Source organism: Leisingera methylohalidivorans DSM 14336, assembly GCF_000511355.1.
Lineage (GTDB): Bacteria > Pseudomonadota > Alphaproteobacteria > Rhodobacterales > Rhodobacteraceae > Leisingera > Leisingera methylohalidivorans.
This window is the reverse complement of record NC_023135.1, coordinates 2421654-2476874: the sequence shown is the minus strand read 5'-3', so window position 1 is coordinate 2476874 and position 55221 is coordinate 2421654. Positions and strand designations below refer to the sequence as shown.

The following is a 55221-nucleotide window of genomic DNA, read 5'->3' as shown; positions in this document are numbered from 1 at the left end:
AACCCGTGCTCGACCGCAAAGGTCTCAGCCTCGTCCAGGGTTTCCAGCGCCACGGCAGCAACATGGGTCCGGCTGCCCTCGATGGAAATGTCAAAGGCCAGCTCATCCACTGGATAAGGGGTTGTGCCCTCCAGCGCTTGGCGGGCCGCTTCGATCCGCGCCTCAGCGGGCAGATCGCCGGTTTCCGCTGTCAGATAGCGGATCTGGTTATCGGGCAGGACCAGCTTGCAGAAGATCTCCCCGGGCGCCAGCCGCTGCGCATCCTCGCGCATCGCTGCCAGCGCAGCGGGCAGATCATCGGCGTCAAACGGGGTGCCGCCCACACTGCGCCAGCCGTCCTTGGCCCGGTAAATCAGTTCGATGCCATCAGAGGAAAGCGAAAGAGCAAAAGCCGGTTTCATGCCTTGGGTCAAACCATCAAAATCCATACTGCCCGGGGCCGCCTGACGCGCCCGGTGTTTTACCGCGGACTTTAAAGCAGGAACCTGCCGAGTGAAAGGAAAAGACGTCTGCCAGCCCTTGCAGGCGGCAGTTTGCCGTCCCCATCTAGCAGGCATTGTAAAAGGAGCTTTTCACTATGAAGGCAAAGAAAATTCTGGCGGCGGCGCTGATGCTGTCGATGAGCGCCGGCGCCCTGGCCGCAAGCGAGGCCGCTGCGCTGCGCCAGATCTCCGTCACCGGAGAAAGCACGATGCAGGTGGCACCGGAGCTGGCAACCATTACCTTGGGCGTCACCGAGGAAGCCGGGGAAGCCGCCGCCGCGATGGCAGCCGTATCAGATGCGATGGGCGCGGTGATCGCCCGGCTGAAGGACGGCGGCATTGCTGCGGAGGACTTGCAAACCCGGCAGATCTCGATGCATCCGGTCTGGTCGCAAGACCGGTCCTATGACAGCGGCGGACGGCGCGAGATCACCGGGTTTCAGGCGTCGAACACGCTGATGGTGCGGGTGCGCGACCTCGACCGGCTGGGCCCGGTTCTGGATGCGGTGCTGAGGGCCGGCGCCAATCAGTTTCAGGGGCTGAGCTTCGGGGTGGCGGATCCGTCGGCGGTCACCGATCAAATCCGCAGCGAGGCGGTCAAGGATGCAATCCGCAAGGCGCAGCAGCTGGCCGAAGCGGCAGGCATGGAGCTGGGACCGGTGCGTTCAATCAATGAGCAGGGCGGCGGTGGCGGGCGTCCGATGATGGTAATGGAAATGGCCCGCAGCGACGCGATGCCGATCGAAGCCGGGGAGCTGACCTTCAGCCACAATGTCTCGGTCGTCTTCGACATGACTGTGCCGGGCGGCGAGTAACCAGCGGCAACAGGAAAAGCCGGGCAGGGTGCCCGGCCTAATTATTCAGGCTCCCGCAGCCTCTTAACCGCAGGCTTTGGCCAGCGCTTGGTCCAGATCGCGGATCAGGTCGTCTGCGTCTTCGATCCCGATGGAGACGCGCACCACATTCGGGCCGGCGCCTGCCGCCTCCTGCTGTTCCGGCGACAGCTGCCGGTGGGTGGTGGAGGCTGAGTGGATAATCAGCGAGCGGGTGTCGCCCAGGTTGGCCACATGGCTGAAAATCTCCAGCGAATCCACCAGCTTGATGCAGGCGTCATAGCCGCCCTTTACGGCAAAGGTGAACAGGCCGCCGATGCCCTTGGGATAGCAGGCCCGGGCGCGCTCGTAATAGGGCGAGGACGGCAGGCCCGCATAGGTCACGTAGTCAACGCGGCTGTCGTTTTCGAGCCAGGCCGCGATCTTCTCGGCGTTCTCGCAATGTTTCTGCATCCGCAGCGACAGCGTCTCAACACCCATCAGCGTGTAATGCGCCCCTTGCGGGTTCATCGTCATGCCAAGGTCGCGCAGGCCAATGGCAATGCTGTGGAAGGTAAAGGCGAGCGGGCCGAAGGTCTCGTGGAACTTCAACCCGTGATAGGCATCCTCGGGGGCGGACAGCGACGGGGCGGACAGCGACGGGAATTTATCGCTGGCGGACCAGTCGAAATTGCCGCTGTCAACCACGCAGCCGCCGGTCACGGTACCATTGCCAGTGAGGTATTTTGTGGTGGAGTGGACCACCAGCGTCGCCCCCTGGTTGATCGGCTTGCACAGATACGGCGTGGCAGAGGTATTGTCGACAATCAGCGGGATGCCGGCGGTGTCGGTGATATCCGCCAGGGCGCGGATGTCGGTCACATAGCCGCCGGGGTTGGCCACGGATTCGCAGAACACGGCGCGGGTGTTTTCGTCGATGGCGGCATTCACCGCGTCCAGATCGTCGGTATCGACGAATTTGGCGGACCAGCCGAAACGCTTGATGGTCTGGCTGAACTGGGTGACGGTGCCGCCGTATAGCCGGGTCGAGGCGACCACATTGCAGCCTGGAGCCATCAGCGGGAACAGCGCCATGATCTGCGCCGCATGGCCGGAGGAGCAGCAGACCGCGCCAACGCCGCCTTCCAGCGTTGCCAGACGTTCCTGCAGCACCGCGACGGTGGGGTTGGTCAGGCGGGAATAGATAAAGCCGACTTCCTGCAGATTGAACAGCGCGGCGGCGTGCTCGGCATCGCGGAACACATAGGCGGTGCTTTGGTAGATCGGCGTCTGCCGGGCGCCGGTGGCCGGGTCCGGTTTGGCGCCGGCATGGATCTGCAAGGTGTCAAAACCGTATGTCGGAGCGTCGGTCATGAATGGGTCTCCCTGAAAGCTCTGTTATTCCGGGCGCACAACAGCATGGTTGCGCTGGGAAGGCAATTGCGGGAATGCCGAAGGAAATGGCTCCCGCCCGCCGCCGGCCTCTGGCGGCGCCTGCGCCGGTTGGGCATGGCGCCATGCTGCGCATGGCGCGCGCCGGGCTGAGCGCGGCGCCGGACCCAACCTCGAAGGGGCTCCACCGGAGACCCTTGAGAGGGCGGGAGCCCTGCGGTTGCCAAAACCCGGAGGCCAGTGTCAGCGCATCCAGAAGCCTTCGGATTTGATCCGGTTGCGGATCGCCTGTTCGCGCCGCGGCAGGTTTTCGCGGTCAAACAGCGCCCGCACCTTTTCGCCGCGCCCCTGATAGACCATGCGCTTGATCGGCTCGTACCCCTTCAGCACTTTCTTGAGCCAGTTCGGCGCCGCGATTTCCTGCAGCAATTCCACCACCCGGTCGCTTTCCCGCGCATAGAGCAGCGGAAACAGCCGGTAGTGGCAGCTCGTCTGCCCGTCCAGGTAGCCCTCAGGCAGCGCATCGCGCCCGCCGCCGAAGGAGTGGATCACCAGCGGCAGCACGATCTGGTCCAGCCAGGGCTCCAGCGTCTGGCCGGTCAGTTCCGGCGGCGGATCGTTGCGGACAGATTGCGCATAGGTCAGGAACCGCTTGCCAAAGGCGCGCGGGCAGGCGCCGTAAAAGAAGCCGGCATTGAAATAGAGGTAGCGTTTCCAGTACTCCTCCGGCTGGCTGAGATCGAGACTGGACAGGAGGTCGAGCCCGAAGCGGCTGTAAAGCGATTGCCAGATCCCGCTGTAGCCGGGCCCGTACAGCGTCGGCTTGGGCCAGGTGCCCTCCACCCGCAGCGAGGCCGAAGGGCGGCTGAAGTCAAATGGCACCTCCGCCAACTCGCCGGTGATCAGCGTGTCGGTGTCAAAGAACACAAACGGCTCGTCCTTTGGCATCGCCTGCAGCGCTTCGATCTTGTTGCCGTACGGGTAGGCGGCGCCGAAGGCCTTGCTTTCAAACGGCAGGATCTCGGCGCCGAGATCCGCCAGCGCCTGCAGCACCTCCTGGTTGCGGATGCCGGGGTCCTTCTGCCACAGCGGCCCTTGCTGCGGCACAGCCACAAACAGCCGCCCGGAAAATCCAGGCGAACAGTGGCGCAGAGAGGCGGCAAACAGCAGTGCCTCATACTGCAGACGGCCGGCCTGGCCGATAATCATCACGTTGAAGGGGGCATTTACCATTGTTTTCCCCGTTTTCCGTCTCTTCCGGGCGGATAGGACTGCCTGATAGAGTAGCTACAAGCCTGCAAGGCGCCGCGCAACCGGCCTGCAGGCAATTTCAGACGGTCTGTGCCGCAGGAGGCGCAACCCGGGGAGGGACAAAAATGATTGACGTGATACTGGCCATTCTTGCGGCAACAGCCCAGCCTGGGGCGCAGCCTGGCGGTCCGGAACCTGCAGCTGCTCCGGTTGCAGCGCAGACAGCATCAGCCCAAACGGCACTGGCGGCTGAGCCGCAGCAGGCCACCGGGCGCTTTACCACTGCGCTGGAAGTGAAACCGATCCTGGCAGCGACCCACGGCAGCTGGATCCATGTGCGCGAGTTCGACGGCCAGGATCTGCTCTACGTGACCCATCTTTGGTCCTGGCGCTGCGGGCTGGCGCAGGTCAAGCTGGGGGTGAACGGCAACCCGCCGGAAATCTGGCCGCTGCCGGACTGCCACCTGGAGGAAGGCTTCCCCAATATAATCAAGGATGAAGACGGGATGCCCTACCGCAGTTATCCGCTGGGGTCCCTGCAGCAGGTTGCGGTCGAGGTCACATATGACGACCTGAGCACTGAAACCCTGGTTTTCGGACGCAACGGCCAGCCCCTGCACTGAGCTGCGGCCGCCGCCCGCTTGCCGCGCGCCGGATCTGCAGCCCGGCGGCGGAGCAGGGACCGGGGCGGGCGCAATCAGGGCGCAATCAGGGTGACGCCCGGCATCCGCTGGACGAGATTAAGATCCTCCTCGTAACGCGCGCTCATCTCCTCGACCAAGGCAGTGGTCCAGCCAGGAAGATCCAGCTCCTCCTCCAGCGCGTCCTCGAGGGCAAACTTGTCCAGAAAAGCGGCATAGACCCGGCGTTTGTGGATCTCCGACAGATCCGGATGCGCGGCAAGATAGGCGTGCAGACGCGCCATTCCGTCCGGCTTCATCAGGGCGGCCAGCAGATCCATCCCGCCCTTGACCGGCGCATTGCCCTCCATCCCGCCCAGGTCCCGCAGCACCTGGTCCCAGATCAGCGGCAGATCCTCATAGCACCAGACGGTGACCGGCATGCCAGGCACCATATCCCGCATCTGCGCCAGCAGCCGGGACCAGCGCAGCTGCACCGGGTCGCTGCCCTGCAATGCGTTCTGCACGATGGACCGGTTGGACTTTGCAAACAGTGCTGGCAGGAATGTCGCCGGGTTGCGCAGCGCCATGAAGATTTCCGGCTGATCGTAGGGAAACAGCGCCTGCAGCGCCTGCAGCCGTTCCCCGGCCTCCGGATACAGGCTTCCGTCCTGCAGCGCGTGCCGCGGCGAACCGAAGAAATGCGGGTTGGAGAGAATCACCCGGTCCGCCTGGCGGGCATCCAGGATCGCGTCCCATAGAATCTCCGGCGCGACCTCGGCCGCGCTGCCGTTCTTCATCGCTGCCAGGCAATCTTTCAGCAGGGACCTGTAGCGGCCGGGCCCTGGCACCGCCGTGCCCTGTTCCGCCAGGGCACCGGCATTTTTCAGCAGCGCCTTCAGCAACAGATCTTCTTCAGTGGCGTGCGCCCCGCAGTGAATGATGACCTGCATGATCCGACCTGTTTTTGCGGGTTTCTTGCCCCCCAGAAGTACTGCGCAGCAGCAGAGAGGTCAAACTTGCGGGTCGCGCCGCGTTTGCACTGAGGAGGGCGCGGTGCCCGCCGCGGCGGCCAGTCTCTGTTTCCGGTGTTCCCCGCGGAGGGCGGCGGAGAGCGGTTCTGCCCGGCCCGGCGAGGGGAGGGCGCAGTTGCGCAATTTGCATTTCAAACCGGCTTGACGGTCATTCTGTACTTTAGTACCAGTCGCCCAGCAGATCCGGCGGGGGAGGTATTCTTCACCGGACACTCAGTTCCCTGGCCGCGCGCCGGCCCCGGTTCTGGATGACTGTGATTGTGAGTGCCCCTATAGCTCAGCTGGTAGAGCAACTGATTTGTAATCAGTAGGTCCGCGGTTCGAGTCCGTGTGGGGGCACCATTTTTATCAAAAAACACAAGCAATATCAGAGACTTACTCAATGGATTGGCTCACCAGCCCCACTAAAGACCCCACTTGCGAGTTTTGATACCCGCTTATTCCGATACCGTTAGAAGCATTTGGAAAAGTCTTCTGTATCATTCTAAAAACCGCTACCGACATACAATAAGAACCAGCAGAAAAGGGGCTGAGGCAGTGCTGGCTCACACTGCAAATGTTATCGCCCCTTTTGCCGAGTTTTTTCTGGGTGTCGGGTGGAGGGTTAACCCACGCGGTGAGCCTTGGAAGAACTGAAACTGCAGGCCGCTATCCGCGCTGGGAGCCCTAGGTCCAAACCGGCTTTTCAGGCCTCACAATCCTTACCCCCTCTCTGCTGTCCACAAACTCTTTGAACTGAGGGTTGCTAATCAATAATATCCCCCCGGAGAACTTCGAGGATCCGTTGTTTATCCAGCCCATTCCCTTCAGTATATTCTCGTCAAGGTCCTCAAAAGTGGCCGTCAACTTGCCACCACGTGCGTAGTCCATAAGTGCTTCACAAAGCACTTTAAGAACAAGCCAATCCTCAATGCTGTAAAAAAGAAACTGCACTCTCCACATTCCGCCAATTGGCAAGCTACGCATCGAGTACAGGTCTTCAGGACTTTGATCGGCCCACCTTGACATAAGGGCTTGATATAGAAGAGGTATTTGTTTCAGGTATGTTTTCTCGCGGCCAACTGAGAGCTCAATACACTCCTTGATGGCTTCTATATCCCCGCCTGTTAGCTCCCAAGCTAAGCCTGGTTTTGGGGTGAGATGGCCAGTGGCAATTGCCTGAATACGGTTGCCCGAAATCTCAATCAAACTTGTCAAAGCAAGCGGCAGCGTGCATTGGGCAGCTTCAAGCCTAGCAAGGCGCGCTTTCTCAGCAAGATGAACATTGCTTTGTATTTAATTTGAAACGCCTTTTAAGGCCAGGAACGCAGCAAGCAAAGTCACCACATAGGCGGCATACTTTTCCACTGTAGGCCAGAACTCGCCCCCAAGCCCAGCAGGAAGCGCAGCGGTTGCTTGAAGCTGCCCGTGGCGGTGATGAAGTGGTCAGGGAAGAACTGGCGGAAGACATCGCCCAGCGCCAAGGCGACCCGATGCTTTACCGGGCAGTCATTCAGCCCGACGCGGCACCGCCAGCGCACACCCTCGCAGATGCCTTCGACCTCTATGGGCGCGAGAAGATCGACAAAAGCCAATGTAATGGCCCCAGCGCAGAGTACCCTTAAGAACCTACGGCAGTCCCAGCACCCTCAGGCAAAGATGAAATGGTCGCCGCCCAGCAGTTGGTCCACGGTCGTGTTCTCGACGGTGATTTCGACATTGCGGAAGCTGATGGCCACGTGGTCATCTTGCTGCTCGAAATCGAGTTGGCGCAACCGCGACGCTCCGCGTCCGATTTCGATCTGATCAATGCCCAGTTCGAAATCGGTGATGGTATCGTGGCCGTCCCCGCGATTGAAAACGAAGTTATCTCTGCCCGTTCCGCCAGCAAGCACGTCCCCGCCTTTCTGGCCTTCGATCCGGTCGCGGCCACTTCCGCCTTCAATACTATCATGGCCGGCACCGCCTAGGAGACTGTCGTGGCCGCGCCCGCCCTGAAGCAGATCGTCGCCGCCATTGCCGGTCAGATGGTCGCCGTCTCCATGCCCTCTCAGGGTGTCGTTTCCAGCGCCGCCCGAGGCACTGTCCGTGCCATCGCCGCCATTCAGCTTGTCTGCGCCCTTCCGACCTATCAGGGTATCGTCCCCGGCACCGCCTGACAGCCGGTCATCGAAGCGGCCGCCTGTCAGTTCGTTGTCCCCCGCATCCCCGGTCAGTACCATGTTCCCTTTAACGGGTGAGGTCGCCGTGCTTACCACTGTTTCCACTGTGCCGATACCGTCGGTATAGCTGGCCATAACCGCGATCTCCGCCCCGGAGTCCCGGGGGGTCAGCGTGTAAGTTTCGCCAGTCGCACCCTTAATATTTTCGCCATCTCGCTGCCAACGGTAGGTAATGGCACCCAGCCCATTCGCATCTGCCAGCGTGTTGGAAACGGTCAGCGTTTGGCCTTGCACTGCACTGCCGGAAACCGTCACGTCCCCGGTAGAAACCTGGTTCAGGTCATACATCTGAGCAAAAATGTCGACCACCTTGTTATAGGGGTCAGTGTTATCGGCCTCCTCGTTTTCGGTCATCCAAGTGACAAAAAGCCCGCCATCCGCCAGCGCGGCGATGGAAGGTGCTATATCTCTTACGACCATATTGCTTTCGGGAATGCGAACTTCTTCCAATTCAAAGCCAGTCTCCGCATCTATCAGCGAAACGGCGAAGCCCTCGAAGCCATCCCAACTGAGATTGCTGTAATGACGAGAGCTGGCTGTTTCTCCGCCAGACAGCGATATGCTGTATTCTGACCACAAGGCGGAGAAAGTAGCAGATACGATGGGCTCAACCCGGAACTCTGTTCCGATCGGTGTGCCGCTCCCGTCCAAAAGAAGCCCGTAATAACCGGAGTCACCGCCATCCGAGGGATAGTTGACGTAACGCAAGGCTAAAGTGCCGTCCGCCTGCCTGAACAGGTAGGGGGCCATCTCGAGAGCCCCGTCTGGGGACGCCACTTTCTCCATTTCGCCCACCGCAACTCCGTCGGTATCAAACGTGCGGAAGTGGACGTCAAAATATGTGTTGTCTTCGCCTTCAGAAAAGACAAATTCCCCCGACATCCAGGCCACGGTAAAACCGCCCTCTTCCAGACTGACGAGCGTAGGAGAGATTTGCTGGGGGTTCGAACTTGAGCTTATCTTGAACGCCTCGCCCTGCGCCGTGCCATCCGGGCCGAAACGCTGACCAAAGATGTCCTCTACATAGGTTTCCTGGTCGCTGCCCGCCCAGGCCACCACAAAACCGCCGTCTGGCTGACTAACGACAGAACCGTTCCCCCATGGGTTGGAGGTGATCAGGAATTCATCCCCGACAGCGGCGCCGGACGCGTCAAACCGCTGCCCGAAGAGCGCATTGCTGCGGAGATCCGGATCCCGCTCATTCCAGATGACCACAAAGCCCCCACCTGCCAGCCCGCAAACGGCAGGTTCGGCCGAGAAGCCGGAAATTTCCTCAGTAACAAGAATCGGTGAACCTTGGGGGGCGAGCCCCTGAGACGACGTACGAGTGACCATGGAGGGCTTTCCTATAACTTTCTATACCTAGCTGAGTAAATTCCTTACGTAGTTAACACTACAATTAGTGGTTAACACAAGAATTAGATGGGCCATTAGGGACTGCTTCCATCGGGTGTAGGAAAAAGACACACCGCTGCCCCCACCAAGCTTTGAACCTTAGGTCTGTTTCCCTAGGGAACTACAGCCGTACCGCCAGCGGCGGCTATAGGGTCTTATGTATCCCCAGGGCTTTGTTGCACAAATCTGGATGTGTCCATACTTCCCCATTCCCCGGACGGTTTCCCCCTGCGGGCTCGGCAACAGGTATGCCAAGAGCAGTATCGCGATTAAGGACGGCAATGCGGACCTGGATTTCCGCAACTTGGCGGTCGGAGCCCCGCGCCATGAGGCTTTGCGCCAGCAGCTTTGCACAATGCATCCAATCGCCGGGAAAATGATCCCCCCGATCACTTTCAGACCCTCCTCATATCCCGGCGCGGCGCCGGCGCTGGTATCCAGTCAACCGTCGCCATAGGGCGCGGCCCAGGTATTTTGCGGCCCGTAGAGCTTCGGTCCGTGCGATGGCACCCGCGCTTGCCGGCTTCCAGGGTTTGGCGTTTTTGCGCGGAGGAATGACGGCATGCGCGCTGCGCGCGGCAATTGCATCGTGGCACTTACGGGTGTCACAGGCTCCATCGGCTGTGACTGATCCGATGTCTTGATCGGGTGGAATTTGGTTGAGTAGTCCGGGCCGCATGGGCGCATCACCGATGTTGCTGATGGTGGCCTCGACCGTTCGAACCTCCAACGTTTCTGCGCCGATCCCGATGTGTATTTTGCGCCAGATGCGCCGCTTGGGGCCACCATGTTCACGGGCATTCCACGCGCCTTCGCCTTCGCCCTCGGCCTTGATGCCGGTGCTGTCCGCTGCCCGGCAGTGGTTTGCTAGCAAACCATGAGAGGGGGTGAGGAGGTTCAGCGGGCCGCTGCCGCCGCGATATGGCAGGCTGACGTTCAACGTTTTCTGGCGGCGGCGCAAGGTACTGAAATCCGGTGCCGCCCAGTCCAGCCCGGCCAGCCGCAACAAGCATTGCACGGCGCCGGTGGTTTGCCGCAAAGGCATGCCAGACAGGACCTTCAGGGTAAGGCAGGTCTGGATTGCCGCATCAGTGAAACTTCGCTGCCGTCCGCGCCTGCCGCTCGGCGGCGGCGTCCAGGCCATCTCGGGATCAAACCAGATCGGCAGCGATCCGCGTTGCTTCAGTGCTGTGTTGCAAGACGGCCAGTTCGTGGTCTTGCACTTCGCCGGGCCCCGACGGCTCATGCCCTCCAGCTATCACGCTGGATGCACACAGTGAATCCTTCACGCAATCTGTGCAGCAAAGCCAGGATGACATGCTATTGCCGTGTTGACCTCCGCGCTTCCGCCAAGACGAAGGCCGGCAATGGGGGGCAGGATTGCTCCCCGGCCGGACCAAGAAATACGTGCCGGGCGGCGCCGCCCCGGCCCGGCCGCAGAACCGTCCCTCAGCGACCTGCCAGGCTTCAGCAGCCAAGCCAGCGGTGGACGGCGGCTTTGCCCCGGCGGCAGGCCTCCGGCAGGGTGTCCCCCCTGGCCAAGCGGCAGGCGATCGCGGTGGCCAGGCTGCACCCGGTGCCGCGTTTGGAACCCGGCAGCCGCGCCGCGGCAAAGGGCGTTGCCGCGCCCTCGGCGGTGTAGAGCACATCAATGCTTTCAGCGCCGGTGCCATGGCCGCCTTTGACCAGCACCGCACGTGCCCCCTGTGCAAGCAGCTGCGCCGCCTGCGCATCCATGCTGCCGGCCGAGCCGGATAACACTTCAAGCTCCGCCAGATTCGGCGTGACCAAGGCGGCGCGCTGCAGCAAGGCGCCAAAGCCGCCGGCCGCCATCAGCCTGCCGCCGGAAGAGGCTTTCAGCACCGGGTCCAGCACGATGGGCAGGCCTGCGGGCAGGGCGTCATTAATTGCCTCCGCCACGCCGGCAGATCCCAGCATGCCAATCTTCACGGCGCCGGGTGCGGGCGGTGTTGCCAGGGCAGCGCGCGCTTGGTCCGCAACAGCCTGCGGCGGGCTGGGATGAATGGCCAGAAGCGCATCATCGGTCTGCACCGTCACCGCAGTTACAACCGGGCGCACTGCCGTCCCAAGGCCGGCTGCCATGGCGGTATCCCGGGTCAGGCCGGCGCCGCCGCTGCTGTCGGTGCCGCCGATTGCCAGGATCACAGTCATGCGCTGTGCCCTGCGGCCAGCAGGGCGAGGTTGCCGTAACCCGCAGCCTTCAGGTCCGCGGCCGCCGCCCAGGCGCGCAGGCCGGTGCGGCAGCACAGAACGATCCGCCCCTTGTGCGGCAGTTCCGCCGCCAGCAGATCCGCCCGGGCAATCCGCCGGGCGCGGGGGGCGGGCAGGCCGGGCGCCTCGGCGGCATCGCGGAGTTCGATCACCGTATCCGCCGCGGTGATTTGCGAGGCCGCGACAAAGGGCAGGGCGCCCTCCGGCTCATCGGCCCCGTCAAAGCGGAAACTGCTCACCTGCAGGTCCTCCAGCCGGAAAATAAACAGCTGTCCCCGCGGGGACGGCTGATGATTCAGCAGGGACTTCAGGGCCAGCTGCGCCTGCAGCGCGCCGATCATGCCGACCGCCGGGCCCATGACACCCGCGGTTGCACAGGTCGCTGCGCGCGCAGGCAGGTCCGGGAACACCGCCCTCAGGGACGGCCCGCCGCCGCAGAATCCCCCGGCATACCCCGATTGCCCCAAGGCAGAGGCCGAGATCAGCACCTTGCCCTGCCGGCGGCATTCATCCGAAAGGACATAAGATACCGCAAAGCTGTCGGCTGCATCCACCACCAGATCAGCTGCCGCCACCATCCCGGCAGCATTGGCTGCATCCAAAGGCGCAACCTGCGCTGTCACCTGCAGCGACGGATTACCCGCCAGCAGGTGCCGCCGCGCGGCCGCTGCCTTGGGCCGGCCAAGGTCGCCCATGGTATAAAGAACCTGCCGGTGCAGGTTGCTCTCCTCCACCGTATCACCGTCCATCACGGTGATACGGCCGACCCCGGCGCCGCCCAGATAGAGCAGCACAGGGCAGCCCAGCCCGCCGGCGCCGACCACCAGCACATGCGCGCGGGCCAGCCGTTCCTGACCCTCAGTGCCAACATCTGGCAGGATCATCTGGCGCGCGTAGCGGCTCATGCGCGGCAGGCCGCAACCCATTCGCGGGTGCGGGCCTCGGGGTCATCAGCCAGCTGAATGTCGGTCACTACCGCCGCGCTGTCGGCGCCTGCAGCAAACACCCCTGGCAGCCGCTCGGGCGTCAGCCCGCCTATCGCGACCAGAGGAGTCTCCCCGGCCATCTGCTTCCAGCGCGTCACCCGCTCCAGCCCCTGCGGGTCCCATTTCATCTTTTTCAGCAGCGTCGGATAAACCGGCCCCAGCGCCACATAGGCAGGTCCGAAGGACAGGGCGCGCTCCAGCTCGCTTTCGTCATGCGTCGACAAGCCAAACCGCACGCCTTTGCGGCGCAGCGCGGCAAAGTCGGCATTGTCCATGTCTTCCTGCCCCAAGTGGACAAAGTTGCAGTTCAGATCCAGCGCCGCCTGCCAGAAGTCATTCACCACCAGCTGGGCGTCATGCACTGCGCAGAAATCCCGCGCCCGCGCAATCTGGCGGCGTACTTCGGTCTCAGGCTCATCCTTGATGCGCAGCTGCACCAGCTTGGCCCCATGGGGCACCAGCAGCTCCAGCCGGCCGACGTGGCTGGCGATCAGGTAAAAACGGTCCATCATGCAAACTCCGCCAAACCGAGAACGGGGGTTGAGGGCACCGCCATGTCGCGCCGCTCCATCGGGTCGGCCTCATACCCCGCGCGCCCGGCCTCAATTGCCTGCGCCATCGCCGCAGCCATCCGGGCCGGGTCGCCGGCTTTGGCGACGGCGGTATTCAGCAGCACCGCATCCATGCCAAGCTCCATTGCCTGGGCAGCATCCGAAGGCCGCCCGATGCCGGCATCGACAATCAGCGGCACCTGAGGGAAATGCGCCCGCATCGCCCGCAGGGCATCGGGGTTGCGCAATCCCTGGCCGGAGCCGATCGGCGCGCCCCATGGCATCAGGACTTCGCAGCCCGCTTGCAGCAGCCGCTCGCCGACCACCAGATCTTCGGTGGTGTAGGGAAAGACCTGAAAGCCTTCATCGCTCAGGATCCGCGCCGCCTCGACCAGTCCGAACACATCCGGCTGCAGCGTGTCCGAATGGCCGATCACCTCCAGTTTGATCCAAGGCGTTCCGAACAGGTCCCGCGCCATATGGGCGGTGGTCACCGCCTCCTGCACGGAATGGCAGCCTGCGGTGTTGGGCAGGATCCGGCAGCCGGTCTCGCGCAGGCCGTCCCAGAAGCCGGCGCCGGAGCCGTCAGCGCTTTCCCGGCGCAAGCTGACGGTGATGATCCCGGAGCCGCTGGATTTCACCGCCTCCGCCAGAATGGCAGGCGATGGGTATTGCGCTGTGCCCAGGAGCAGGCGGGAGCTGATATCTGTTCCGTAGAATTGCATCTCAGCCTCCCTGCATCGGGGCGAGCACTTCCAGCCTGTCGCCTTCGCTAAGCTGGACCGTTTCGCGGTTGCCGCGGGCCACAAAAGTGCCGTTCACTGCAGTCGCCACGGACGAGCAGGCAAAGCCCAGCTCGTGCAGCGCCGCTTTCAGGTCGGTTGCGGATATCTCATGCGGTTTGGCGTTCACGATGATTTTCATCCGATGTCTCCGGTAACAGTTGGTCCGCGGCCTGCTGCGCCATCGCGGGCGCCAGCAGAAAGCCGTGGCGGTAAAGCCCGTTCAGGTAGAGCGTGCCGTCCTGTTCGGTCAGCCGCGGCAGGTTGTCGGGATAGGCCGGGCGCAGCCCTGCGCCGGTCTCTACCACACTGGCCTCTGCAAAGGCAGGATGCAGGGTAAAGGCGGCATTCAGCAGCTCACTGAGCGAGCGCAGGCTGATGGCCCGGTCCGAGCTGCTTTCGATCATGGTGCCGCCGATCATGAAATGCCCGTCCCCGCGGGGAACAAGGTACAGCGGCATCCGCGGATGCAAGAGACGCAGGGTGCGGCTGATCTCCACCTCGGGGCAGTGCAGGACAGCCATTTCGCCGCGTACGGGGCGCAGACCGGGCAGGGGCGCAGCCATGCCGGTGCAATCCAGTGTGACACCCGCCGGGGCAGCGGTGCCATAGCGGATGTCACCCCCCATTTCCTGCACCTTGGCGCTCAGATCGCGCAAGGCGCGCCGCGGGTCCAGATGCGCCTCCCGCTCAAACAGCAGCCCCTGCCCGAACCGCCCCGCCAGCACCGGTTCCAGCGCCGCGATCTCCGCCCCGCCGACGCTGCGATGGCCCGTGGTGCGGCGGGCAAAGCGGGTCAGCTCCGCCCGGTCGCGGACAGGCGCCACCACCAGCGTGCCGCGCCTGTGCACCGGCGTGACCCTGGCCCACCAATCAAAGGCGCGGCTGCCGAGAGTTATCACTTGCTCCTCGGCGCTTTCGCGTTCGCACCAGGGCGCCAGCATGCCGCCGGCAAAGCGCGCGACGCTGCCGGCCCCGGGGGTTTCGCCCCGTTCATAGACCGTGACCCGCGCCCCGCGCTGCGCCAGCTCATAGGCGCAGGCGAGGCCGGCAAGGCCCGCGCCTGCGATGGTGATCATTCCGCCGGTTCCGTCTTGGCCGCTGCGGCCTCGGCGGCCGGCACATAGAGCTCGCCGCCCTCGCGGAACTTGGCGGCCATCGCCTCCATGCCTTCCTTCTGCGCTTCGGCGCGGATGTCGTGGCTGATCCGCATCGAGCAGAACTTGGGCCCGCACATGGAGCAGAAATGCGCCACCTTGTGGGCTTCCTTGGGCAGGGTCTGGTCGTGGAACTCCCGCGCTGTATCCGGGTCCAGCGACAGGTTGAACTGATCCTCCCAGCGGAACTCGAACCGGGCGCGGGACAGCGCATCGTCGCGGCGCTGGGCACCCGGCAGCCCCTTGGCCAGATCGGCGGCATGGGCGGCGATCTTGTAGGTGATGACACCGGTCTTCACGTCATCGCGGTCGGGCAGGCCGAGGTGTTCCTTCGGCGTCACGTAACACAGCATGGCGCAGCCGAACCAGCCGATCATCGCGGCGCCGATGCCGCTGGTGATGTGGTCATAGCCCGGCGCAATATCGGTGGTCAGCGGGCCAAGCGTGTAAAAGGGCGCCTCGTGGCAGCACTCCAGCTGCTTGTCCATGTTCTCCTTGATCTTGTGCATGGCGACATGGCCCGGCCCTTCGATCATCACCTGGCAATCCTTGGCCCAGGCAATCTTGGTGAGTTCCCCGAGGGTTTCCAACTCGGCAAACTGTGCCTCGTCGTTGGCGTCAGCGATGGAGCCGGGGCGCAGACCGTCGCCCAGCGAGAAGGAGACGTCATACTGGCGGCAGATGTCGCAGATTTCCTCGAAATGCTCGTACAGGAAGCTTTCCTTGTGGTGGTGCAGGCACCACTTGGCCATGATCGAGCCGCCGCGCGACACGATCCCGGTCACCCGCTCCACCGTCATCGGCACCATGTGCAGCCGCACGCCGGCATGGATGGTGAAATAATCGACGCCCTGTTCCGCCTGTTCGATCAGCGTGTCGCGGAACACTTCCCAGGTCAGGTCCTCGGCGATGCCATTCACCTTTTCCAGCGCCTGATAGATCGGCACGGTGCCGATCGGCACGGGGCTGTTGCGCACGATCCACTCGCGGGTGTTGTGGATGTTGCGGCCCGTCGACAGGTCCATCACCGTGTCGGCGCCCCAGCGGATCGACCAGACCAGTTTGTCGACCTCTTCCTCCATCGAGGAGGTGACGGCGGAGGTGCCCATATTGGCGTTGATCTTCACCAGGAAGTTGCGGCCGATGATCATCGGCTCGATTTCCGGATGGTTGATGTTGGCCGGTATGATGGCGCGGCCGGCGGCAATCTCGGACCGCACGAATTCCGGCGTCACGTAGTCGGGGATATTGGCGCCGAAATCATTGCCGTCGCGCGTGCCGTGGCAGGGCGACAGTTCGCGCAGCTGGTTTTCGCGGATCGCGACGTATTCCATCTCGGCGGTGATGATGCCGGCGCGGGCATAGGCGAGCTGGGTCGGTGCGGCGCCCTCCTTGCCGCGCAAGGGGGCAGGTTTAACCGGGAATTCAGGCGTCAGCCGGTCGCCCGCGACAAAGCCGTTATCCTCGGGTTTCACGTCGCGGCCCTGGTATGTCTCGACATCGCCGCGCGCTTCGATCCACTGGCGGCGCAGTTGCGGCAGGCCCTGGCGGATATCGGTCAGCACGTCGGGGTCGGTATAGGGGCCGGAACTGTCATAGACCGGCAGCGGCGCTTCGCCCGCGGTGGGGTGGGTGGAGATTTCCCGCATCGGCACGCGGATGTCCTGGTGGACCTCGCCGTTGACGTAGATCTTGCGCGACGCGGGCAAGGCGCCCGTGGTGATCTTGGGATTGGGGACGTTCATTGTGGTGCTCCTCAAAGCCGAAAACTCAGAAAAGACACCAGATGAGGTGTGGCTTGGGAAACCGGCAGGCGCGGGGCCTGCTTTACCGGAGTGCGCCCGTTTCAAACGGCTGTCCCCGCGGGGACAGGGGGCAAAAGGCGCGTCCTTGCTTCCTACGCCAGTATCAACTGGGTCAGGTTCAAAGGGTCGCGCCGCCGGTTCGGGTTGCCCCGCACCATGACGCCTCTCAGTCCCCTTGGCGGGACTCCCCTGCGTGGCTTTAGGGGTAGGGGAGGCGCAGGGGGCGCGTCAACCGGAATCTTTGTAGATTATTTTTATTTATTAAAATCATGGCGTTGTGTGGTGTGTTGGTTAAATTGCGGGGCAAATCGCTGCGGCGCAGCTTTGATGCTTGATCGCGGGTCATGAAATTATCTATAAAAACCAGCAACGCCATCCGCGCATGGCCAACAGGTATACGAGAACAGGAGACAGCATGCTGGACGCTGCACCCATCCGCACCGACTGGACCCGCGAAGAAGCGGAAGCGATTTACAACAAGCCCTTTATGGACTTGCTGTTTCAGGCGCACACAGTGCACCGGCAGTATTTCGACCCCAACCAGGTGCAGAAATCCAAGCTGCTGAGCATCAAGACCGGCGGCTGCGCCGAGGATTGCGCCTATTGCTCGCAGTCGGCGCGCAACGGTGCCCAGCTGTCGGCCTCCAAGCTGATCGAGGTGCAGCGGGTGATCGCCGAGGCCAGGAAAGCCAAAGAAGGCGGCGCGACACGCTATTGCATGGGCGCCGCCTGGCGTTCGCCCAAGGACCGCGATATGGCGGCACTTGAGGCGATGGTGCAGGGCGTCAAGGATCTGGGTATGGAAACCTGCATGACCCTGGGCATGCTGGAAGAGGAACAGGTGTTCCGCCTGCGCGATGCCGGGCTGGATTACTACAACCACAACATCGACACCTCCGAGCGCTACTACTCCGAAATCATCACCACCCGCACCTTCGCGGACCGGATCGACACCCTGAACCGGGTGCGCGAGGCGGGTATCAAGGTGTGCTCCGGCGGTATCGTCGGCATGGGCGAGCAGCAGCTGGACCGCATCGACATGATGCTGGCGCTGGCAACGCTGGAAGCGCATCCCGACTCGGTGCCGGTCAACATGCTGATCCCGATCGCCGACACGCCGCTGGCCGATGTGGAAAAGCTGGACCCGATCGAATTTGTCCGCTCGGTGGCGCTGGCCCGCATCCTGATGCCGAAATCCCACGTGCGCCTGTCCGCAGGCCGCACCGACATGTCGGACGAGATGCAGGCGATGTGCTTCTTTGCCGGTGCCAACTCGATCTTTGTCGGCGACACGCTGCTGACCGCCGACAACCCGGAAGAGGACAAGGACCAGCAGCTGTTCGACCGTCTGGGCATCACCGCAATGGCGGTGGGATGTGACGGCAGCCGCTGATGGCGGGCGCCTTCCCGAGGCATGAAAAGTCGCTGGAAGCGCTGCGCAGCCGCGGGCGCTTCCGGCAGCTGATGCCGCGGGACGGGCATGACTTTGCCTCCAATGACTATCTGGGTCTGGCGGGCAGCGACGTGCTGCGCACCGCCGCCTCTGACGCGCTGGCGCGCGGTGTGCCGGTGGGCGCGGGCGGCTCGCGCCTGCTGCGCGGCAATGACGCCGAACACCAGCGGCTGGAGGCTGAGGCAGCGGCGTTTTTCGGCACCGAGGCGGCGCTGTTCATGGGCGGCGGCTTCACCGCCAATCAGGCGATCTTTGCCACCCTGCCGCAGCAGGGCGATCTGGTGCTTTATGATGCGCTGATCCATGCCAGCACCCATGACGGCATGCGGCTGGGCCGCGCCGAGACACGCAGCTTTGACCATGGCGATGCTGCTGACGCTGGGCGGGTGCTGCGCGACTGGCGCGCAGGTGGCGGCACGGGACAGGTCTGGATCGCGGTTGAGGCCGTTTATTCCATGGATGGCGATCAGGCCCCGTTGGAACCGCTGATGGCGCTGGCGGATGCCGAGGGTGCCGTGCTGGTGGTGGACGAGGCGCATTCCACCGGCGTCTTCGGCGATCTGGGGCGCGGGCTGGCGCATGGCATAGCCAACCGCCCCAACGTGCTGTCCCTGCACACCTGCGGCAAGGCGCTGGGCGCGTCCGGCGCGCTGATCTGCGGCCAGAAAGTGCTGATCGAGACGCTGATCAACAAGGCGCGCGGGTTCATCTTTGCCACCGCGCCGTCGCCGTTGAACGCGGCGCTGGTGCGCGCGGCCTTACAGGAGCTGCAGCAGAACCCCGCCCGCCGCGATCAGGCGTGGCAGGGGATCACCCATGCCCAAGCAGAGGCCAGACGCCTGTGCGGGCTGGAGGGCTTTCAAAGCCAGATCCTGCCGGTGGTGATCGGTGATGATAAGCGCACAATGGGGCTGGCTGCGGCCATGCAGGCGCAGGGCTATGACATTCGCGGCATCCGCCCGCCGACAGTGCCGCGTGGCACCGCACGGCTGCGGCTGTCGATCACGTTGAATACGGGGGCAGAGGTCATCACCGCGATGTTCGAAGACCTCGCCCGCGAACTGGAGGCAAGCCCATGACGTCCATGACGCCCATGAACACGCTGATCGTGACCGGAACCGACACCGGCATCGGCAAGACCATCTTCTCTGCCGGGCTGGTGCAGGCGCTGGAGGCCACCTATTGGAAACCCGTGCAATCCGGGCTGGAAGAGGAAACCGACAGCCAGATCGTCACCCGCCTGTCCGGCCGCCCGGCGCTGCCGGAAGGTTATCTGCTGCAACTGCCCGCCTCGCCGCATCTGTCGGCCGAGGCCGAGGAGGCAGAGATCGACCCGGACACGCTGGAACTGCCCCAAGTGGACGGCGTGCTGGTGGCCGAGGGCGCGGGCGGGCTGATGGTGCCCTTGAACCGGCGCGCGCTGTATCTGGACCTGATTGCGCGCTGGGGCGCCCCGGTGATCCTGTGCGCGCGCACCCAGCTGGGCACGATCAACCACACGCTGCTGTCGCTGAAGGCACTGCGGGATGCAGGCTGCGACGTGGTGGGCGTGGCCTTCATCGGCAACCCGGAACCCGAGGTGGAGGAAACCATCTGCCAGTTCGGCAAGGCGGCGCATCTGGGGCGGCTGCCCTATATCGAGACGCTGCGCAGCGCACCGGGTGTCGGAAGTGACGCAGGCGGCCCGGCTGCGGGCGGTCCAGGCGCAACGCGCCCCGAAGAGGGCGCCGAGGCGCTGGCCACGACCTTTGCCGAGAATATCAACCTCGACCTGATCCGCGAGGCGCTGAGCAAGGGAGATCCGGCATGACGGCGGAGCTCACCCAGCTGGAGTTCGACCAGCAGCACCTCTGGCACCCCTACACCAACGTCGCCAAACCCGGCCCGACTTTTGTGGTCAAGGAATCGGAGGGCGTGCATATCACCCTCGATGATGGCACCCGGCTGATCGACGCCATGTCGTCCTGGTGGTGCATGATGCACGGCCACAGGAACCCGGCGATCACCAAAGCCATCCACAACCAGCTCGACACCCTGCCGCATGTGATGTTTGGCGGGCTGACCCATGATCCTGCCATTGATCTTGGCCGCAAGCTGCTGGAAATCACGCCCGGAAGCCTCAGCCGCATCTTCTACTGCGACTCGGGCTCAGTCTCGGTCGAGGTGGCGATGAAAATGGCAGTGCAGTACCAGCACGCCATCGGCCAGCCCGGGCGCAAGGAGTTTGCCACCATCCGCTCCGGCTATCACGGGGATACCTGGAAGGCGATGAGCGTCTGCGACCCCGACACCGGCATGCACCACCTGTTCCAGGGCGCGCTGAGCGTGCAGCATTTCGTCAGCCGCCCGCCGATCCGCATCCATGAGGACTGGGTGAATGATCCGGCGCAAAACGGGCTGGGCGCGCTGCGCGCGGTGCTGGAGGCCAACGCAGATCGCATCGCCGCCTTCATTCTGGAACCCGTGGTGCAGGGCACCGGCGGCATGTATTTCTACCATCCCGAATATCTGAACCAGGCCCGTGCCCTGTGTGATGAGCTGGGCATCCTGCTGATCTTTGACGAGATCGCCACCGGCTTCGGCCGCACGGGGGAGCTGTTCGCGACCGGGTTCTGCACCGTGGAGCCGGACATCATCTGCCTCGGCAAGGGTCTGACCGGCGGGCATATCTCATTCGCCTGCACCATGACGAACGACCGCGTCGCCGAAGGGGTCGGCGGCGGCAATCCCGGGATCTTCATGCATGGGCCGACCTATATGGCCAATCCGCTGGCCTGCGCGGCGGCCAAGGCCTCGCTGGATTTGCTCACCGGGCAGGACTGGCGCGGCACCGTTGCCGCGATCGGCGATCAGATGCTGGCTGAACTGGCGCCTGCGCGGGATCTGCCGAATGTGGCGGATGTGCGGGTTCTGGGCGCGATCGGTGTCATCGAGATGACGCACGCGGTCTCGGCGGACGAAGCCCATGCCCGGGCGCATGACGTGGGCGTCTTCCTGCGCCCGTTCGGCAAGAACATCTATACCATGCCGCCCTTCATCACGTCCCCGGATCAGCTGAGCGAAATCACCGCGGGCATGCTGCGGCTGGCGCGGGAGCTGTAGCGATGGAATTCCGCTGGCTCAAACAGAACAGTGCGGCCGAGGCCATCGTGGTCTTCGGCGGCTGGGCTGTGGGGCCGGAGGTGTTCTGGCATCTGGACGGCGCGCAGGACATCCTGTTTGCCAGCGGTTACACCGATCTGGACGCGGAATTGCCGGACCTGTCCGGCTACCAGCAGGTCAGCCTGCTGGCTTGGTCTTTCGGCGTCGCCTCTTATGGCCATTGGCAGCTGGGGCGGCCCGACCCGTTCCGGCGCAAGGCGGCGGTGAACGGCAGTTTGAAGCCGGTGAACCGCGGCGCGGGCATTCCGCCTGCGGTCTTCCGCAGGACACTTGAGACGCTGAGCCTGGAAGGCTATCAAAGGTTTCTGACCCGCGTGTTCGGCGCTGCGCAAAAGGCCGAGGCGCTGGACGTGGAGGCGCGCCGTACGGAGCTCCTGGCGGTTGAGCGCCGCGGGGATGCGCCGCAGATCCGTTTTGACAGCGTCTGGATCAGCTCCGGCGACAAGATATTCCCGCCGGCCAACCTGGCACGGGCCTGGGCAGGGCAGAACGTCTCGCACCTGGATGCGCCGCATGCGCCATTTGACCGTTTCACGCACTGGGAGGAGCTGTTCCAGTGAAAGACACGCTGCCGCCTCAGCTGGATCAGGGACGTGTGCGCCAAAGCTTCCGCCGCGGGCTGCAAAGCTATCATGGCACCGCATCCGTGCAGGCGGACATTGCAGCGCAGCTTGCCGGTCTGCTGCAGGCGCAGGGCGCGCCCCGCCGGTTCGAGGCTGTATTGGAGTTCGGCTGCGGCACCGGCCATCTGACCCGGCACTTGCTGCAGCGGTTCACGGCCGGCAGCCTGCTGCTGAATGACCTGGTGCCGGAGGCCGCACAGGTGCTGCAGGCGCTGGGGGACGCAGCCCCGGCGCAGTCCCGGTTTGAGGCCGGCGCTGTCGAGACCCTGCCGCTGCCGCAGCAGTTTGACCTGATCGCCTCAGCCTCGACTGTTCAGTGGATCGCGGACCTGCCGGCCTTGACGGCCCGGCTGGCGGCGCGGCTGAAACCCGGCGGCTGGCTGGCGCTGTCCGGCTTTGGCCGCAACCAGTTCCGCGAGCTGGCTGCGCTGGGGTCGGCCGCCGCCGCACCCAGCTATCTGGATGCCGGGGAATGGCCGTCCATGCTGCCGGAAGGGGTGGAGATTCAGGCCGTCAGGCAGCAGCCGGCAGTGCTGGAGTTCGATACCGCCCTGGACCTGCTGAAACACCTGCGCCGGACCGGCGTCAACGGCCACGCCCAGCAAAGCTGGAGCCGCGGGCGGCTGCAGGAATTCGAGGACAGCTACCGGCAGCGCTTCGGCCGGGGCGGCAAGCTGCCGCTGACCTACGATCCGGTGCTGCTGGCGGCGCGCAGGACCGGCTAACCGGCCAAGGCAGCCAGAGCGCGCGCCTCGCGGTTGAGGCAAGTTTTAGGTTTTTTCCCCGCCATAGGGCTGCCGCTTCCGGCCGCGCGTTAACCTTTGTCAACTCCCGCCCGCTATACCGGATGCAGAGCCGTGCCCGGGGGTGCGGCGCATGGAAATACTGGCAGTACGGGAGTGACGCTAATGAAATTCAAAGCGTTTGCGGCAGCGCTGGGGGCGCTGGCGGTTTCAGGGGCTGTTCACGCAGCCGACATGGGGGATGCGGGGACGCCGATCCGGTTGTCGCTGAACAACTGGACCGGCCAGCATCTGTCGACATACATCGCCGGCGGCATGCTGGAAGAGGCGGGCTATACCGTTGAATACGTGGAGTCGGATCCGGCCGCCATTTATGACGAGCTGGCCGCAGGGGATGTCCACGCGCTGATGGAGATCTGGACCACCAGCGGCCCGGAGGACTATTACGCCGCGCGCGATGCCGGCGGCGTCGAGGAGCTGGGCGACATGGGGCTGGACGCCCGCAATGGTGTGGTTTTCCCGCCTTATGTGGCGCAGATGTGCCCCGGCCTGCCGGATTGGGAGGCGCTGCGCGACTGCGCAGGTATCTTCTCGGCAGATGGCAAGGGCAAGCGCGGTATCTACGTCGCCTATCCGGAATCCTGGGGGTCGCCCGGGGCGGACCGGATCCGGGCGCTGGGCCTGCCGTTTGATGTGGTTGCCGCTGACTCCGAGGCCGCGATCGTTGAGCAATTCCAGAACGCCTACAGGGAAAAGCGCCCGGTGATCGCCACCTTCTGGGCGCCGCATTGGGCCATGTCATCTTATGCATTGCAATTTTTGCGCCTGCCCAAGCCGGAGCCTGCCTGTTTCACTGATCCGTCCTGGGGCCCGAACCCCAAGGCCACCGGCGATTGCGACTTTTACCGCGGCGGGGTGATGAAGGCGAGCTGGTCCGGTTTCAAGGCGCGCTGGCCGGCAGCCCATGAGATCCTGAAGAACTACGAGCTGAGCATCTGGGACCAGCAGCCGCTGATCGGGCTGGTGGATGTCCGGGGCGAAACCCCGCAGGGCGCGGCCCGCGGCTGGCTGGCAGTGAACCGCGCCAAGTGGATGCCGATTGTCGAGGAGGCCACCGGCAAGGGCCGGTCCTGACCCGCCAGACCCGGTTTCCGGTTTCAGCGCTCCCGTCCCAGGCGGGGGCGCTGCTGTTGTTTGTGCGGAACGCCTTGAAGCGGTATCCGCGGCCGGGCTATGCCGGATGCAGGCGTCAGTTGCGCCGAGCAGGGTGCTTCCGGAACTTGTCTGCTTGCACAAGAACTTAAAGCGGCAATCGGAATATTTCGCGTTTCCTGCCGCATCTGCTCGACAAACCGTCGCAATATGTTCCAATACTTGCATTATCCCCGGCCACACTTGGAACATGGGCGCCTGCTGACAGCACCAAGACCAGCCGCAAGGCCAGCGGCAGCCATGAACCGCCGGGTTCCAAAACAGGCGCCAAGCCGGACAATCGGCGGCGCAAGACCACTGACAGGGAGTAGAACAATGAACTTCAAAGGATATGCGCTGGCGCTGAGCGCTGCCTCGATGACGGTTGCTGCGGGTTTTGCCTCGGCGGCGGAACTCGGCGATACCAGCCAGCCGATCAAGCTGGCGGTCAACGAATGGACCGGACAGCATGTGACCACCCATATCGCCGCCGGTATGCTGGAGGCCGCGGGCTATGACGTGGAATTTGTCTCGGCCGGGATGATGAACCAGTTCCAGGCGATTGCCGATGGCGACATTCACGCGACGCTGGAAATCTGGTCGTCGAACGTCTCGGATGAATATGCCAAGAAGATCGAAGAGGGCACCGTGGTCGAACTCGGCGATCTGGAGCTGAACGCGCGCGAAGGCATCGCCTATCCGGCCCATGTGGCCGAGATGTGCCCCGGCCTGCCGGCCTGGGAAGCGCTGAGGGACTGCGCGATGCAGTTCGCCACCGCGGAAACCCTGCCCAATGGCCGCCTGGTGGATTACCCCGCCGACTGGGGCACGCCGGGCGCTGACCGCATGGCCGGGCTGGACCTGCCGTTCAAGGCCGTGCCTGCGGGCTCTGAGGCCGCTCTGATCGTTGAACTGCGCGCTGCGACTGAACGCAAGACGCCGCTGCTGGTCACCTTCTGGCAGCCGCATTGGGCGATGTCGGCCTATGATGTGAAATTTGTCGATCTGCCGCCGGGCGAAGAGGCCTGTTTCACTGATCCGGCCTGGGGCCCGAACCCGAACGCGGTGAACGACTGCGATTTCTCGCCCTCGCGCATCTTCAAGGCGGCCTGGTCCGGCACTGAGGAAACCTGGCCTGCAGCCTATGAGATCCTGTCGAATTACACTTTGGCTGTGGAAGACCAGCAGCCGATGATGGGGGCGATTGATGTGGACGGCGGCAAGGTCGAAGAGGTGGTTGCTGCCTGGATGGCCGAGAATGAGGCCAAGTGGCGCCCGGTTGTCGACGCCGCGATCAAGTGAGCCCTGCCCAGTGAGCGGCCCCGAAGCCGGCACCGGCACGCCCGCCATCACCTGCCGGAATGTCTGGCAGGTGTTTGGCAATGACGCAGGCAGCGCCTTGAAAGAGGTGCTGGCAAACCATCACTCGCCGCATGACGCTGCCGGGGAGCTGCGCCGCAGGGGGCTGATCCCGGCGGTTCAGAATGCTTCCTTTCAAGTGAATGAAGGGGAGTTGTTTGTGATCATGGGGCTGTCAGGTTCCGGCAAGTCGACCCTGATCCGCTGCATCTCGCATCTTCTGCACCCAACCGGCGGCGAGATCCGGATCGACGGCGAAAACATCGTCGAGGCCAGCCCCAAGCGGCTGATCGAACTCAGGCGCAAGAAGCTGGGCATGGTGTTTCAGCACTTCGGTCTGTTTCCCCATATGACAGTGGCGGAAAACACCGCCTATCCGCTGCGGGTGCAGGGGATGAAAAAGAAGCAGCGGCTGGCCAAGGCGCAGGAAGTGATTGAGCTGGTCGGCCTGGGCGGACGCGAACACCACTACCCGCGCGAGCTGTCCGGCGGCCAGCGCCAGCGGGTCGGCATTGCCCGGTCTCTGGTGGCGGATTGCTCGGTCTGGTTCCTGGATGAGCCGTTCTCGGCCCTCGACCCGCTGATCCGGCGCCAGCTGCAGGATGAATTCCTTGAGATCCAGGCCAAGCTGAAGACCACCATCGTCTTCATCACCCATGACATCAACGAAGCGCTGAAGCTCGCCGACCGTATTGCCATCATGCGCGATGGCAGGATCGTGCAGATCGGCACGCCGGCCGACATCGTGCTGCGCCCGGTGGATGATTATGTGCGCGAGTTCTCCAAGGATGTGGCCAAGGGCCGCCATGCCCGTGTGGCCTCGGTGATGGAAACCGGCGCGGAGCTGGTTTATGGCGCCGATGATCCCGGCCTGCGTCAGGACATGACGCTGGATGCCGCCCTGGCACGCTGCATGGAGCTGTACGAACCGGTGCCGGTCCGCTCCGCTGACGGCCAGCTGGTTGGCGTTGTGAACCCGGCAGACCTGGCGGCGGCGCTGCAGGTGGAGCAGGGCTGATGAAGGGGCTGACAAAAGGCGCCGCGGCGGCGCTGATCGCGGCGGCGGCGGGGGCGCTGTGCTTGGCTCTGGAAGGCAGCCTGCCGTGGCTGGTGAAATTTCCCGCCGCCTGGGTGCTGCCCGCGACCGATTGGGTCGGGGCGGCGATGGACTGGCTGCTGGCATCGGTCAAACCCGCCGCGCGCGGCTTCTCGGCGCTGATGTTCTATCCGATGGAAGCCGCCAATTATGTGCTGAGCAACGCCCCCTGGCCGCTGGTCATCTGCGCCGCCACGGCACTGGCCTGGACCTTGGGCGGGGTGCGGATGGCGCTGATGGCCATTGTGGGTCTGGGGTTCGTGCTGGCGTCGGGCTATTGGCCCGAGAGCATGAACACGCTGGCGCTGGTCGCCGTCTCGGTGCCGCTGGCGCTGATCATCGGCGGCGGCATCGGCATCCTGGCCAATGAATACCCGAAGATCCGCAAACCGGTGCAGGCGCTGCTGGACATCATGCAGACGGTTCCGACCTTTGCCTATCTCACCCCCCTGCTGGTGCTGTTCGGCTTTGGCCCGGTGGTCGGACTGATCGCGTCGGCCATCTATGCCGCGCCGCCAATGGCCCGCAATGTGCTGCTTGGGCTGGAGCGGGTGGAGCCCGAGATCAAGGAAGCCGCCGTCATGGCCGGCGGCACCCGGCTGCAGCAGCTGTTCCAGTGCGAGATCCCCTCCGCCGGGCAGCAGATCATGGTGGGTGTCAACCAATGCCTGATGGCGGCGCTGTCGATGGTGATCATCGCCGCCGTGATCGGCGGCTTTGACGATATCGGCTGGGAGGTCCTTTTGACCATGCGCAAGGCGCAGTTCGGGCAAAGCCTGCTGGCGGGGCTGGTGATCGTGATCTTTGCAATCCTGATCGACCGGATGAGCGGCACCCTGACCGAAGACCGGCGCGAGAAACACGACCCGCGAATTGCCTGGGGCATCCTGGCCATCGGCGCGGTGGCGAGTGCGGCCTTCTGGGGCAGCCTTCAGCAGCCCGGCGCCTATGCCCTGTTCAACCCGGTGGCGGACAGTGTGGACAGGGGGCTGTCGGCCTTTACCACTGCAAATGCCGACGCGCTGACGGCGCTGAAGACCAACGTGCTGTTCTATGTGCTGCTGCCGCTGCGGATCGGGCTGGATCAGGCGGTGCTGCCCTTTACCTGGGGCTTTGCCTGGACTCCGGCGATGAGCCTGGGACTGTTTGCGGCGGCCGCCGCTGCGGGGCTGGTCCTGGCCTTGCGCGGCCAGCTGGCGCTGGGCGTGATGCTGCTGATTGCCGCCGGCATGCTGGAAACGGGGATCTCGCAGCTGCCCTGGCCCTTTGTGCTGGTCGGCGCCGGGGCGCTGGGCTGGGTGGCCGGCGGGCGCGGGCTGGCGATCCTGACCGTGGTCCTGCTGGGCACCATCCTGATCTCCGGCCTGTGGGAGCGGGCGCTGCTGTCGCTGTATCTCTCCGGTGCTGCGGTGTTTGCCTGCGCGGTGCTGGGCGGCGCCATCGGCCTTGCCTCGGCGGTGTCGCCGGGCCTGTGGCGGGTGGTGCGCCCCATCTGCGACATGCTGCAGACGATCCCGCTGTTTGTCTTCCTGATCCCGGTGCTGATGGTGTTCCAGATCGGCGAGTTCTCGGCCTTCCTGGCGATCATCGCCTATGCCATCGTGCCGATGATCCGCTACACCCGGCATGGGCTGGTCGCAACGCCGGAGGAGATGATCGAGGCCGCAACTGCCTCCGGCGCCACCAAATGGCAGATGCTCAAGGACATCCGCGCGCCCTATGCGGCGCCGTCGATCCTGCTGGGGCTGAACCAGACCATCCTATACGCCTTTGCGATGCTGGTGATTGCGGCGCTGATCGGAACCACCGGCCTGGGCCAGTCGATCTATCTGGCGCTGGGGCAGGCGGATGTCGGGCTGGGCATTTCTGCCGGGGCGGCGATGGCGATCCTGGCGCTGATTGCCGACCGCATGGTGCAGGGCTTTGCGGAGGAGCGGCGCAAGGCGCTGGGGCTGTAAGCCTGGCTGCAGAGACATGAGAAGGGCGCCCCAGCGGCGCCCTTTTTTGATCTGGGGCAACGTTCTATACTGCCCGCCCGCGTATAGCTGCAATCAAGACTGATCTAATTCTGGAGAAACCCCGATGGGCTGGCTTGAATTCACCGCGGCGCTGGCACTGTTTCTGCTCAGCCACGCGATCCCGGTGCGCCCGCCGGTGCGGCCCTGGCTGGTGCGACGCCTGGGACTGCGCGGCTACTTCACCGCCTACAGCCTGCTGTCGCTGGCAATCCTGGCCTGGCTGGTGGTGGCGGCGGCACGGGCGCCTAATGCCGGGGTGCTGCCCCACTGGAACCTCTTCCGCTGGGCGCCGCTTCTGCTGATGCCGCTGGCCTGCCTGCTGGCTGTGGCGGGGATGATGCGGCAGAACCCGTTCAGTTTCGGCGGCCTGGGGCTGCGGGCCTTTGATCCGGCGGATCCCGGCATTCTGGCGGTCAGCCGCCACCCGCTGTTGGCCGCGATGGCGCTGTGGGCCGGGGCGCATCTGCTGGCCAATGGCGATCTGGCGCATGTGATCCTGTTCGGCCTGTTCGCGGGGTTTGCCTGGATCGGCATGGCACTGATCGACAGCCGCACACGGCGCCGGCTGGGGCAGGGCGAATGGAACCGTCTCAGCCGCAATACCGCACGGCTGAACCTGGCCCGCCTGCGCCCTGCAATGCTTGAGGCGGTGCTGGCGGCAGCGGTTTTCCTGGTCCTGCTGATCCTGCATGCGCCGGTCATCGGCTATCAGCCTCTGTCCTGGTAGGGGTTGACCCTGCACGCCGTATGACCACCTATAAAAAGACACGAGACTGGAGAGAACAACCGATGCACCTGGCCTATGTGATGACCCAAGAACGCGGTGCCACCGACCGATTGCTGAGTGAGCTGGCAGAGAAATTGCAAGCCAAGGGCTTTCGCCTGGCGGGCATCGTGCAGACCAATGTGGAATGCTACGACAAGGAGCTCTGCGACATGGATGTGCGGGTTCTGCCAGACGGCGAAACCATCCGGATTTCGCAATCCCTGGGCGCAGGTGCTCGCGGCTGCCGGCTGAACCCGGAAGCGCTGGAACGGGCGGTCGGAAAGGTCTCGGCTGCGCTGCAATCCGACCCGCGGCCGCAGCTGATGATCGTCAATAAATTCGGCAAGCATGAGGCCGACGGACGCGGCATGCGCCCCATCATCGGGGAGGCGCTGGCATTGGGCATTCCGGTGATTTCCGGCGTCAACAAAATGAATGTGGAGCCGTTCCAGGCTTTTGCCGACGGCATGGCGGTGGAGGCGGGGCCGAATCTGGACGCGTTGATCGCCTGGGCAGGCCAAGCCGTGGCCGAAACCGCCTGACCGGCACATTCGCATTCTAAATCAACCGGAAAGCCCGCGAACTTCATGCGGGCTTTTTGCTGTGCCGGGCGGCGTACAGCCTGTTCAGCCTGCAGCTGAACCACCATCGTCCGGTCTGTAAAAGAGAGAAGATGGTGGGCGACCCTGGAATCGAACCAGGCGTGCGTCTCCGCGAGGGAGTTACAGTCCCCTGCCACACCTTGCGGCCTGTCGCCCACTGTCAGGTGAGTGTTGCACCTGACGTGGAGGCGTGATTACTAGCAGGCCAAACGGGCGTCAACAGGAAAATCGCAAGTTTTTCAAAGCGCCCGGAAATTCTTTCTGCTGGAGAGCAAAATGTCCAAGAAACCCAAATGGGTCGTCGAAAAAGAACAGTCCAAAAAGGCCGCTTCGGCAGAAACCGTATGGCTGTTCGGGCTGCATGCGGTGCGCGATGCGCTGATGAATCCCCAGCGGGAAAAACTGCGCCTGATGGTGACCATGAACGCCGAAGTGAAACTGTCCGATGCGATTGCGGCCTCGGGCGTCGAGGCCGAGGTGATCGACCCGCGCAAGTTCAATCCGCCGATTGATGCGCAGTCGGTGCATCAGGGCGCCGCGCTGGAAGTGAAGCCGTTGAACTGGGGCGGGCTGGCCGACAATTGCATCGGCCGCGAGGCGCCGCGGGTGCTGCTGCTGGACCGGGTGACCGATCCGCATAACGTCGGCGCCATCCTGCGCTCGGCCGAGGTGCTGGGTGCCAGCGCGGTGATCGGCACGCGCCACCATTCGGCGCCGGAAACCGGGGCGCTGGCCAAAACCGCCAGCGGCGCGCTGGAACGCCAGCCCTATCTGCGGATGCGCAACCTGTCTGACACCATCACCGAGCTGCAGCGCATGGGCTTCATCGTATTGGGGCTGGACGGCGAGGCGGATCAGACCGTCGAGGCCGCCCTGGATGGCAAGAAGCACCTGCCTGTGGCACTGGTGCTGGGCGCCGAAGGGCCGGGGCTGCGGCAGAAAACCAAGGAGACCGTTGACGGGCTGGTCAAGATTGACGCCGCGGGCGGCTTTGGCTCGCTCAATGTGTCCAATGCGGCCGCAATCGCGCTTTATGCCTCAATCGCCCGCTAGGGCCGCGGCGCCGGCCGTCACAGCATGATCACATCTGCGTATGCCGTCTTTGCAAAGGCGGAGCGGTGCGGCAGAGTCCGAAGTCTGTTGCAGGAAGTGAATGGAGTGCAATGTGGCCTTGCGTCTGGTCCTGATGGCCGTTGCGGTGATGCTGATGTCCCTGCCGGGTGCGGTGCGGGCGGATGCTGCTGTTTTCTCCTCTCGCGCAGGGGTCGCTATCGGCGGTTATGATACAGTTGCGTTCTTCGAACGCGGCGCGGCAGAGCCCGGACGGCGCAGCCATGCGGTGATGTGGAAGGGTGTCGTCTGGCGCTTTGCCTCGGCCCGCAACCAGGCGCTGTTCGAGGCCAATCCCCGGGCCTTTGCGCCGGCTTTCGGCGGCTATTGCGCCTATGCGGTGTCGCAGGGGCAGCTGCATGACGGAAACCCGCAGATCTGGGCCATCGTGGACGGAGAGCTGTTTCTTCTGAATAACCGCAGGGTTCATCATCTGTGGCGCGCGGACACCGTGCAATTGATTGCGGATGGGCGTGCCCACTGGCCTGCGGTACTGCGGAAATAGCCTGTCACCTCACAAATGCGAGAGGTGGGCTTTTATTTTTTCAACTGTGGCCCATATTCAATAGGGACTGCGGAGTGGAACCACCGCAGATCTTTTTCACTGTCCCTCGTTCCATACCTAGCGCCCGGTTCATCCGGGCGCTTTTTTCTGTGCCGGAGATGAAACCGGCTTTGCGGATGCGGCAGGCGGGGCTAGGGTGCGCGGCATGACGGAATACAGTGATAAGCATTTGAAAGCGGTCCTGCAGCGGGCCAAAACGGTGGCCGTGGTCGGCGTGTCGATGAACCCGGTGCGCCCCAGCTATTACGTGGCGCGGTATCTGGGGCTCAAAGGCTATCGGGTGATTCCGGTGAACCCCGGCCATGCAGGCAAGGTGCTGTTCGGCGAAACAGTGCGGGCCGGCCTTTCTGAAATCGATGTGCCGGTGGACATGGTCGACATCTTCCGCCGCTCCGAGGCGGTGCCGCCCATTGTGGACGAGGCGCTGGAGCTGTTCCCTGAGCTGCAGACCATCTGGATGCAGATCGGTGTGGAACATGCCGAAGCCGCTGCAAGGGCAGAGGCCCGCGGTGTCACGGTGATCCAGAACCGCTGCCCCAAGATCGAATACCAGCGCCTGTTCGGAGAGCTGCGTTTCGGCGGTTTTGCCACCGGGATCATATCCTCGAAGCTGTGAGGCTGCGGCAGGGCGGAGGTGCTCCCGCCCATGCCTGCCGCCCTTCGGGGCGGCCTCCACGGTTGGGCCGGGCGCCGCTGCGCGGCGCGGCTTGCCTTTTATATGGCGCGCCTCAAAACAATCGTGAAGGCGCGGAAGGGGAAACCGGCCCTTCAACGGGGCCACAGCGGGGGCTCTGCTCCGCGCAGCGGCGCCAGGCCCAAGGCGGAGAGCGCGTGCTTGCCGCAGGCAAGTGCATCTGTCCGGCGCGGGAGGTCTTGCCTGCGTGCATGTGCCCGGGACGGATCAGCCCTTGGGGCGGCCGGCCTTCTCGGCGATGCCGCTCAGGCCCTGACGCTCGGCCAGCACCTGCAGGACATCCTCCAGCGCCACATCCCGGGCTGCCAGCATCACCAGGAAATGATACAGCACATCAGCGCCTTCGGAGGCCAGTTTTCCACTGTCCCCCTTCACCGCTTCGATGATGGCCTCGATTGCCTCCTCACCGAATTTCTCGGCGCATTTTTCCGGCCCCTTGGCAAGCAGCTTGGCGGTCCAGCTGCTGTCCGGGTCGGCGCCCTTGCGGGACAGGATGGTGGCTTCGAGATCGTGCAGAATACTCATGACAGCCTCATCGGGATCCCGGCGGCGGCCATGTGGTCCTTGGCTTCCTGGATGGTGTATTCGCCGAAGTGGAAGATCGACGCCGCCAGCACCGCGCTTGCGCCGCCTTTGGTCACCCCTTCCACCAGGTGATCCAGGTTGCCGACCCCGCCCGAGGCAATCACCGGCACGTCCACCGCATCGGAAATCGCCCGCGTCAGCGGCAGGTTGAAGCCCGATTTGGTGCCGTCGCGGTCCATTGAGGTCAGCAGGATTTCCCCGGCCCCCTTGGCTGTCACCAGCCTGGCAAATTCCACCGCGTCGATGCCGGTGGGTTTGCGCCCGCCGTGGGTGAAAATCTCCCAGCGGCCCGGTTCCACCGTCTTGGCGTCGATGGCGCAGACGATGCACTGGCTGCCGAACTGATCCGCGGCTTCGGCGATCACATCCGGGTTGGCGACGGCGGCCGAGTTGAAGGAGACCTTGTCAGCCCCCGCCAGCAGCAGCGCGCGCACATCATCCTTGGTCCGCACCCCGCCGCCCACGGTCAGCGGCACAAAGCACTGTTCGGCAGTGCGGCGCACCACGTCGAACATGGTGCCGCGGTTTTCATGGGTTGCATGAATGTCGAGAAAGCAGATCTCATCCGCGCCGGCCGCGTCATAGGCCTTGGCCGTTTCCACAGGGTCGCCCGCATCGCGCAGGCCGACAAAATTAACGCCCTTGACCACGCGCCCGTCGGCGACGTCGAGACAGGGGATGATACGGGTCTTCAGCATGGATCGTGCCTTTCGAACTGCTTGCGCCCGTGGGTACGCAAACCCGGGCGCAAGCGCAACAAATATGGCAGTCTGTGTGCGTTTTGGCCCGGGCGGGCGGTGGTTTCAATGAGTGGAAATCTTCCTGGTGCGCAACCTGTAGGCAATCTCTACGCCCCCGAAGAGCACCAGAGCCGGCAAGGCAGTGGTGATCAGGTAAATGAAGCCAAACAAGATTAAGAACGAGGCATATCTTCCTACGGAGTCAGGGATCAGAGTGCAGGTGCAACAATTCTTAAACCCTCCTGTGCAGCCGCCAAATGTAAGGGCGATCCACGCACAGCAATAAGCTACCAGGAGAATGACGATCCAAAGACCGCCATAACCGGTCCACCGGTTTGCAAACGGCGGAAACAATGCCTGGCTGGGCGTCCTGCGAATGGTGTCGCGAAGTGCGAAAGCGAAACAGGTCACAAGGGGGAGGGTTGTAACGGTGAAATGGGCGGCTAAGGACAAGTCAATTGCATCCATGGAAAGCTTCTTTCAAAATAGACAAAATTACCCATGCTTACCGGGCAATCCACAAACTTACCGGGTATCGGGGGGCGTGCATCATAGTAAACGGGGTTGCAACCCTGCATTGCAGCTCTAATGATCAAACAGTGTCTTAGCCGGATGGCAGCAAGGAGCTGCCGATGCCACAGATGTGAATTGCCTGTCCGGCCCGCATGCCTCGATCGTGTTCTGGCGACCCTTAAATTTGGAGCAGCCGTTATGAAGACACGCGTTATCCTTGCAACTGCCATCGCCCTTATGTCCGCATTGCCCGCCGCCGCCGAGCTGATGAAAATACCCAGCCAGAAGCCCGTTGCGGAGACCATGGATGCGCTGCAGGCCGCGGTTGAGGGCGCCGGCGCCACCGTGTTTGCCCGTGTCGACCATGCCGCAGGCGCGCAAAAAGCGGGGATGGAGCTGGCTGGCTCGTAATTGCTGATCTTCGGAAACCCCAAGCTGGGCACCCCGGCAATGCAGGCCGACATGCGGGCGGGGCTTTATCTGCCGCTTAGGGTGCTGGCCTATAAGGATGCGGAAGGCCAGGTCTGGCTGACGTATGAGGACCCGGCAGAGATGCTCTCCACCCTCGATATCCCCGCTGATGCCGGCTTCATCGCCAAGATGCAGGGGGCCGTGGGCAAACTGACGGCTGCTGCCGCGCAATAGTTCCGGTTAACTGGCGGACTATCCCGTTCCTTACCGGCGCGGGCGGGACCGGTGGCGGCTGATCGCCACGGCAACCGCCCAAAGAAACCCGCCGCCAAGGGAGACCGGTCCGAAAATCAGCGGTCCCCAGGCGGCAAACAGACCCATGGAATAGGCGGTCTCGCTCAGGTCCCGGCCCAGCACCACGCAGGGGCTGGCAAAACCTTCGTTGATTTCGCAGCCAAAGCCAAACCCCAGCAGCATCACAAAGGCGATGCACAGCAGCCACAGGACAATGGGCCCAAGGGCGACGATGGCCAGGATACGGCGGATCAGGCGCATGCGGTCTCCCGGTTCCTGCGCCGTGTCAGCTCTTCAGAACCGCCAGCGCCTCTGTCAGATCAATCGCTCCGTCATACAGCGCCCGGCCCGAAATCGCACCGTTCAGCGGCGCACCGCAGGACTTCAGCGCGCGAAGGTCGTCCAGCGAGGAGACGCCGCCAGAGGCAATCACCGGAATGCTGACCGCATTGGCCAGATCGGCGGTGGCGGCGATATTCGGCCCCTTCATGGCGCCGTCGCGCAGAATGTCGGTGTAGATGATCGCGGCAACGCCCGCGTCCTCGAATGACTTCGCCAGATCGGTGACCATCACATCGGTCTCCTCGGCCCAGCCCTTGGTTGCGACGCGGCCGTTGCGGGCATCGATGCCAACGGCGACCTTGCCCGGGAATTCCCGCGCCGCCTCGCGCACCAGATCCGGGTTTTCCACCGCCACGGTGCCCAGGATCACCCGCGCCAGGCCCTTGCCGATCCAGCGTTCGATGGTGGCCATATCGCGGATGCCGCCGCCCAGCTGTGCCGGCACTTTGGTCTGCTTCAGGATCTCCTCGACGGGCGCGGCATTCACCGGCTCACCGGCAAAGGCGCCGTTCAGGTCCACCAGATGCAGCCACTCGCAGCCCGCCGCGACAAACTCCAGCGCCTGGGCGGCAGGGTTGTCGTTGAACACGGTGGTCTTGTCCATCTCGCCATGCAGCAGGCGCACGGCCTGGCCGTCTTTGAGGTCAATCGCGGGGTAGAGGATCATCCGGGCGGTCCTTGGTAAAGATATGCTGGCGGTGTTTTGCACAACGTAAGGGCAGAATGCAACGCGACCCAAAGTCAACCTTGCCTCAGCGGGCGCATCAGGGACAGGCTGCCTGAAAAACAGGGAGGAATTGGAATGAAACATCTTCTGGCAGGTCTGGCCGTTGCCTTGGGGCTGGCAGGCGCCGCCGCGGCGGACCCGGTTCTGGGCGTCTGGAAAACCCAGCCCGATGACGGTTCTTATGCCCATATCCAAATGGATAAATGCGGCGCCGCCGTCTGCGGCAAGATTGCCCGCACTTTCAACAGCGAGGGAGAGTATCAATCCCCCAACATCGGCAGGACGCTGGTGATTGACATGGTGCCGAACGGCGGCGGGTCTTACGAGGGCAAGGTCTGGCGGCCGTCAAATAACAAGGTCTACATCGGCAAGATGGACATGGCCGGAAACAGCCTTGCCCTGCGCGGCTGCGTGGCTGGCGGGCTGATCTGTTCGAAACAGACCTGGACCCGGATCGAATAAAGCTAAAGCAGACCCAGCTGCACCGGGATCGGCGCATAGCCACGCTTCATCTGCCGGTCCCGGAAACGTTCAAAGATCGCCAGCGCCTCAGCTTGCGCGGCAAAATACGCGCGCTTCTGGACCCCGCCCGGCGCATTCAGCGGTCCCGACACACGCTCGACACACCAGTCGCCGAACAGTGTCGGCGTCAGGCTCAGCTGGCAATAGCGGTGCTTGCCTTCAGTATGGTCGTATTTCTCGAAACGGATGTGCAAGGGGAAACCTGAAGCGCGGAAAAAGGTCCGTCCCGTATGCATGGAAGCGGACCCCTTGTCCATTGCCGGACACAGCCGATTTTACAGGCTGGCGGCAGCGCTACACAGCACCGGTATACTCGCCGCGCGCCGGGTAGTTGTTGGGGATCGCGAAATCCAGCGCCGCGACCAGCTCGGCGAAATGCGGGCGCACAAACGGCATCGTCTGCACCGACCCGTAGTACAGCGTCTGCTCCGGCGTCACCAGGAACAGGCCGGGTTCGGCAAACAGCGCCGGCTCCTCGATCCCGATCGAGGTCTTGCCGCGCGAGGTCGAGATATAGAGCCCCCATTCCTTGGCAACGGACAGCGGCAGATCATAGCCGAACCGCAGCTCCTTGGCTTCGATCTTTTCGGCCATCGCGCGGGCGCGCTCCTCCCCGTCAGAACTGACCGCTATGCAATTGACGCCGCGCTCGGCAAAGGCCGCGACCTTCTTTTCGAACTCTTTCAGATAGGTCGCGCAGATCGGGCAGTGCAGCCCGCGGTAGAAACAGATCACGGTGCCGCGCTCGGCCGTTTCCGCAGACAGGTCGAACGGGCCGTGGTCCAGCGTCGGCAGGGTCAGGCCGGGGGTCTTCTGGCGGGGGATCAGCATGGGCGTGTTCCTTGTGCATGGTGGCGTGAGTAGTGGTTGCTTCACTGTATCGCGCAGCTTACTGTCGGATAAATCCGAAAAACCTGACTGGAACCCCGGAAACATGGACCGCCTCACCACCTTGATCGACCGCTTCCAGCTTGCAGTGCAGGCCGCCGGGCCTGCAGAAGCCAATCTGATTGCACTGGCAGATGCAGCGGGGCAGCCGGTGCGGATCCTGTATCGCACCAGGGGCGCGCTGGCGGAACCGGCTCCGGGCGCTGTGATGTGGGCTGCACGGGTGACCTGGTCGGGCAACAGCAACCCGTTCCTGGCGGCACTGCCGCCGCTGGTGGATTACAGCATCAGCGGCAATGCCGAGGCGCAGGGGCTGGTGCGCCTGATGCGGGACGAATCCGAAGGCCGGCACTGCGGCGCGCAATCGGTGATCAACCGGCTGGGCGAGGTGCTGATGGTGCGCCTGTTGCGCAGTCAGATCCGGAAAGGCGCCACTGAACCGGGGCTGCTGGCAGGCCTCGCGGACCCGCGCCTCAGCCGTGCGATTGTGGCAATGCACGACCGCCCCGGCAGGCTTTGGACCAACGCCGATCTGGCGCAGGAGGCCGGGCTTTCACTGTCGCGCTTTGCTGAACTTTTTTCCGCCGAAGTCGGAGAAACCCCGATGGGCTACCTGCGCCGCTGGCGGCTGATCCTGGCCCATCAGGACCTCACCCGCGGCGACCGGGTGGAGGCGGTGGCGCGCCGCTATGCCTACGGTTCTCCCGAAGGTTTCACCCGCGCCTTTCGCAAGGTCTATGGCGTGGCACCGGTTTCGCTGAGAAGCGCGGCTTAGGGGGGGCGGCCTGACAGGGCGGGGCGGGGCTGGCTGCGCTGGGGCATTGAGTGTTTTTTGAAAGATCAAGCAGCAGGCTGTGCCATTTCATCTTTCAAAAATACACCCTTTGCCTGCCCGGCAGGCGCCGTTGCCGCCGGCAGGGGAGGCAACGGCGCGCCAGCGCCGTTTGTTCAGGGCTTCCAGGTCAGAAAGTTGCCGATCATCCGCAGTCCCGTCGCCTGGCTCTTCTCCGGGTGGAACTGCATTCCCACCATCGTGTCCCGGCCAATGACCGCGGTCACGTCACCTGCATAATCCACATGCGCCAGCCGTTCTGCCGGGTTGGCGGCGCGGAAATGGTAGGAATGCACGAAATACACATGGTCGCCAGATGTGATGCCGTCAAACACCGGGTGCCCGGTTTGGATCACCAGATCGTTCCAGCCCATATGCGGCACTTTCAGGGACGCATCTGCCGGCGTGATCTTCACCACATCGCCGCCGATCCAGCCAAGGCCCGGCGTCTCCTGATACTCGTGCCCGGTGGTGGCCATCAGCTGCATGCCGACGCAGATGCCCAGAAACGGGCGGCCTTTTTGCTCCACCGCCTCGACCATTGCGTCATAAATGCCCTTGTGGCCGCGCAGCTCTGCCGCGCAGGCCGGGAAGGCGCCATCGCCGGGCAGCACCAGCCGGTCGGCCCGCGCAACCACATCCGCGTCCGATGTCACCACAACCTCGCCCGCGTCCATCTCCCGCGCCATGCGCTGAAAGGCTTTCTCGGCCGAGTGCAAGTTGCCGGACTCATAGTCGATGATGGCAGTCAGCATGGTGTTTCCTCATAGTTGCTGCGTGGGGCCGGTGAAGGCCCGGCTGCAAAGCCGGGCAGCGCCCGTCCGCCCCCATGGGCGGGCGCTTCGCTGCCGCCCGCGGACGGGCGCTGGCCTCAGCGTCTTGCCTGCACGTTACAGCGCACCCTTGGTCGACGGAATCGCATCCGCTTTGCGCGGATCGGTCTCCACCGCCAGCCGCAGCGCACGGGCCACCGCCTTGAACGCCGCCTCGGCGATGTGATGGCTGTTGAACCCGTGCAGCTGGTCGATGTGCAGGGTGATGCCGCCATGGGTGCTGAGCGCCTGGAAAAACTCGCGCACCAGCTCGGTGTCAAAGGCGCCGATCCTCTGGGCCGGCAGCGCCACGTTCCAGATCAGGAAGGGGCGCGCCGACAGGTCCAGCGCGCAGCGCACCTGGGCGTCATCCATCGGCAGGTGGCATTCGCCATAGCGGCGGATGCCCTTCTTGTCCCCCAGCGCCTGCACCAGCGCCTGACCCAGCGCGATGCCGGTGTCTTCCACCGTGTGGTGGTCGTCGATGTGGTAATCGCCCTTGGCGCGGATGGTCATGTCGATCAGCGAATGGCGCGCCAGCTGGTCCAGCATGTGGTCAAAGAAACCAACCCCGGTCTGGTTGTCATAATCCCCGGTGCCGTCGAGGTTGATCTCGACCGAGATATCGGTTTCCGCGGTTTTGCGGGTCACTGTGGCGGTACGCATCGGCGGGCTGTCCTTCGTCAAGCTGCGAGGCGCTTATAGGGCGGGCAGGGGGGCTGGCTCAAGTGCGGCATTGTGCATGGGGGCAATCTGTTGCAGCAATTCCGGTCTCTTGCGCCCGGATGCGGCGCATGCGAGCTTGGGCGCAATTCCTTGACCATCCATGAGGGGCACCCATGTCCACCTGCGTCTTTGTCCAGATCCGCTGCAAACCCGGCACCACCTACAAGGTGGCCGAGGAAATCGCGCTGCGCGAAATCCACTCCGAGCTTTACTCCACCAGCGGCAATTTCGACCTGTTGATGAAGCTCTACATCCCCAGCGGCGAGGATGTGGGCAAATACATCAACGACGAGCTGCTGCAGATCGAGGGGATCGAGCGGTCGCTGACGACAATGACCTATAAGGTCTTCTAAGCAGACGGAAAAACGAAACGCCCCGGACGCCGGGGCGTTTTCTTTTGGTCAGGGCAGATCAGGCCGCAAGCAGGTCTTTGTCTTTCAGGTCCCCGTAGGCGCTGTCGATGGCTGTCTTCAGCCGCGCCAGCATGTCGTCGACTTCATCCTTGGTGATGATGATCGGCGGGCACAGCGCCACCGCATTGCCTGCCACCGCCCGGATGATCAGCCCGTTTGCCTCACAGGCCTTCTGCGCGGCGGCCCCGGCAGCGCCCTTGTCAAAGCTGGCGCCGGTGGTCTTGTTCGACACCAGCTCCAGCGCCGCAATCAGCCCTATGCCGCGCACCTCGCCCACCAGCGGGTGATCGGTGAAGATCCCGCGCAGCTGCGCCTGCATATAGGCGCCAACCTCGGCGGCGTGTTCAAACAGGTTGTCGCGCTCGTAGATCTCCAGCGTCTTCAGTGCCGCGGCACAGGCCGCCGGGTGGCCGGAATAGGTGTAGCCGTGGCCAAAGACGCCGACCTCGTTGGTCTGATTGATCATCGCCTCATACATCCAGCCGGGGATGACCGAGGCCGAAATCGGGAAATAGGCCGAGGACAGCTGTTTGGCAAAGGTCATCAGGTCCGGCTTGATGCCCATGGCGGTGCAGCCGAAATCGGCGCCGGTCCGGCCGAAGCCCGTGATGACCTCATCCGCCCAGACCAGAATGCCGTGTTTGCGCAGCAGTACCTGCAGTTTCTCGTAATAACCCTCCGGCGGCACGATCACGCCGGACGCGCCGGTGACCGGCTCCACGATCATCGCGGCAATGGTGTCGGGATCTTCGGCCAGGATCTGCTGTTCCAGATTGCCGATGATCCGGTCGGTGAACTGCGCTTCGGTCTCGTTGCCCTGGCGGCCGGTGTAATAATGCGGCGCGTCCGAGCGCAGAATGTGCAGCGCCTCCAGCGGCGCGTCGAAATGCGCCAGATTCGCGGGCAAGGAGGTCAGCGAGCCCGCGGCAACCGTCACCCCGTGATAGCCGCGCTCGCGGGTGATGATCTTGCGCTTTTCCGGCTTGCCGATGGCGTTGAAGTAATAGCGCAGCATCTTCACGTGGGTGTCATTGGCGTCCGAGCCTGAGTTGCCAAAGAAGACATAGGCATCCTCGACCGGCACCATCGCCTTCAGCTTCTGCGCCAGCTGCATGATCGGCGCGTGGGTCTTGCCGCCGAAAGTGTGCGAGAACGGCAGCTTGTGAAGCTGCTCGGTGATCGCGTCCATCACCTCGGTATTGCTGTAGCCCAGCGAGGTGCACCACAGGCCCGCCAGGCCCTCGATATATTTGTTGCCGTCCGTGTCATAGACGTAAATACCTTCGCCGCGGTCCAGGCACAGCTGCTCGGTCGCGGTGAAATTGGTGGTGGGATAGATCACAGGGGCCATGGCCAAACTCCTCCGGTAAACCGCCCTCAAGGGGCGCATTTGCCAATAGGTTTGGCGCGTTTTGCGCCCTGCGTCAAAGGAATTTGATCAAATTAATCGCAGGGATTGCGGAAAAGCGAAAGGCCGCCCCGAGGGACGGCCTTTTCGGTTCCAAATGGAGCGGGCGAGGCGATTCGAACGCCCGACCCTAACCTTGGCAAGGTTATGCTCTACCCCTGAGCTACGCCCGCGCTGCCATTCGGTGAAGCGGTATCTAGGGTTTTCCGAAATGACCCGCAAGAGGAAAATGACCGGGGAGGGAAGAAAGTGCAGCGCGTCCCGTTGGGGCGGAAACGCGAAAGGCCGCCCCGAGGGCGGCCTGTCCGTCTTGCGAATGGAGCGGGCGAGGCGATTCGAACGCCCGACCCTAACCTTGGCAAGGTTATGCTCTACCCCTGAGCTACGCCCGCGCTGCCATTCGGTGAGGCGGTGTTTAGGGCTTTCCAAATTGACCCGCAAGAGGGAAAATGAAAAACCGCGCAAGTCTCCGCGGATAATCGCTATTTTTCGTTTTGCAGGAAATCCCGCAACCGGTTTTGCAAGGCGTCCTGATCCTTGGTCTCGCATTCCCAGAGGATCAGAACCTGCCAGCCGGCCGCCTGCAGCGCGGCCTGCTGTTGCGCGTCGCGCTGGGTGTTGCGCAGCAGTTTAGGTTCCCAATAGTCCCGGCGGCTGGCGGGGATGCGCCCGTCGCGGCACTTATGCAGGTGCCAGAAACAGCCATGCACAAAGATCACCTTGCGGCGCGGGCCGAACACCAGATCGGGCTTGCCCGGCAGGTCCTTGCGATGCAGCCGGTAGCGAAAGCCCATCCCGTGCACCATCCGCCGCACCAGCATCTCCGGCTTGGTGTGCTTGGCGCGGATCTTTGCCATATTGGCGCTGCGCCGCTCGGGTGTCAGGGTGTCGGCCATTCCACGTGATGCCTGGATTGTTCCACCATGCGGGCATGGTAGCCGCTTTCAACCCGGCAGGAAACAAAGGCGCTGGCCGGGCAGGGCGGCAGCTCCAGCGCCTTGATCAGCTGGGCGTCCTTCTGGCCTTCCAGCAGCACGATCTGCTCGCGTGCCAGTATATCGCGGGTGCCGTGGCCGCCATCCGCCCGGATCCGGCGCATGAAGTCCTTCTGCTGCGCCACCGCCTCAACCACGTCGCGGGGGATGGGGCGCCCTCGGATCAGCCGGAACAGCTGCGCCATCCGCACGTTGCCCGTGGCGCCCGCAAAGATCTGCTCCACCGCGGCCTCATCCGCTGTACGCCAGAAATTGGCGGGGTAGGGCTGGTCCTTCAGCAGCCACAGAATATGGCGGAACCCTTCCGCCGAGATACTGCGCTTGGCGTCCTTGTTCTGACCGGCGGTCAGGTATCCGGGCCGGGCAATGACCAGCCCCAGATAGCAGCGCGCCCGCACCTCATCCGCCGCCACCAGCAGGCAGGCGCAGTCCAGGGCCTCGGTCGGGATCATCCAATTGCTGCCCATCGTGTGCTTGATATCGACATCCCGGCCCAGGATCTCGGTATCCAGCCGCCCCTTGCGCAGCTTCAACAGCGCCCGCAGATCGATCTCGACCCGGGTGCCGATATAGGTCTTTTCGGTCTTCTCCAGCTCTTCATAGGCGCGCCGCCCGGTCTTGGGCGTCATGATCACGTCGTCGATGCACTGGCGCAGCATCTGCGGCACGTCGTATTCCAGCGCCAAGGCACCGCCGGCGCGGGCGGTGATCTCCTCCGCGAGTCCGGAAAGGACAGCAAAATCCGGATGGCCGGGAAGAACGAGGCTGTCAGGGAGCTTCTGTTTCATTTCGCGTTCCGCCTGCCCAGGGCCGGGCGCTGCCCTTGGCTCTGGAATGACGGGGAGGCGTTACGCCCGCACAGCATGCAGCTTCGGCTTGGCAATCGCTGCCCTCAGCTCCCGTGCCACCGCCTCAGCCACCGGCGGCGGAAAGGCGTTGCCGACCTGGCGGTAGGCATTGGTCTTGGCGCCGGTGAAATGCCATGCGTCCGGGAACCCCTGGATGCGCGCCACCATCCGCACGGTCAGCCGCGGCATGTCGTTGTGGAACGGATCCGGCGCCTCATAGGCGATGGTGCGCCCCTCGACCCCCAGCGCGGCCCAGGCCCGCCGCGCGCGGGTCGGCCCCAGATCGGGGCCGCCGTGTTTCTTGGAACCGCCGACAATGGTGGGCGCGATCTCATCCGCTTTGGCGGCCCAATCCTCGGCACCGCGCCAGCCGCGTTCCTGCATCAGGTCCAAAAGCGTTTCCCCAACGGTGCGCGGATTGTGCGGCAGCGGCTCGGGCCAGTTGAACTGGCCGGCGAACTCGCGGCGCAGGGCAACAATCGCCACCCGCGGCCGCAGTTGCGGCACGCCGAAGTCGGACGCATTCAGCAACCGCCAATCGGTCTCGTATCCCAATTTCGACAGCTGCTTCTTCAGCTTCTCGCGGTAGTCATGGAACACCGCATCCAGAAAGCCGCGCACGTTTTCGATCATTACCGCGCGGGGGCGGGTGGCATCGACAATCTCGATCGCGTCGTCAAACAGGTTGCGCTCGTCCTTTTCGCCCAGCTGCTTGCCGGCGACGGAAAACGGCGGGCAGGGCAATCCGCCCGCCAAAAGGTCGATACCCTTATAGTCGCTTGCGACGTCCTTGAACTTGCGCACGTCCTCTTCCAGCACATTCCACTGGGGCCGGTTGTGGCGCAGGGTGGCGCAGCAATGCTTGTCGATCTCTACCAGCGCCGTGTGGTCAAAGCCCGCGGCCTCCAGCCCCAAGGCCTGGCCACCCGCACCTGCGCATAGTTCTACCGATGTCAGCATTCTGCTCTGCCCGTCCGTTCGTGTTCTTGCTCTGTTCCTAGGCGGAAAGGTGATTCCGCACAAGGGTCTCTGCACCGGGGCAGGGTATGCTGAAATCCCCAAAAGCGAAAGGCCGCCCCGAAGGACGGCCTGTTCGTTTCCCGATGGAGCGGGCGAGGCGATTCGAACGCCCGACCCTAACCTTGGCAAGGTTATGCTCTACCCCTGAGCTACGCCCGCGCTGCCATCCGGTGAGCGGTGATTTAGGGCGTCGCCGCACGCGCTGCAAGAGGAAAATCGGCAGCGGAAGAAAAAAATCCGCGCCCGCCGCGACGGAAGTGGCCAGACCGTGCGTTTCACCTTCAAACAAGCGGATTTTCTAAGGGAGATAGAGGCCGTGCTTTGGAAAGACTATCTGCGGATCGGCAGCTTGAGCGCAGCAATTGTCCTGGGAACGGTTCTGCAGGGCGCGCAGCAGTCCGGAGCGCCCGAGCCGGAGGGCTGGGCCGAACAGATCGAAGGCATCAAGCCGGTTCCGGTTGACACCATGAGGCTGCCGCACCCTGCAAAATTCAGAACCTGATCCGGAGCCATGGCGTTTTCCGGCCCGGAAGACGGCCCCGGAAACACAAGGTCTCAGGGCCGCACTATGTGCAGAGTTCCGGTTCCGCCGACTGCCGTCTGGCAATGAAAAAAGGGCGCCCTGCCAGCCGGCGGGGCGCCCCTCGTGTGGGTGCTGGACTGCGGCTTATTCCAGCTCGATCAGCAGGTCCTTGGCGTCGATCTGGGTGCCGGCCTGAACGTGCACGGCTTTCACCACCGCGTCGCGTTCGGCGTGGATCCCGGTTTCCATCTTCATTGCCTCGATGGTCAGCAGCATATCACCCTCTTTGACCTGCTGGCCCGGCTGCACCGCCACGCTTGCCACCACACCCGGCATCGGCGCGCCGACGTGGTTCGGGTTGCCGGCTTCCGCCTTGGCGCGCTGCTCGGTCGAGGCCTTGACCAGACGGTTCGGCACCCGGATCACCCGCGGCTGGCCGTTCAGTTCAAAGAAGACCTTCACTTCGCCTTTCTCGTCCGTCTCGGAAATCGCCTGCAGGCGGATTTCCAGGGTCTTGCCCGGATCGATCTCGGCGGTGATCTCCTCGCCCGGCTCCATGCCGTAGAAGAAGGTCCGCGTCGGCAGGCTGCGCACCGGGCCGTACTGGCGGTGGCGGCCCATGTAATCCAGGAACACCTTCGGGTACATCAGGTAGCCGTTCAGGTCCTCATCATCGACCTTGAAGCCTTCCAGCTCTTTTGACAGCTCGGCACGGACCGCTTCCAGATCGACCGGTTCCAGATGCTTGCCGGGGCGCTCCACATTCGGCGCGTCGCCTTTCAGCACCTTGGAGACGATACCCTCGGGGAAGCCGCCCGGAGGCTGGCCCAGATTGCCGCGCATCATATCCACGACCGAGTCGGGGAAGGCCACGTCGGTTTCCGGATCCTCGACCTGATCACGGGTCAGACCCTGGCTGACCATCATCAGCGCCATGTCGCCAACCACCTTGGAGGAGGGCGTCACCTTGACGATATCGCCGAACATCTGGTTCACATCGGCATAGGTCTGCGCCACGTCGCCCCATTTCTCCTCCAGACCCAAGGAACGCGCCTGCGCCTTCAGGTTGGTGAACTGGCCGCCCGGCATCTCGTGCAGGTAAACTTCCGAAGCCGGCGCTGCGAGACCCGATTCAAAGGCCGCATACTGCGCCCGCACCTGCTCCCAGTAGCCAGAGATTTCGCGCACCGCTGCTATGTCGATTCCGGTGTCGCGGTCGGTGTTGCGCAGGCCCTCGACGATGGAGCCGAGGCAGGGCTGCGAGGTGCCGCCCGAGAAGGCGTCCATTGCGGCGTCCACAGCATCCACGCCGGCATCTGCGGCGGCCAGAATGGTGGCCCCGGCAATGCCCGAGGTGTCATGGGTGTGGAAGTGGACCGGCAGGCCGACCTCTTCCTTCAGCGCCTTGACCAGCTGGCGGGCCGCGGCGGGCTTCAGCAGGCCTGCCATGTCCTTGAGGCCCAGAACATGGGCGCCTGCGGCTTCCAGCTCTTTCGCCATGCCGACATAGTACTTCAGGTCGTATTTGGCGCGGTTCGGGTCCAGGATGTCGCCGGTATAGCAGATGGTGCCTTCGCAGACCTTGCCGCTTTCCACCACCGCATCCATGGCGACGCGCATGTTTTCGACCCAGTTCAGCGAGTCGAAGACGCGGAACACGTCGACACCGGTTTCCGCAGCCTGGCGCACGAATTCCTGCACCACGTTGTCCGGATAGTTGGTGTAGCCGACGCCATTGGAAGCGCGCAGCAGCATCTGGGTCATCAGATTCGGCATCCGCTCGCGCAGATCGCGCAGGCGCTGCCAGGGGCATTCCTGCAGGAACCGGTACGCCACATCAAAGGTCGCACCGCCCCAGCATTCAACCGAGAACAGCTGGCTGAGGTTCTGCGCATAGGCCGGCGCCACCTTGATCATGTCGATCGAGCGCATCCGGGTTGCCAGCAGCGACTGGTGGCCGTCGCGCATGGTGGTGTCGGTCAGCAGCAGCTGGCGCTGCGCCTTCATCCAGTCGGCCACCGCCTGGGCGCCCTTCTGCTCCAGCAGGTTGCGGGTGCCATAGGGCTGGTTGCCCGGCTCCGCATGCGGCGCGCGCGGCTCTTTCAGGTCGGCAGCGGGGGCGGCGCGGCCCTCTGTCTCCGGATGGCCGTTCACCGAGATGTCGGCGATATAGGTCAGCACCTTGGTGCCGCGGTCGCGGCGGCGCTTGAACTGGAACAGCTCCGGCGTCTCGTCAATGAACTTGGTGGTGTATTCATTCGACAGGAAGGTCGGATGCTTCAGCAGGTTCTCGACAAAGGCGATATTGGTCGACACACCGCGGACCCGGAATTCGCGCAGCGCGCGGTCCATGCGGGCAATTGCCTTCTCCGGGGTCTGGGCCGAGGCGGTGACCTTGGTCAGCAGCGAGTCATAATATCGGGTGATCACGCCGCCCGCATAGGCGGTGCCGCCGTCCAGGCGGATGCCCATGCCGGTGGCCGAGCGGTAAGCGGTGATGCGGCCATAGTCGGGGATGAAGTTGTTCAGCGGATCCTCGGTGGTCACCCGGGTCTGCAGCGCGTGGCCATTCAGCTTGATCTCATCCTGGCCGGCCTTGCCGGTGGCTTCGGCGAGGGTCTTGCCTTCGGCGATCAGGATCTGCGCCTGCACGATGTCGATGCCGGTGACTTCCTCGGTGACGGTGTGTTCCACCTGCACCCGCGGGTTCACCTCGATGAAGTAGAACTTGCCGTCGTTCATATCCATGAGGAATTCGACGGTGCCCGCGCATTCATAGTTCACATGGGCGCAGATCTTGCGGCCCAGCTCGCAGATCTCGGCGCGCTGCTCATCGCTCAGGTACGGGGCCGGGGCGCGCTCAACCACTTTCTGGTTGCGGCGCTGCACCGAACAGTCGCGCTCGAACAGGTGATAAATCTCACCGTGCTTGTCGCCCAGGATCTGCACCTCGACGTGGCGGGCGCGGGTGATCATCTTTTCCAGATAGCCCTCGCCGTTGCCAAAGGCGGCTTCCGCCTCGCGGCGGCCTTCCAGCACCTTTTCTTCCAGCTCGTCCTCGCCGTGGATCGGGCGCATGCCGCGGCCGCCGCCGCCCCAGGACGCTTTCAGCATCAGCGGGTAGCCGACCTCGGCCGCTTCCTTGCGGATCGCGTCCATGTCACTGCCCAGCACTTCGGTGGCCGGGATCACCGGCACGCCGGCCTCGACAGCGACCCGGCGGGCGCTGGCCTTGTCGCCAAGGGCGCGCATGGTCTCGGCCTTGGGCCCGATGAAAGTGATGCCGTTGCGGGCGCAGGCATCGACGAAATCCGGGTTCTCCGACAGCAGGCCGTACCCGGGGTGGATCGCATCGGCGCCGCTTTCCTTGGCAACGCGGATGATCTCGTCAATCGACAGATAGGCCGCTACCGGCCCCATGCCTTCGCCGATCCGGTAGGCTTCATCGGCCTTGAACCGGTGCAGGCCGAGCTTGTCTTCCTCGGCGTAGACGGCGACGGTGCGTTTGCCCATTTCGTTGGCGGCGCGCATCACGCGGATGGCGATCTCACCACGGTTGGCAATCAGGATCTTTTTGAAGTCGGTCATTTCACCCTCGGGGTCCGTGCAAGTTGGTGCAGTGTTAGGCGGATACTAGCGAACCGCACAACCGTAGTTCTGGGTATTTCCGGCATGATTGCGCTCTCAAGCGGCTTGTTTTCGCTTTCCTGGTCCGCGTTTTGCCGTCTGATGCAGTGGATCCGCAGTTTGACCATCCGCTTGCAACGGGCGGGAAAGCACAGAAATTTCGCACTTGCAGCACGATTTTGTAACTATTTTTGCCGCGACGCAGCGAGCAAGTGGCGGCCGGGGTGCGTCATTTTGGCGCCATTCTCCGATTTTTGGGCAAATTGCGCCAGCGCGGCGCGCAATCAGTCCAGTTTGCGCCGCTGCAAGCTGCGGACTGCGTCCAGTCCGGACAGGCCAAGCTGGCACATGTTCGCCTGCATGTCCTTGGCCAGCATGTCAGCCAGATGCGCCGGGCCGGCGGCGCCCAGGGCGGCCAGCGCATAGTGAAAGGCGCGCCCCAGCATGACGAAATCCGCCCCCAGCGCCAGCGCCCGCAGAATGTCCAGGCCGCCTTCGATGCCGCTGTCGAAAATCAATGGCAGGTCCACCGCGGCGCGGATCTCCGGCAGCAGATCAATCGCCGCCGGGCAGCCGTCGAACTGGCGCCCGCCATGGTTGGAGACCCAGACCGCATCCGCCCCCGCCGCCTGCAAGCGTTTGGCGTCTTCGGCGCGCTGCACCCCTTTGATGACAAAGGGGCCGTCCCAGTTGCGCCGCAGCCAATGCACATAGTCCCAATCCGGCGAAGTGCGCAGCACATAGCCAATATGGGCCGTCGGCGGCAGGTTGGCCTGTTCGCCCGGTATGTACTTGTCCAATGCCCGCATCCGCGGCAGACCCCGGCGCGCCATCCCCAGCGCCCAGGCCGGGCGCTGCGCAATCTGCGCCAGCAGCCGCGGGGTCAGCCGCGGCGGCTGCGTCAGCCCCGACCGTGTCTGCCGTTCGCGGCGCGAGGCGGCGGGCACATCCACCGTCAGCACCAGGGTCTTGAAACCGGCATCCCGCGCCCGCGCCAGCAGATCGCTGCGGATGGCCTCGTCCTTGGGCGGGTACAATTGGAACCAGCCATCCCCGCCCAGATGCGGCGCCAGGTCCTCCGGCGATTGGCTGGCAACCGTCGACAGGCAGTAGGGAATGCCGGCAGCGGCGGCGGCGCGGGCCAGAATGCCCTCGGCGTCCGGCCAGATCAGCCCGGACATGCCCACCGGCGCAATCCCGAAAGGCAGCGCATGGGCGGTGCCCAGAAACGGAGTGGAAAGATCCGGTTCCATCGGCCCGTGCAGCACCGACGGCAGAAATCCCACCCGGTCCAGGCCCGTCCGGTTGCGCGCCCGTGCGGCCTCTGCTCCGGTGCCGCTGTCCAGATAATCCCAGACAAACCGCGGCAGCCGCCGTTCGGCGCGGCGTTTCAGGTCTTCAAGGCCGGGGTACTGCTGATGCAAATCCATGCGGGCATTAGCCGGCGGGCCGGCCTGAATGTCCAGCCCCTGCAGTTGCGGACCCTGCGGCGCGCACCCGCTGCGGACCTGCTGCGGACCTGTCCGGCACTCCAGCGAACAGAGTGTGAACGTCCTCTTTCCGCCGGGATTGAATCAGGCTAGGATCGCGCGCATGAGCAGTTTTGACGAAATGGACGCCTTTGAGGGCGCATCATTGTCGGCCCGCGCCATGGGTGCGCGGCCGATGCCCTATCTGGACGGCCTCAACCCGGCGCAGCGCGAAGCGGTGGAATGCCTGGACGGCCCGGTGCTGATGCTGGCAGGGGCGGGCACTGGCAAGACCAAGGCATTGACCACGCGGATTGTGCATCTCCTCAGCACCGGCCGGGTGCGCCCGAACGAGATCCTGTCGGTAACCTTCACCAACAAGGCCGCCCGCGAGATGAAAGAGCGTGTGGCTGCAATGCTGGGCCAGGCGGTCGAAGGGATGCCGTGGCTTGGCACCTTCCATTCGGTCTGTGTGAAACTGCTGCGCCGCCATGCGGAACTGGCGGGGCTGAAATCCAACTTCACCATTCTGGACACCGACGATCAGATCCGGTTGCTGAAGCAGCTGATCAAGGCGGAAGGCATCGACGACAAACGCTGGCCCGCGCGGATGCTGGCGGGCATCATCGACGATTGGAAAAACCGCGCCTTGACGCCTGAGAAAGTGCCGGCGGCCGATGCCGGCGCCTACAACAGCCGCGGCACTCAATTCTACACCCAGTACCAGACCCGCCTGCGCGAGCTGAACGCGGTGGATTTCGGCGACCTGCTGCTGCACATGGTGACGATCTTCCAGAACCACCCGGACGTGCTGGAGCAGTATCAGCGCTGGTTCCGTTACATTATGGTGGATGAATATCAGGATACCAACGTCGCCCAGTACCTCTGGCTGCGGCTCTTGGCCGGTGCGCATAAGAATGTCTGCTGCGTCGGCGACGACGACCAGTCGATCTACGGCTGGCGCGGCGCCGAGGTCGGCAACATTCTGCGGTTCGAAAAGGACTTTCCCGGTGCCATGGTGGTGCGGCTGGAGCAGAACTACCGCTCCACCGGCCATATTCTGGCGGCGGCGGCAAACGTGATCCGCGGCAATCAGGGCCGTCTGGGCAAAGAACTGTGGACGGCCGCCGGCGACGGCGAAAAGGTCCGCCTGATCGGCCATTGGGACGGCGAGGAAGAGGCCCGCTGGATCGGTGAGGAGATCGAGGCGATGCAGCGCGGCACCCGCGGCCAGTCGCCGACCGGCCTCAACAGCATGGCGATTCTGGTCCGCGCCTCGCACCAGATGCGCGCGTTCGAGGACCGCTTTCTGACCATCGGCCTGCCGTACCGGGTGATCGGCGGCCCGCGATTCTATGAACGGCTCGAAATCCGCGACGCGATGGCCTATTTCCGCGTTGTGGTTTCCCCCGACGACGATCTGGCGTTCGAACGCATCGTCAACACCCCCAAACGCGGCCTTGGCGACAAGGCGCAGCAGACCATTCAGGGCATCGCCCGCGAAAACGGCGTCTCGCTGGTCGAGGGCGCCCGGCTGGCGGTCGAGGGCGGCTTGATCAAGGGCAAGGGCGGCGGCGCCCTGCGCCAGCTGGTTGAGGGCATCGCCCGCTGGGGCCGGATGGCCGGCGATGCCGACATCACCCATATGGAGCTGGCCGGGATCATCCTGGACGAGAGCGGTTACACCGCCCATTGGCAGAACGACAAGAACCCGGATTCGCCGGGCCGTCTGGAAAACCTCAAGGAACTGGTCAAGGCGCTGGAAAATTTCGAAAATCTCCAGGGCTTCCTCGAACATGTCAGCCTGGTGATGGACAATGACAAGCAGGACGCGGACGAGAAGGTCTCGATCATGACCCTGCACGCCGCCAAGGGGCTGGAATTCCCCGCGGTGTTCCTGCCGGGCTGGGAGGACGGGCTGTTCCCCTCGCAGCGCTCAATGGATGAAAGCGGCCTCAAGGGGCTCGAGGAGGAACGCAGGCTGGCCTATGTCGGCATCACCCGGGCCGAGCAGATCTGCACCATTTCCTTTGCTGGCAACCGGCGGGTGTTCGGGCAATGGCAATCGCAGCTGCCCTCGCGTTTCATCGACGAACTTCCCGAGGAGCACGTCGAAGTGCTGACCCCGCCGGGCCTCTATGGCGGCGGCTACGGGGCGGCAGCACCGGCCAGTACTATGGGCGGCGCCATGAGCGATACTGTGGGCGGCGGCCAGGTCCGTTCCACCATTGAAGAGAAAATGGCCCAGGCCGATGGCTACAACTCGCCGGGCTGGAAGCGGATGCAGGCGCGCGCAGGCGCGCGCGGGCTGTCGCAGCCCAAGGAAAGCAAGCATCAGGTGATCGACCTCACCGCCACCTCCAGTTTCACCCTGGGCGAACGGGTGTTCCACCAGAAATTCGGCTATGGCGCCATCACCGGCATCGAGGGCGACAAGCTGGAAGTGGCGTTCGAGAAGGCCGGCACCAAGAAAGTGGTCGCCCGCTTCGTTTCCGCCACCGACGACGTGCCATTCTGATCCCTCCCATTTACCAGGATTGACCGGCGGATCGGATCGCGCAGCGATCCGAACCCGGGGGGGGGGGCGGGGGGGGGCCCCCGCTGCTGCCCGCCGCGCCTGCGCCGCCCCGTCCTTGAAAGTTTGCGCAAAACGGACAGGCAGCTGCCTGGCTGCAGATACCTGCATCCAGCGGGAGAGCTGTTCGGGGGGAGAAACGCAAAAACGGCGGCACCCAGGGAGGAGGGGCACCGCCGTTCTGTCAAACACCGGAATTCAGGGAGGAGGAGATCCCGGTGATTCAAGCCCGGCTGTTAACCGGTATAGGTGCGGCGGCATCAGGGAGGAGGAGGATGCCGCCGCGTAGGACAGGCCCTTCAAGGGAGGAGGAGAAAAGGCCTGATCTCTATTAGTTGTTCTCGTAAGCGGCCTGATAGGCAACGCGCTGGATTTCGGACCGGTGCAGGCCCAGATCCGCCAGATCGTGCCCCGACAATGCCGACAGTTCGCTGACGGTCTTGCGGTACATCCGGTAGCGGGTGAATTTCACCATCAGCGCGTCCAGGATGCCAGCCGGGGATGCCACGCTCACCGCGGAGATTTGATGTGCTGCAGCCATGGTTCCGTTCCCTCGTCCAGTCGTTTCGTCATTCGCCTGACGCCATCCCGGCGCCGCTTGAGGGGTAATTTAGGGATCTTCCGCGGAGGCGCAATCCCGTGCAACGTCAATGCTGCTATGCGGCAATTGCATGGGTGGCTCTGGGTATGCCTTTGTAAAGGGACGCAAATTCCGGCAAGCAGTTGCGCAACTGTATAATTACCGGGCGCCGGGCTGCAGTCTGCGCGTGGCTGGCGGCGCGCCCTGTTGACAGATGCGGCCCCTGACCTCGGGCCCTGGGCTGCGGCAATCAGGCATGACGGGTTCCAAGGCGCAGGGCGGGCACATATATACGGGCCAGAAAACACGCAGGAGAGCAGTCATGGCGGTCACTCAGGATCAGATTCGCGAAACATTGGAGCGGCTCGCCTTGCCGGATGGCGGCACGCTGGTGTCGCGCGACATGCTGCGCGCGCTGCGCATCGAGGGCGGCAAGGTCAGCTTTGTGATCGAGGCGCCCAGCCCCGAGATCGCCAAGCTGATGGAGCCTTTGCGCAAAGCGGCCGAGGCTGCAGTGCTGGCGCTTGACGGGGTCGAGACCGTCTCGGCCGCGCTCACCGCCCATGCGCCGCAACAGCCGGCGCCCAGTCTCAAGGTCGGCGGCCACCCCAAACCGCAGGCCGGGCCGCTGAAACCCGCAGGGGTCAAACGGATCCTGGCAATTGCCTCCGGCAAGGGCGGGGTGGGCAAATCCACCGTCTCCTCCAACCTTGCGGTGGCGCTGGCCAAGCAGGGGCGCAAGGTCGGCCTGCTGGACGCCGACATCTATGGCCCCTCGCAGCCCCGCATGATGGGCGCCAAGGGCCGGCCTGCCAGCCCTGATGGCAAGATCATCGAGCCGCTGCACGCCCATGGCGTTACCCTGATGTCGATCGGCTTCATGCTGGAGGAGGGCAAGGCGGTGGTCTGGCGCGGCCCGATGCTGATGGGGGCGCTGCAGCAGATGCTGGGGCAGGTGAACTGGGGAGAGCTGGACGTGCTGATCGTCGATCTGCCGCCCGGCACCGGCGATGTGCAGCTGACGCTTTGCACCAAGACGGAACTGACCGGCGCCATCGTCGTCTCCACCCCGCAGGATGTGGCGCTGCTGGATGCGCGCAAGGCGATGGACATGCTCAAGACGCTGAATACCCCGGTTCTGGGCCTGATCGAGAACATGTCATTCTTCACCTGCCCGGACTGCGGCGGCGAGCATCACATCTTTGGCCATGGCGGTGTCGCCGCTGAAGCTGCGGCGCTTGGCCTGCCGCTCCTGGGCGCCCTGCCGATCGATCTGGAAACCCGCCTGGCCGGCGACAGCGGCACGCCCATCGCTGCGGGCGAGGGGCCGATGGCCATGGCCTATGCGCGGATTGCCGAAGGTCTGATCGGCGGCGGCATGGCCTGACCGCGGCGGGCCTCTCTCTCTCTAACTCTCTCGTAAAGTCCCGGATGGCCCGCCTCGTTGGCGGGCCGTTTGCGGTTCGCACCCTTGGCTTGGGCTCAGGTGGGATTATGCGCCCGGTTCGGCGGCCTGCGGGCCGGGCGGCCCCGCATGGGGCGGTATGGGACCGGCGGGATGGCATGGGTCAGCTGGGAATTCACGGGACCGGCGGGAATTCATGGGCGGCATGGGAAATTATGGCCCGCTTTGCCCCGCCTGCCTCTTTGGGGCGCGAATCACGCGCTGTTGAAGCGCTGATATCGGGGTATTCCGGCGGGCCCTTGGCGGCGGAGGGAGAACGTAAAGGGAATATCCGCAGGTGATGGATGCCTTCTCGTGGAATCGCGGGAAACTATGGGAGAAAAATTGCGAGTGCAACTCACCTCTACATGTGGTGTTTTTGGGTTCGGATTGCACAACAAGTTCGCGATTTTGCCCCGATATGGTCACGAATCTCTTGCGAATCCCTGCCGTTGTTGTCAGCCGCCCGGCAGTTTCCCGCAGAAAACAGTTGCAGTGCCATCAATTCCCATAGTATCCCTACTACATCGAATGAGACGAGGGACGGGGCGCCAAACGACCCCAAGCCAAACTAAAAAAGCAGGTTTCATACAGGCCTTCGCTTTCATCGAACCAAGAGATCCGGCGCGCGAGCGAGCAGACATCCCCCCAGGTGGCGCGCGTAGTCGGACATCCCGCATAGCGGGCCAAGGCGGCGGGTTGATCAGTGGCAGCAGATCAACCCGCCCCTTTTCATTCTGGGGAACGGTTTAACGCGAGGGACGCGCGAAAAGGGACGGTAGATTGGGCCGCAGGTTCAGAGGCGAAAGCCACCACAAGGTGGACAGCAAGGGGCGGGTGTCAAT

Annotated in this window: 54 protein-coding genes, 5 tRNA genes, 2 pseudogenes and 1 riboswitch (2 of these 62 running past the window's edge); of the genes and pseudogenes, 26 read left to right on the top strand and 35 right to left on the bottom strand. The window is 63.9% G+C overall.

Annotated features, from left to right (window positions below; translation table 11 throughout):
- On the bottom strand, positions 1-401 hold the 5' end (the start) of the coding sequence (locus METH_RS12295; protein WP_024090800.1) for a hypothetical protein. It extends 2242 nt beyond the left edge of the window; the window shows 401 of its 2643 coding nt (coding positions 1-401); the start codon lies at positions 399-401; the stop codon falls past the left edge of the window.
- A gap of 176 nt (positions 402-577) precedes the next feature.
- Between METH_RS12295 and METH_RS12290 the strand changes: the two genes are divergently transcribed.
- Positions 578-1297, top strand: a complete 720-nt coding sequence (locus tag METH_RS12290; RefSeq protein WP_024090799.1) for an SIMPL domain-containing protein — start codon at positions 578-580, stop codon at positions 1295-1297.
- Between the two features lie 63 nt (positions 1298-1360).
- On the opposite strand, the gene METH_RS12285 is transcribed toward METH_RS12290, so the two are convergent.
- Positions 1361-2668: an O-acetylhomoserine aminocarboxypropyltransferase/cysteine synthase family protein gene (locus METH_RS12285; RefSeq protein ID WP_024090798.1), complete on the bottom strand. Its 1308-nt coding sequence runs from the start codon at positions 2666-2668 to the stop codon at positions 1361-1363.
- Positions 2669-2929: 261 nt separating this feature from the next.
- On the bottom strand, positions 2930-3919 hold the full coding sequence (locus METH_RS12280; RefSeq protein WP_024090797.1) for a hypothetical protein: 990 nt from the start codon (positions 3917-3919) through the stop codon (positions 2930-2932).
- Between the two features lie 143 nt (positions 3920-4062).
- On the opposite strand from METH_RS12280, the gene METH_RS12275 reads away from it, so the two are divergent.
- A complete protein-coding gene (locus METH_RS12275; protein WP_024090796.1) occupies positions 4063-4560 on the top strand; it encodes a hypothetical protein in 498 nt (165 codons plus the stop codon).
- A 74-nt stretch (positions 4561-4634) separates the two neighbouring features.
- On the opposite strand, the gene METH_RS12270 is transcribed toward METH_RS12275, so the two are convergent.
- Positions 4635-5510 (bottom strand): hypothetical protein, encoded by an 876-nt coding sequence (locus tag METH_RS12270; protein WP_024090795.1) that lies wholly within the window; start codon positions 5508-5510, stop codon positions 4635-4637.
- 347 nt (positions 5511-5857) lie between these two features.
- Between METH_RS12270 and METH_RS12265 the strand changes: the two genes are divergently transcribed.
- A tRNA-Thr gene (locus METH_RS12265) sits at positions 5858-5933 on the top strand.
- Between the two features lie 324 nt (positions 5934-6257).
- On the opposite strand, the gene METH_RS12260 is transcribed toward METH_RS12265, so the two are convergent.
- The 11 genes and pseudogenes from METH_RS12260 to thiC all read right to left on the bottom strand — a co-directional run bounded on the left by METH_RS12260 (position 6258) and on the right by thiC (position 16640).
- The gene (locus tag METH_RS12260; protein ID WP_044008413.1) at positions 6258-6779 is read right to left on the bottom strand and encodes a hypothetical protein; all 522 of its coding nucleotides are present in this window, start codon (positions 6777-6779) and stop codon (positions 6258-6260) included.
- A 131-nt stretch (positions 6780-6910) separates the two neighbouring features.
- Positions 6911-7165: a hypothetical protein gene (locus tag METH_RS12255; protein WP_044008412.1), complete on the bottom strand. Its 255-nt coding sequence runs from the start codon at positions 7163-7165 to the stop codon at positions 6911-6913.
- Between the two features lie 54 nt (positions 7166-7219).
- Positions 7220-9127 (bottom strand): calcium-binding protein, encoded by a 1908-nt coding sequence (locus METH_RS22705; RefSeq protein WP_156927484.1) that lies wholly within the window; start codon positions 9125-9127, stop codon positions 7220-7222.
- Positions 9128-9332: 205 nt separating this feature from the next.
- A pseudogene (locus METH_RS12245) lies at positions 9333-10433 on the bottom strand (IS5 family transposase).
- 221 nt (positions 10434-10654) lie between these two features.
- Positions 10655-11359, bottom strand: coding sequence for a bifunctional hydroxymethylpyrimidine kinase/phosphomethylpyrimidine kinase (gene thiD, locus METH_RS12240; RefSeq protein WP_024090792.1), 705 nt, complete (start codon positions 11357-11359; stop codon positions 10655-10657).
- Complete coding sequence (locus tag METH_RS12235) at positions 11356-12324, bottom strand: HesA/MoeB/ThiF family protein (RefSeq protein ID WP_024090791.1); 969 nt, start codon at positions 12322-12324, stop codon at positions 11356-11358. The genes thiD and METH_RS12235 overlap by 4 nt, the downstream gene beginning before the upstream one ends.
- Entirely contained in the window at positions 12321-12914 is a 594-nt protein-coding gene (locus METH_RS12230) for a thiamine phosphate synthase (protein WP_024090790.1), read from the bottom strand. The genes METH_RS12235 and METH_RS12230 overlap by 4 nt, the downstream gene beginning before the upstream one ends.
- Positions 12914-13681: a thiazole synthase gene (locus tag METH_RS12225; protein WP_024090789.1), complete on the bottom strand. Its 768-nt coding sequence runs from the start codon at positions 13679-13681 to the stop codon at positions 12914-12916. The genes METH_RS12230 and METH_RS12225 overlap by 1 nt, the downstream gene beginning before the upstream one ends.
- 1 nt (position 13682) lies before the next feature.
- On the bottom strand, positions 13683-13880 hold the full coding sequence (gene thiS, locus METH_RS12220; protein WP_024090788.1) for a sulfur carrier protein ThiS: 198 nt from the start codon (positions 13878-13880) through the stop codon (positions 13683-13685).
- The gene (locus METH_RS12215; RefSeq protein WP_024090787.1) at positions 13849-14817 is read right to left on the bottom strand and encodes an FAD-dependent oxidoreductase; all 969 of its coding nucleotides are present in this window, start codon (positions 14815-14817) and stop codon (positions 13849-13851) included. Before METH_RS12215 ends, thiS begins: the two co-directional genes overlap by 32 nt.
- Positions 14814-16640, bottom strand: coding sequence for a phosphomethylpyrimidine synthase ThiC (thiC, locus tag METH_RS12210; protein ID WP_024090786.1), 1827 nt, complete (start codon positions 16638-16640; stop codon positions 14814-14816). Before thiC ends, METH_RS12215 begins: the two co-directional genes overlap by 4 nt.
- A 132-nt stretch (positions 16641-16772) precedes the next feature.
- A riboswitch (TPP riboswitch) is annotated at positions 16773-16901 on the bottom strand.
- Between the two features lie 214 nt (positions 16902-17115).
- Between thiC and bioB the strand changes: the two genes are divergently transcribed.
- From bioB to METH_RS12150, 12 genes are all read left to right on the top strand, one after another.
- Positions 17116-18093 (top strand): biotin synthase BioB, encoded by a 978-nt coding sequence (gene bioB / locus METH_RS12205; RefSeq protein ID WP_024090785.1) that lies wholly within the window; start codon positions 17116-17118, stop codon positions 18091-18093.
- Positions 18093-19232, top strand: coding sequence for an 8-amino-7-oxononanoate synthase (locus METH_RS12200; protein ID WP_024090784.1), 1140 nt, complete (start codon positions 18093-18095; stop codon positions 19230-19232). The genes bioB and METH_RS12200 overlap by 1 nt, the downstream gene beginning before the upstream one ends.
- 14 nt (positions 19233-19246) lie before the next feature.
- The gene (gene bioD / locus METH_RS12195) at positions 19247-19963 is read left to right on the top strand and encodes a dethiobiotin synthase (protein WP_024090783.1); all 717 of its coding nucleotides are present in this window, start codon (positions 19247-19249) and stop codon (positions 19961-19963) included.
- Positions 19960-21255 carry an adenosylmethionine--8-amino-7-oxononanoate transaminase gene (bioA, locus tag METH_RS12190; protein WP_024090782.1) on the top strand — a complete coding sequence of 432 codons (1296 nt, stop codon included), beginning with the start codon at positions 19960-19962 and terminating at the stop codon, positions 21253-21255. Before bioD ends, bioA begins: the two co-directional genes overlap by 4 nt.
- A gap of 2 nt (positions 21256-21257) precedes the next feature.
- The gene (locus METH_RS12185; protein WP_024090781.1) at positions 21258-21875 is read left to right on the top strand and encodes a pimeloyl-ACP methyl esterase BioG family protein; all 618 of its coding nucleotides are present in this window, start codon (positions 21258-21260) and stop codon (positions 21873-21875) included.
- Positions 21872-22663 (top strand): malonyl-ACP O-methyltransferase BioC, encoded by a 792-nt coding sequence (gene bioC, locus METH_RS12180; RefSeq protein ID WP_024090780.1) that lies wholly within the window; start codon positions 21872-21874, stop codon positions 22661-22663. The genes METH_RS12185 and bioC overlap by 4 nt, the downstream gene beginning before the upstream one ends.
- 183 nt (positions 22664-22846) lie before the next feature.
- Entirely contained in the window at positions 22847-23815 is a 969-nt protein-coding gene (locus METH_RS12175; RefSeq protein ID WP_024090779.1) for an ABC transporter substrate-binding protein, read from the top strand.
- Between the two features lie 393 nt (positions 23816-24208).
- Entirely contained in the window at positions 24209-25174 is a 966-nt protein-coding gene (locus tag METH_RS12170) for an ABC transporter substrate-binding protein (protein ID WP_024090778.1), read from the top strand.
- Positions 25175-25184: 10 nt separating this feature from the next.
- On the top strand, positions 25185-26249 hold the full coding sequence (locus METH_RS12165) for a quaternary amine ABC transporter ATP-binding protein (RefSeq protein WP_044008411.1): 1065 nt from the start codon (positions 25185-25187) through the stop codon (positions 26247-26249).
- Entirely contained in the window at positions 26249-28285 is a 2037-nt protein-coding gene (locus METH_RS12160; RefSeq protein WP_044008410.1) for an ABC transporter permease, read from the top strand. Before METH_RS12165 ends, METH_RS12160 begins: the two co-directional genes overlap by 1 nt.
- 124 nt (positions 28286-28409) lie before the next feature.
- The gene (locus tag METH_RS12155; protein ID WP_024090775.1) at positions 28410-29072 is read left to right on the top strand and encodes an NnrU family protein; all 663 of its coding nucleotides are present in this window, start codon (positions 28410-28412) and stop codon (positions 29070-29072) included.
- Positions 29073-29134: 62 nt separating this feature from the next.
- Positions 29135-29653 (top strand): DUF2478 domain-containing protein, encoded by a 519-nt coding sequence (locus tag METH_RS12150; protein ID WP_024090774.1) that lies wholly within the window; start codon positions 29135-29137, stop codon positions 29651-29653.
- 132 nt (positions 29654-29785) lie between these two features.
- On the opposite strand, the gene METH_RS23945 is transcribed toward METH_RS12150, so the two are convergent.
- A tRNA-Tyr gene (locus METH_RS23945) sits at positions 29786-29869 on the bottom strand.
- 120 nt (positions 29870-29989) lie between these two features.
- On the opposite strand from METH_RS23945, the gene rlmB reads away from it, so the two are divergent.
- The 3 genes from rlmB to METH_RS12135 all read left to right on the top strand — a co-directional run bounded on the left by rlmB (position 29990) and on the right by METH_RS12135 (position 32004).
- Positions 29990-30766 carry a 23S rRNA (guanosine(2251)-2'-O)-methyltransferase RlmB gene (gene rlmB / locus METH_RS12145; RefSeq protein ID WP_024090773.1) on the top strand — a complete coding sequence of 259 codons (777 nt, stop codon included), beginning with the start codon at positions 29990-29992 and terminating at the stop codon, positions 30764-30766.
- A 112-nt stretch (positions 30767-30878) separates the two neighbouring features.
- Complete coding sequence (locus tag METH_RS12140; protein WP_245602884.1) at positions 30879-31328, top strand: YHS domain-containing (seleno)protein; 450 nt, start codon at positions 30879-30881, stop codon at positions 31326-31328.
- A 205-nt stretch (positions 31329-31533) separates the two neighbouring features.
- On the top strand, positions 31534-32004 hold the full coding sequence (locus tag METH_RS12135) for a CoA-binding protein (protein ID WP_024090771.1): 471 nt from the start codon (positions 31534-31536) through the stop codon (positions 32002-32004).
- A gap of 285 nt (positions 32005-32289) precedes the next feature.
- On the opposite strand, the gene METH_RS12130 is transcribed toward METH_RS12135, so the two are convergent.
- The 3 genes from METH_RS12130 to METH_RS12120 all read right to left on the bottom strand — a co-directional run bounded on the left by METH_RS12130 (position 32290) and on the right by METH_RS12120 (position 33875).
- Complete coding sequence (locus METH_RS12130) at positions 32290-32607, bottom strand: phosphoribosyl-ATP diphosphatase (protein ID WP_024090770.1); 318 nt, start codon at positions 32605-32607, stop codon at positions 32290-32292.
- Positions 32604-33365 (bottom strand): imidazole glycerol phosphate synthase subunit HisF, encoded by a 762-nt coding sequence (gene hisF / locus METH_RS12125; RefSeq protein ID WP_024090769.1) that lies wholly within the window; start codon positions 33363-33365, stop codon positions 32604-32606. The genes METH_RS12130 and hisF overlap by 4 nt, the downstream gene beginning before the upstream one ends.
- Positions 33366-33470: 105 nt before the next feature.
- Complete coding sequence (locus METH_RS12120) at positions 33471-33875, bottom strand: hypothetical protein (RefSeq protein WP_024090768.1); 405 nt, start codon at positions 33873-33875, stop codon at positions 33471-33473.
- Positions 33876-34118: 243 nt separating this feature from the next.
- Between METH_RS12120 and METH_RS12115 the strand changes: the two are divergent.
- Positions 34119-34565, top strand: a pseudogene (locus METH_RS12115) (DUF302 domain-containing protein).
- A 30-nt stretch (positions 34566-34595) separates the two neighbouring features.
- On the opposite strand, the gene METH_RS12110 reads toward METH_RS12115, so the two are convergent.
- A complete protein-coding gene (locus tag METH_RS12110; RefSeq protein ID WP_024090767.1) occupies positions 34596-34886 on the bottom strand; it encodes a hypothetical protein in 291 nt (96 codons plus the stop codon).
- Positions 34887-34911: 25 nt separating this feature from the next.
- A complete protein-coding gene (gene hisA / locus METH_RS12105) occupies positions 34912-35634 on the bottom strand; it encodes a 1-(5-phosphoribosyl)-5-[(5-phosphoribosylamino)methylideneamino]imidazole-4-carboxamide isomerase (protein WP_024090766.1) in 723 nt (240 codons plus the stop codon).
- 135 nt (positions 35635-35769) lie between these two features.
- Here hisA and METH_RS12100 point away from each other — a divergent pair, with 135 nt between their 5' ends.
- Positions 35770-36156: a DUF2147 domain-containing protein gene (locus METH_RS12100; protein WP_024090765.1), complete on the top strand. Its 387-nt coding sequence runs from the start codon at positions 35770-35772 to the stop codon at positions 36154-36156.
- A 2-nt stretch (positions 36157-36158) separates the two neighbouring features.
- Here METH_RS12100 and METH_RS12095 read toward each other — a convergent pair whose 3' ends face one another.
- Both METH_RS12095 and METH_RS12090 read right to left on the bottom strand, forming a co-directional pair.
- The gene (locus METH_RS12095; RefSeq protein ID WP_024090764.1) at positions 36159-36410 is read right to left on the bottom strand and encodes a WGR domain-containing protein; all 252 of its coding nucleotides are present in this window, start codon (positions 36408-36410) and stop codon (positions 36159-36161) included.
- 100 nt (positions 36411-36510) lie between these two features.
- Entirely contained in the window at positions 36511-37047 is a 537-nt protein-coding gene (locus tag METH_RS12090; protein ID WP_024090763.1) for a peroxiredoxin-like family protein, read from the bottom strand.
- A 103-nt stretch (positions 37048-37150) separates the two neighbouring features.
- Between METH_RS12090 and METH_RS12085 the strand changes: the two genes are divergently transcribed.
- Positions 37151-37879, top strand: a complete 729-nt coding sequence (locus METH_RS12085; protein ID WP_024090762.1) for an AraC family transcriptional regulator — start codon at positions 37151-37153, stop codon at positions 37877-37879.
- 173 nt (positions 37880-38052) lie between these two features.
- Here METH_RS12085 and hisH read toward each other — a convergent pair whose 3' ends face one another.
- Complete coding sequence (hisH, locus tag METH_RS12080; RefSeq protein WP_024090761.1) at positions 38053-38691, bottom strand: imidazole glycerol phosphate synthase subunit HisH; 639 nt, start codon at positions 38689-38691, stop codon at positions 38053-38055.
- Between the two features lie 135 nt (positions 38692-38826).
- On the bottom strand, positions 38827-39414 hold the full coding sequence (gene hisB / locus METH_RS12075; RefSeq protein WP_024090760.1) for an imidazoleglycerol-phosphate dehydratase HisB: 588 nt from the start codon (positions 39412-39414) through the stop codon (positions 38827-38829).
- 173 nt (positions 39415-39587) lie between these two features.
- On the opposite strand from hisB, the gene METH_RS12070 reads away from it, so the two are divergent.
- Positions 39588-39827, top strand: a complete 240-nt coding sequence (locus METH_RS12070) for an Lrp/AsnC family transcriptional regulator (RefSeq protein ID WP_024090759.1) — start codon at positions 39588-39590, stop codon at positions 39825-39827.
- Positions 39828-39885: 58 nt separating this feature from the next.
- Here the strand turns inward: METH_RS12070 and METH_RS12065 are convergent, their stop codons facing one another.
- The 7 genes from METH_RS12065 to METH_RS12035 all read right to left on the bottom strand — a co-directional run bounded on the left by METH_RS12065 (position 39886) and on the right by METH_RS12035 (position 44317).
- A complete protein-coding gene (locus METH_RS12065; RefSeq protein WP_024090758.1) occupies positions 39886-41238 on the bottom strand; it encodes an aminotransferase in 1353 nt (450 codons plus the stop codon).
- Between the two features lie 155 nt (positions 41239-41393).
- Positions 41394-41468: transfer RNA gene (locus METH_RS12060), tRNA-Gly, on the bottom strand.
- Between the two features lie 144 nt (positions 41469-41612).
- Positions 41613-41687: transfer RNA gene (locus tag METH_RS12055), tRNA-Gly, on the bottom strand.
- 90 nt (positions 41688-41777) lie between these two features.
- Positions 41778-42191: a very short patch repair endonuclease gene (locus METH_RS12050; protein WP_024090757.1), complete on the bottom strand. Its 414-nt coding sequence runs from the start codon at positions 42189-42191 to the stop codon at positions 41778-41780.
- The gene (locus METH_RS12045) at positions 42176-43078 is read right to left on the bottom strand and encodes a NaeI family type II restriction endonuclease (protein WP_024090756.1); all 903 of its coding nucleotides are present in this window, start codon (positions 43076-43078) and stop codon (positions 42176-42178) included. Before METH_RS12045 ends, METH_RS12050 begins: the two co-directional genes overlap by 16 nt.
- Before the next feature lie 60 nt (positions 43079-43138).
- On the bottom strand, positions 43139-44098 hold the full coding sequence (locus METH_RS12040) for a DNA cytosine methyltransferase (protein ID WP_024090755.1): 960 nt from the start codon (positions 44096-44098) through the stop codon (positions 43139-43141).
- Positions 44099-44242: 144 nt separating this feature from the next.
- Positions 44243-44317 (bottom strand) — tRNA-Gly (locus METH_RS12035).
- A gap of 157 nt (positions 44318-44474) precedes the next feature.
- Here METH_RS12035 and METH_RS12030 point away from each other — a divergent pair.
- Complete coding sequence (locus METH_RS12030) at positions 44475-44660, top strand: hypothetical protein (protein ID WP_156927483.1); 186 nt, start codon at positions 44475-44477, stop codon at positions 44658-44660.
- Positions 44661-44825: 165 nt separating this feature from the next.
- Here METH_RS12030 and METH_RS12025 read toward each other — a convergent pair whose 3' ends face one another.
- Together METH_RS12025 and METH_RS12020 are read right to left on the bottom strand one after the other, a co-directional pair.
- Positions 44826-48269, bottom strand: a complete 3444-nt coding sequence (locus METH_RS12025) for a pyruvate carboxylase (RefSeq protein WP_024090753.1) — start codon at positions 48267-48269, stop codon at positions 44826-44828.
- Between the two features lie 323 nt (positions 48270-48592).
- Entirely contained in the window at positions 48593-49738 is a 1146-nt protein-coding gene (locus tag METH_RS12020; protein ID WP_024090751.1) for an alpha-hydroxy acid oxidase, read from the bottom strand.
- Positions 49739-49901: 163 nt separating this feature from the next.
- Between METH_RS12020 and METH_RS12015 the strand changes: the two genes are divergently transcribed.
- The gene (locus METH_RS12015) at positions 49902-52295 is read left to right on the top strand and encodes an ATP-dependent helicase (RefSeq protein WP_024090750.1); all 2394 of its coding nucleotides are present in this window, start codon (positions 49902-49904) and stop codon (positions 52293-52295) included.
- A 388-nt stretch (positions 52296-52683) separates the two neighbouring features.
- Here METH_RS12015 and METH_RS12010 read toward each other — a convergent pair whose 3' ends face one another.
- Entirely contained in the window at positions 52684-52893 is a 210-nt protein-coding gene (locus METH_RS12010; protein ID WP_024090749.1) for a DUF1127 domain-containing protein, read from the bottom strand.
- 361 nt (positions 52894-53254) lie between these two features.
- On the opposite strand from METH_RS12010, the gene METH_RS12005 reads away from it, so the two are divergent.
- Both METH_RS12005 and mraZ read left to right on the top strand, forming a co-directional pair.
- Positions 53255-54319 (top strand): Mrp/NBP35 family ATP-binding protein, encoded by a 1065-nt coding sequence (locus METH_RS12005; RefSeq protein WP_024090748.1) that lies wholly within the window; start codon positions 53255-53257, stop codon positions 54317-54319.
- A gap of 840 nt (positions 54320-55159) precedes the next feature.
- A protein-coding gene (mraZ, locus tag METH_RS12000; protein ID WP_084013787.1) for a division/cell wall cluster transcriptional repressor MraZ crosses the window boundary here: on the top strand, positions 55160-55221 show its 5' end (the start). The gene runs 442 nt beyond the window's last position; the window shows 62 of its 504 coding nt (coding positions 1-62); its start codon is at positions 55160-55162; its stop codon lies beyond the right edge, outside the window.

What these genes read in the sequence shown, in the direction of transcription:
- METH_RS12290 (WP_024090799.1), top strand. Translation starts at nt 578, where the DNA reads ATGAAGGCAAAGAAAATTCTGGCGGCGGCGCTGATGCTGTCGATGAGC.
- METH_RS12285 (WP_024090798.1), bottom strand. Translation starts at nt 2,668, where the DNA reads ATGACCGACGCTCCGACATACGGTTTTGACACCTTGCAGATCCATGCC.
- METH_RS12280 (WP_024090797.1), bottom strand. Translation starts at nt 3,919, where the DNA reads ATGGTAAATGCCCCCTTCAACGTGATGATTATCGGCCAGGCCGGCCGT.
- METH_RS12275 (WP_024090796.1), top strand. Translation starts at nt 4,063, where the DNA reads ATGATTGACGTGATACTGGCCATTCTTGCGGCAACAGCCCAGCCTGGG.
- METH_RS12270 (WP_024090795.1), bottom strand. Translation starts at nt 5,510, where the DNA reads ATGCAGGTCATCATTCACTGCGGGGCGCACGCCACTGAAGAAGATCTG.
- METH_RS22705 (WP_156927484.1), bottom strand. Translation starts at nt 9,127, where the DNA reads ATGGTCACTCGTACGTCGTCTCAGGGGCTCGCCCCCCAAGGTTCACCG.
- thiD (WP_024090792.1), bottom strand. Translation starts at nt 11,359, where the DNA reads ATGACTGTGATCCTGGCAATCGGCGGCACCGACAGCAGCGGCGGCGCC.
- METH_RS12235 (WP_024090791.1), bottom strand. Translation starts at nt 12,324, where the DNA reads ATGAGCCGCTACGCGCGCCAGATGATCCTGCCAGATGTTGGCACTGAG.
- METH_RS12230 (WP_024090790.1), bottom strand. Translation starts at nt 12,914, where the DNA reads ATGGACCGTTTTTACCTGATCGCCAGCCACGTCGGCCGGCTGGAGCTG.
- METH_RS12225 (WP_024090789.1), bottom strand. Translation starts at nt 13,681, where the DNA reads ATGCAATTCTACGGAACAGATATCAGCTCCCGCCTGCTCCTGGGCACA.
- thiS (WP_024090788.1), bottom strand. Translation starts at nt 13,880, where the DNA reads ATGAAAATCATCGTGAACGCCAAACCGCATGAGATATCCGCAACCGAC.
- METH_RS12215 (WP_024090787.1), bottom strand. Translation starts at nt 14,817, where the DNA reads ATGATCACCATCGCAGGCGCGGGCCTTGCCGGCCTCGCCTGCGCCTAT.
- thiC (WP_024090786.1), bottom strand. Translation starts at nt 16,640, where the DNA reads ATGAACGTCCCCAATCCCAAGATCACCACGGGCGCCTTGCCCGCGTCG.
- bioB (WP_024090785.1), top strand. Translation starts at nt 17,116, where the DNA reads ATGCTGGACGCTGCACCCATCCGCACCGACTGGACCCGCGAAGAAGCG.
- METH_RS12200 (WP_024090784.1), top strand. Translation starts at nt 18,093, where the DNA reads ATGGCGGGCGCCTTCCCGAGGCATGAAAAGTCGCTGGAAGCGCTGCGC.
- bioD (WP_024090783.1), top strand. Translation starts at nt 19,247, where the DNA reads ATGAACACGCTGATCGTGACCGGAACCGACACCGGCATCGGCAAGACC.
- bioA (WP_024090782.1), top strand. Translation starts at nt 19,960, where the DNA reads ATGACGGCGGAGCTCACCCAGCTGGAGTTCGACCAGCAGCACCTCTGG.
- METH_RS12185 (WP_024090781.1), top strand. Translation starts at nt 21,258, where the DNA reads ATGGAATTCCGCTGGCTCAAACAGAACAGTGCGGCCGAGGCCATCGTG.
- METH_RS12175 (WP_024090779.1), top strand. Translation starts at nt 22,847, where the DNA reads ATGAAATTCAAAGCGTTTGCGGCAGCGCTGGGGGCGCTGGCGGTTTCA.
- METH_RS12170 (WP_024090778.1), top strand. Translation starts at nt 24,209, where the DNA reads ATGAACTTCAAAGGATATGCGCTGGCGCTGAGCGCTGCCTCGATGACG.
- METH_RS12160 (WP_044008410.1), top strand. Translation starts at nt 26,249, where the DNA reads ATGAAGGGGCTGACAAAAGGCGCCGCGGCGGCGCTGATCGCGGCGGCG.
- METH_RS12155 (WP_024090775.1), top strand. Translation starts at nt 28,410, where the DNA reads ATGGGCTGGCTTGAATTCACCGCGGCGCTGGCACTGTTTCTGCTCAGC.
- METH_RS12150 (WP_024090774.1), top strand. Translation starts at nt 29,135, where the DNA reads ATGCACCTGGCCTATGTGATGACCCAAGAACGCGGTGCCACCGACCGA.
- rlmB (WP_024090773.1), top strand. Translation starts at nt 29,990, where the DNA reads ATGTCCAAGAAACCCAAATGGGTCGTCGAAAAAGAACAGTCCAAAAAG.
- METH_RS12135 (WP_024090771.1), top strand. Translation starts at nt 31,534, where the DNA reads ATGACGGAATACAGTGATAAGCATTTGAAAGCGGTCCTGCAGCGGGCC.
- METH_RS12130 (WP_024090770.1), bottom strand. Translation starts at nt 32,607, where the DNA reads ATGAGTATTCTGCACGATCTCGAAGCCACCATCCTGTCCCGCAAGGGC.
- hisF (WP_024090769.1), bottom strand. Translation starts at nt 33,365, where the DNA reads ATGCTGAAGACCCGTATCATCCCCTGTCTCGACGTCGCCGACGGGCGC.
- METH_RS12120 (WP_024090768.1), bottom strand. Translation starts at nt 33,875, where the DNA reads ATGGATGCAATTGACTTGTCCTTAGCCGCCCATTTCACCGTTACAACC.
- METH_RS12110 (WP_024090767.1), bottom strand. Translation starts at nt 34,886, where the DNA reads ATGCGCCTGATCCGCCGTATCCTGGCCATCGTCGCCCTTGGGCCCATT.
- hisA (WP_024090766.1), bottom strand. Translation starts at nt 35,634, where the DNA reads ATGATCCTCTACCCCGCGATTGACCTCAAAGACGGCCAGGCCGTGCGC.
- METH_RS12100 (WP_024090765.1), top strand. Translation starts at nt 35,770, where the DNA reads ATGAAACATCTTCTGGCAGGTCTGGCCGTTGCCTTGGGGCTGGCAGGC.
- METH_RS12090 (WP_024090763.1), bottom strand. Translation starts at nt 37,047, where the DNA reads ATGCTGATCCCCCGCCAGAAGACCCCCGGCCTGACCCTGCCGACGCTG.
- METH_RS12085 (WP_024090762.1), top strand. Translation starts at nt 37,151, where the DNA reads ATGGACCGCCTCACCACCTTGATCGACCGCTTCCAGCTTGCAGTGCAG.
- hisH (WP_024090761.1), bottom strand. Translation starts at nt 38,691, where the DNA reads ATGCTGACTGCCATCATCGACTATGAGTCCGGCAACTTGCACTCGGCC.
- hisB (WP_024090760.1), bottom strand. Translation starts at nt 39,414, where the DNA reads ATGCGTACCGCCACAGTGACCCGCAAAACCGCGGAAACCGATATCTCG.
- METH_RS12070 (WP_024090759.1), top strand. Translation starts at nt 39,588, where the DNA reads ATGTCCACCTGCGTCTTTGTCCAGATCCGCTGCAAACCCGGCACCACC.
- METH_RS12065 (WP_024090758.1), bottom strand. Translation starts at nt 41,238, where the DNA reads ATGGCCCCTGTGATCTATCCCACCACCAATTTCACCGCGACCGAGCAG.
- METH_RS12050 (WP_024090757.1), bottom strand. Translation starts at nt 42,191, where the DNA reads ATGGCCGACACCCTGACACCCGAGCGGCGCAGCGCCAATATGGCAAAG.
- METH_RS12045 (WP_024090756.1), bottom strand. Translation starts at nt 43,078, where the DNA reads ATGAAACAGAAGCTCCCTGACAGCCTCGTTCTTCCCGGCCATCCGGAT.
- METH_RS12040 (WP_024090755.1), bottom strand. Translation starts at nt 44,098, where the DNA reads ATGCTGACATCGGTAGAACTATGCGCAGGTGCGGGTGGCCAGGCCTTG.
- METH_RS12025 (WP_024090753.1), bottom strand. Translation starts at nt 48,269, where the DNA reads ATGACCGACTTCAAAAAGATCCTGATTGCCAACCGTGGTGAGATCGCC.
- METH_RS12020 (WP_024090751.1), bottom strand. Translation starts at nt 49,738, where the DNA reads ATGGATTTGCATCAGCAGTACCCCGGCCTTGAAGACCTGAAACGCCGC.
- METH_RS12015 (WP_024090750.1), top strand. Translation starts at nt 49,902, where the DNA reads ATGAGCAGTTTTGACGAAATGGACGCCTTTGAGGGCGCATCATTGTCG.
- METH_RS12010 (WP_024090749.1), bottom strand. Translation starts at nt 52,893, where the DNA reads ATGGCTGCAGCACATCAAATCTCCGCGGTGAGCGTGGCATCCCCGGCT.
- METH_RS12005 (WP_024090748.1), top strand. Translation starts at nt 53,255, where the DNA reads ATGGCGGTCACTCAGGATCAGATTCGCGAAACATTGGAGCGGCTCGCC.